The 55,917-nt window shown below is 55.3% G+C and carries 61 protein-coding genes and 1 pseudogene (2 of these 62 only partly in view); 37 read left to right on the forward strand and 25 right to left on the reverse strand.

Annotated elements, in window-relative coordinates; all coding sequences use genetic code 11:
* The 9 genes in view from Q4501_RS12710 to Q4501_RS12750 are tightly spaced (at most 27 nt apart) and all read right to left on the reverse strand, a layout consistent with a single transcriptional unit that may run on beyond the window.
* Positions 1-1,413, reverse strand: partial view of a complex I subunit 5 family protein gene (locus Q4501_RS12710; RefSeq protein WP_303596619.1) — the 5' portion only. Its footprint begins 57 nt before the window's first position; the window shows 1,413 of its 1,470 coding nt (coding positions 1-1,413); it begins with the start codon at positions 1,411-1,413; its stop codon lies beyond the left edge, outside the window.
* Positions 1,410-1,730, reverse strand: coding sequence for an NADH-quinone oxidoreductase subunit K (locus Q4501_RS12715; RefSeq protein ID WP_303596620.1), 321 nt, complete (start codon positions 1,728-1,730; stop codon positions 1,410-1,412). Before Q4501_RS12715 ends, Q4501_RS12710 begins: the two co-directional genes overlap by 4 nt.
* Positions 1,727-2,428, reverse strand: coding sequence for an MnhB domain-containing protein (locus Q4501_RS12720; RefSeq protein ID WP_303596621.1), 702 nt, complete (start codon positions 2,426-2,428; stop codon positions 1,727-1,729). Before Q4501_RS12720 ends, Q4501_RS12715 begins: the two co-directional genes overlap by 4 nt.
* Positions 2,425-2,721, reverse strand: coding sequence for a hydrogenase subunit MbhD domain-containing protein (locus Q4501_RS12725; RefSeq protein ID WP_303596622.1), 297 nt, complete (start codon positions 2,719-2,721; stop codon positions 2,425-2,427). Before Q4501_RS12725 ends, Q4501_RS12720 begins: the two co-directional genes overlap by 4 nt.
* Positions 2,714-3,028, reverse strand: a complete 315-nt coding sequence (locus Q4501_RS12730; RefSeq protein WP_303596623.1) for a monovalent cation/H(+) antiporter subunit G — start codon at positions 3,026-3,028, stop codon at positions 2,714-2,716. The genes Q4501_RS12725 and Q4501_RS12730 overlap by 8 nt, the downstream gene beginning before the upstream one ends.
* Positions 3,028-3,297, reverse strand: coding sequence for a monovalent cation/H+ antiporter complex subunit F (locus tag Q4501_RS12735; RefSeq protein ID WP_303596624.1), 270 nt, complete (start codon positions 3,295-3,297; stop codon positions 3,028-3,030). Before Q4501_RS12735 ends, Q4501_RS12730 begins: the two co-directional genes overlap by 1 nt.
* Positions 3,294-3,803 (reverse strand): Na+/H+ antiporter subunit E, encoded by a 510-nt coding sequence (locus Q4501_RS12740; RefSeq protein WP_303596625.1) that lies wholly within the window; start codon positions 3,801-3,803, stop codon positions 3,294-3,296. The genes Q4501_RS12735 and Q4501_RS12740 overlap by 4 nt, the downstream gene beginning before the upstream one ends.
* Before the next feature lie 27 nt (positions 3,804-3,830).
* Positions 3,831-4,286 carry a universal stress protein gene (locus tag Q4501_RS12745; protein ID WP_303596626.1) on the reverse strand — a complete coding sequence of 152 codons (456 nt, stop codon included), beginning with the start codon at positions 4,284-4,286 and terminating at the stop codon, positions 3,831-3,833.
* Positions 4,258-5,877: a BCCT family transporter gene (locus Q4501_RS12750; RefSeq protein ID WP_303596627.1), complete on the reverse strand. Its 1,620-nt coding sequence runs from the start codon at positions 5,875-5,877 to the stop codon at positions 4,258-4,260. Before Q4501_RS12750 ends, Q4501_RS12745 begins: the two co-directional genes overlap by 29 nt.
* Positions 5,878-5,991: 114 nt before the next feature.
* Here Q4501_RS12750 and cadR point away from each other — a divergent pair, with 114 nt between their 5' ends.
* Both cadR and Q4501_RS12760 read left to right on the forward strand, forming a co-directional pair.
* The gene (cadR, locus tag Q4501_RS12755) at positions 5,992-6,456 is read left to right on the forward strand and encodes a Cd(II)/Pb(II)-responsive transcriptional regulator (protein ID WP_303596628.1); all 465 of its coding nucleotides are present in this window, start codon (positions 5,992-5,994) and stop codon (positions 6,454-6,456) included.
* 85 nt (positions 6,457-6,541) lie between these two features.
* Positions 6,542-7,189: a cation transporter gene (locus Q4501_RS12760; RefSeq protein ID WP_303596629.1), complete on the forward strand. Its 648-nt coding sequence runs from the start codon at positions 6,542-6,544 to the stop codon at positions 7,187-7,189.
* A 22-nt stretch (positions 7,190-7,211) separates the two neighbouring features.
* Here Q4501_RS12760 and Q4501_RS12765 read toward each other — a convergent pair whose 3' ends face one another.
* Entirely contained in the window at positions 7,212-8,129 is a 918-nt protein-coding gene (locus Q4501_RS12765; protein ID WP_303596630.1) for an AEC family transporter, read from the reverse strand.
* A 189-nt stretch (positions 8,130-8,318) separates the two neighbouring features.
* Here Q4501_RS12765 and Q4501_RS12770 point away from each other — a divergent pair, with 189 nt between their 5' ends.
* The 6 genes from Q4501_RS12770 (at position 8,319) to Q4501_RS12795 (ending at position 13,918) form a co-directional block, all read left to right on the forward strand.
* Positions 8,319-8,768 (forward strand): cytochrome c, encoded by a 450-nt coding sequence (locus Q4501_RS12770; protein ID WP_303596631.1) that lies wholly within the window; start codon positions 8,319-8,321, stop codon positions 8,766-8,768.
* A 10-nt stretch (positions 8,769-8,778) separates the two neighbouring features.
* Positions 8,779-10,194, forward strand: a complete 1,416-nt coding sequence (locus tag Q4501_RS12775; RefSeq protein WP_303596632.1) for a cbb3-type cytochrome c oxidase subunit I — start codon at positions 8,779-8,781, stop codon at positions 10,192-10,194.
* 66 nt (positions 10,195-10,260) lie between these two features.
* On the forward strand, positions 10,261-11,229 hold the full coding sequence (locus Q4501_RS12780) for a 4Fe-4S binding protein (protein ID WP_303596633.1): 969 nt from the start codon (positions 10,261-10,263) through the stop codon (positions 11,227-11,229).
* A 12-nt stretch (positions 11,230-11,241) separates the two neighbouring features.
* Positions 11,242-13,065 (forward strand): nitric oxide reductase activation protein NorD, encoded by a 1,824-nt coding sequence (locus Q4501_RS12785; RefSeq protein ID WP_303596634.1) that lies wholly within the window; start codon positions 11,242-11,244, stop codon positions 13,063-13,065.
* 10 nt (positions 13,066-13,075) lie between these two features.
* On the forward strand, positions 13,076-13,666 hold the full coding sequence (locus Q4501_RS12790; protein WP_303596635.1) for a cytochrome c oxidase subunit 3: 591 nt from the start codon (positions 13,076-13,078) through the stop codon (positions 13,664-13,666).
* Between the two features lie 12 nt (positions 13,667-13,678).
* Entirely contained in the window at positions 13,679-13,918 is a 240-nt protein-coding gene (locus tag Q4501_RS12795) for a cytochrome C oxidase subunit IV family protein (protein WP_303596636.1), read from the forward strand.
* 141 nt (positions 13,919-14,059) lie between these two features.
* On the opposite strand, the gene Q4501_RS12800 is transcribed toward Q4501_RS12795, so the two are convergent.
* The 5 genes from Q4501_RS12800 to Q4501_RS12820 form a co-directional block, all read right to left on the reverse strand.
* Positions 14,060-14,398, reverse strand: a complete 339-nt coding sequence (locus tag Q4501_RS12800) for a hypothetical protein (RefSeq protein WP_303596637.1) — start codon at positions 14,396-14,398, stop codon at positions 14,060-14,062.
* A 128-nt stretch (positions 14,399-14,526) separates the two neighbouring features.
* Positions 14,527-14,901, reverse strand: a complete 375-nt coding sequence (locus Q4501_RS12805; RefSeq protein WP_303596638.1) for a hypothetical protein — start codon at positions 14,899-14,901, stop codon at positions 14,527-14,529.
* Complete coding sequence (locus Q4501_RS12810) at positions 14,867-15,655, reverse strand: CbbQ/NirQ/NorQ/GpvN family protein (protein WP_303596639.1); 789 nt, start codon at positions 15,653-15,655, stop codon at positions 14,867-14,869. Before Q4501_RS12810 ends, Q4501_RS12805 begins: the two co-directional genes overlap by 35 nt.
* A 30-nt stretch (positions 15,656-15,685) precedes the next feature.
* Complete coding sequence (locus Q4501_RS12815) at positions 15,686-16,855, reverse strand: cytochrome D1 domain-containing protein (protein WP_303596835.1); 1,170 nt, start codon at positions 16,853-16,855, stop codon at positions 15,686-15,688.
* Between the two features lie 84 nt (positions 16,856-16,939).
* Positions 16,940-17,245, reverse strand: a complete 306-nt coding sequence (locus Q4501_RS12820; protein WP_303596640.1) for a cytochrome c — start codon at positions 17,243-17,245, stop codon at positions 16,940-16,942.
* Between the two features lie 353 nt (positions 17,246-17,598).
* On the opposite strand from Q4501_RS12820, the gene Q4501_RS12825 reads away from it, so the two are divergent.
* From Q4501_RS12825 to Q4501_RS12865, 9 genes and pseudogenes are all read left to right on the forward strand, one after another.
* Positions 17,599-19,257 carry a nitrite reductase gene (locus Q4501_RS12825; protein WP_303596836.1) on the forward strand — a complete coding sequence of 553 codons (1,659 nt, stop codon included), beginning with the start codon at positions 17,599-17,601 and terminating at the stop codon, positions 19,255-19,257.
* A gap of 28 nt (positions 19,258-19,285) precedes the next feature.
* Positions 19,286-19,750, forward strand: coding sequence for an AsnC family transcriptional regulator (locus Q4501_RS12830; protein WP_303596641.1), 465 nt, complete (start codon positions 19,286-19,288; stop codon positions 19,748-19,750).
* A complete protein-coding gene (locus Q4501_RS12835) occupies positions 19,747-20,292 on the forward strand; it encodes an AsnC family protein (RefSeq protein WP_303596642.1) in 546 nt (181 codons plus the stop codon). Before Q4501_RS12830 ends, Q4501_RS12835 begins: the two co-directional genes overlap by 4 nt.
* Before the next feature lie 28 nt (positions 20,293-20,320).
* Positions 20,321-20,764, forward strand: coding sequence for an Lrp/AsnC family transcriptional regulator (locus Q4501_RS12840; protein ID WP_303596837.1), 444 nt, complete (start codon positions 20,321-20,323; stop codon positions 20,762-20,764).
* A gap of 25 nt (positions 20,765-20,789) precedes the next feature.
* Positions 20,790-21,263 (forward strand): Lrp/AsnC family transcriptional regulator, encoded by a 474-nt coding sequence (locus Q4501_RS12845; protein WP_303596838.1) that lies wholly within the window; start codon positions 20,790-20,792, stop codon positions 21,261-21,263.
* Positions 21,264-21,279: 16 nt separating this feature from the next.
* On the forward strand, positions 21,280-22,476 hold the full coding sequence (nirJ, locus tag Q4501_RS12850) for a heme d1 biosynthesis radical SAM protein NirJ (protein ID WP_303596643.1): 1,197 nt from the start codon (positions 21,280-21,282) through the stop codon (positions 22,474-22,476).
* A gap of 76 nt (positions 22,477-22,552) precedes the next feature.
* Positions 22,553-23,350, forward strand: a pseudogene (gene cobA, locus Q4501_RS12855) (uroporphyrinogen-III C-methyltransferase); the annotation flags it as partial.
* 71 nt (positions 23,351-23,421) lie between these two features.
* Positions 23,422-24,891, forward strand: coding sequence for a cytochrome D1 domain-containing protein (locus Q4501_RS12860; RefSeq protein WP_368497723.1), 1,470 nt, complete (start codon positions 23,422-23,424; stop codon positions 24,889-24,891).
* Between the two features lie 100 nt (positions 24,892-24,991).
* The gene (locus Q4501_RS12865) at positions 24,992-25,693 is read left to right on the forward strand and encodes a Crp/Fnr family transcriptional regulator (protein WP_303596645.1); all 702 of its coding nucleotides are present in this window, start codon (positions 24,992-24,994) and stop codon (positions 25,691-25,693) included.
* Between the two features lie 94 nt (positions 25,694-25,787).
* Here Q4501_RS12865 and Q4501_RS12870 read toward each other — a convergent pair whose 3' ends face one another.
* Positions 25,788-26,351: a Yip1 family protein gene (locus Q4501_RS12870; RefSeq protein ID WP_303596646.1), complete on the reverse strand. Its 564-nt coding sequence runs from the start codon at positions 26,349-26,351 to the stop codon at positions 25,788-25,790.
* Positions 26,352-26,475: 124 nt separating this feature from the next.
* Between Q4501_RS12870 and Q4501_RS12875 the strand changes: the two genes are divergently transcribed.
* On the forward strand, positions 26,476-27,630 hold the full coding sequence (locus Q4501_RS12875; RefSeq protein ID WP_303596647.1) for an NnrS family protein: 1,155 nt from the start codon (positions 26,476-26,478) through the stop codon (positions 27,628-27,630).
* A 257-nt stretch (positions 27,631-27,887) separates the two neighbouring features.
* Positions 27,888-29,480: an MFS transporter gene (locus tag Q4501_RS12880; protein ID WP_303596648.1), complete on the forward strand. Its 1,593-nt coding sequence runs from the start codon at positions 27,888-27,890 to the stop codon at positions 29,478-29,480.
* A 538-nt stretch (positions 29,481-30,018) separates the two neighbouring features.
* On the opposite strand, the gene Q4501_RS12885 is transcribed toward Q4501_RS12880, so the two are convergent.
* On the reverse strand, positions 30,019-31,524 hold the full coding sequence (locus tag Q4501_RS12885; protein WP_303596649.1) for an MFS transporter: 1,506 nt from the start codon (positions 31,522-31,524) through the stop codon (positions 30,019-30,021).
* A 44-nt stretch (positions 31,525-31,568) separates the two neighbouring features.
* Entirely contained in the window at positions 31,569-32,030 is a 462-nt protein-coding gene (locus Q4501_RS12890; RefSeq protein ID WP_303596650.1) for a universal stress protein, read from the reverse strand.
* Positions 32,031-32,326: 296 nt separating this feature from the next.
* Here Q4501_RS12890 and Q4501_RS12895 point away from each other — a divergent pair, with 296 nt between their 5' ends.
* Both Q4501_RS12895 and Q4501_RS12900 read left to right on the forward strand, forming a co-directional pair.
* Positions 32,327-33,685 (forward strand): nitrate/nitrite transporter, encoded by a 1,359-nt coding sequence (locus Q4501_RS12895; RefSeq protein WP_303596839.1) that lies wholly within the window; start codon positions 32,327-32,329, stop codon positions 33,683-33,685.
* 95 nt (positions 33,686-33,780) lie between these two features.
* A complete protein-coding gene (locus Q4501_RS12900; RefSeq protein WP_303596651.1) occupies positions 33,781-34,596 on the forward strand; it encodes an ion transporter in 816 nt (271 codons plus the stop codon).
* A gap of 9 nt (positions 34,597-34,605) precedes the next feature.
* Here the strand turns inward: Q4501_RS12900 and Q4501_RS12905 are convergent, their stop codons facing one another.
* Both Q4501_RS12905 and Q4501_RS12910 read right to left on the reverse strand, forming a co-directional pair.
* Complete coding sequence (locus tag Q4501_RS12905) at positions 34,606-35,205, reverse strand: cyclopropane-fatty-acyl-phospholipid synthase family protein (protein ID WP_303596652.1); 600 nt, start codon at positions 35,203-35,205, stop codon at positions 34,606-34,608.
* Positions 35,206-35,274: 69 nt separating this feature from the next.
* Positions 35,275-35,652 carry a SirB2 family protein gene (locus Q4501_RS12910; protein WP_303596653.1) on the reverse strand — a complete coding sequence of 126 codons (378 nt, stop codon included), beginning with the start codon at positions 35,650-35,652 and terminating at the stop codon, positions 35,275-35,277.
* 126 nt (positions 35,653-35,778) lie between these two features.
* On the opposite strand from Q4501_RS12910, the gene Q4501_RS12915 reads away from it, so the two are divergent.
* The 3 genes from Q4501_RS12915 to fabB all read left to right on the forward strand — a co-directional run bounded on the left by Q4501_RS12915 (position 35,779) and on the right by fabB (position 38,901).
* Positions 35,779-36,963 (forward strand): NnrS family protein, encoded by a 1,185-nt coding sequence (locus Q4501_RS12915; protein WP_303596654.1) that lies wholly within the window; start codon positions 35,779-35,781, stop codon positions 36,961-36,963.
* 205 nt (positions 36,964-37,168) lie between these two features.
* A complete protein-coding gene (gene fabA / locus Q4501_RS12920; RefSeq protein ID WP_303596655.1) occupies positions 37,169-37,678 on the forward strand; it encodes a bifunctional 3-hydroxydecanoyl-ACP dehydratase/trans-2-decenoyl-ACP isomerase in 510 nt (169 codons plus the stop codon).
* A gap of 11 nt (positions 37,679-37,689) precedes the next feature.
* Positions 37,690-38,901, forward strand: coding sequence for a beta-ketoacyl-ACP synthase I (gene fabB, locus Q4501_RS12925; protein WP_303596656.1), 1,212 nt, complete (start codon positions 37,690-37,692; stop codon positions 38,899-38,901).
* 9 nt (positions 38,902-38,910) lie between these two features.
* Here the strand turns inward: fabB and Q4501_RS12930 are convergent, their stop codons facing one another.
* Entirely contained in the window at positions 38,911-39,267 is a 357-nt protein-coding gene (locus tag Q4501_RS12930) for a helix-turn-helix transcriptional regulator (RefSeq protein ID WP_303596657.1), read from the reverse strand.
* A gap of 157 nt (positions 39,268-39,424) precedes the next feature.
* Between Q4501_RS12930 and yegQ the strand changes: the two genes are divergently transcribed.
* From yegQ to Q4501_RS12970, 8 genes are all read left to right on the forward strand, one after another.
* Positions 39,425-40,741, forward strand: coding sequence for a tRNA 5-hydroxyuridine modification protein YegQ (gene yegQ, locus Q4501_RS12935; RefSeq protein WP_303596658.1), 1,317 nt, complete (start codon positions 39,425-39,427; stop codon positions 40,739-40,741).
* 242 nt (positions 40,742-40,983) lie between these two features.
* Complete coding sequence (sufB, locus tag Q4501_RS12940) at positions 40,984-42,432, forward strand: Fe-S cluster assembly protein SufB (RefSeq protein ID WP_303596659.1); 1,449 nt, start codon at positions 40,984-40,986, stop codon at positions 42,430-42,432.
* A 79-nt stretch (positions 42,433-42,511) separates the two neighbouring features.
* A complete protein-coding gene (sufC, locus tag Q4501_RS12945; protein ID WP_303596660.1) occupies positions 42,512-43,285 on the forward strand; it encodes a Fe-S cluster assembly ATPase SufC in 774 nt (257 codons plus the stop codon).
* Positions 43,286-43,297: 12 nt separating this feature from the next.
* Positions 43,298-44,587 (forward strand): Fe-S cluster assembly protein SufD, encoded by a 1,290-nt coding sequence (gene sufD / locus Q4501_RS12950; protein ID WP_303596661.1) that lies wholly within the window; start codon positions 43,298-43,300, stop codon positions 44,585-44,587.
* Between the two features lie 5 nt (positions 44,588-44,592).
* Complete coding sequence (locus tag Q4501_RS12955) at positions 44,593-45,846, forward strand: aminotransferase class V-fold PLP-dependent enzyme (RefSeq protein ID WP_303596662.1); 1,254 nt, start codon at positions 44,593-44,595, stop codon at positions 45,844-45,846.
* A 13-nt stretch (positions 45,847-45,859) separates the two neighbouring features.
* Positions 45,860-46,213: an iron-sulfur cluster assembly accessory protein gene (locus Q4501_RS12960; protein ID WP_303596663.1), complete on the forward strand. Its 354-nt coding sequence runs from the start codon at positions 45,860-45,862 to the stop codon at positions 46,211-46,213.
* Positions 46,214-46,253: 40 nt separating this feature from the next.
* The gene (sufT, locus tag Q4501_RS12965; RefSeq protein ID WP_303596664.1) at positions 46,254-46,796 is read left to right on the forward strand and encodes a putative Fe-S cluster assembly protein SufT; all 543 of its coding nucleotides are present in this window, start codon (positions 46,254-46,256) and stop codon (positions 46,794-46,796) included.
* Positions 46,797-47,258: a SufE family protein gene (locus Q4501_RS12970; RefSeq protein WP_303596665.1), complete on the forward strand. Its 462-nt coding sequence runs from the start codon at positions 46,797-46,799 to the stop codon at positions 47,256-47,258.
* Positions 47,259-47,294: 36 nt separating this feature from the next.
* Here the strand turns inward: Q4501_RS12970 and Q4501_RS12975 are convergent, their stop codons facing one another.
* Together Q4501_RS12975 and Q4501_RS12980 are read right to left on the reverse strand one after the other, a co-directional pair.
* Positions 47,295-48,515 (reverse strand): flagellar assembly protein T N-terminal domain-containing protein, encoded by a 1,221-nt coding sequence (locus Q4501_RS12975; RefSeq protein WP_303596666.1) that lies wholly within the window; start codon positions 48,513-48,515, stop codon positions 47,295-47,297.
* 57 nt (positions 48,516-48,572) lie between these two features.
* A complete protein-coding gene (locus Q4501_RS12980; protein WP_303596667.1) occupies positions 48,573-49,121 on the reverse strand; it encodes an LPP20 family lipoprotein in 549 nt (182 codons plus the stop codon).
* Between the two features lie 260 nt (positions 49,122-49,381).
* Between Q4501_RS12980 and Q4501_RS12985 the strand changes: the two genes are divergently transcribed.
* The 5 genes from Q4501_RS12985 (at position 49,382) to trmL (ending at position 54,425) form a co-directional block, all read left to right on the forward strand.
* Positions 49,382-50,635 carry a conjugal transfer protein TraF gene (locus tag Q4501_RS12985; protein ID WP_303596668.1) on the forward strand — a complete coding sequence of 418 codons (1,254 nt, stop codon included), beginning with the start codon at positions 49,382-49,384 and terminating at the stop codon, positions 50,633-50,635.
* Between the two features lie 85 nt (positions 50,636-50,720).
* Positions 50,721-51,842, forward strand: a complete 1,122-nt coding sequence (locus Q4501_RS12990) for a multifunctional CCA tRNA nucleotidyl transferase/2'3'-cyclic phosphodiesterase/2'nucleotidase/phosphatase (protein ID WP_303596669.1) — start codon at positions 50,721-50,723, stop codon at positions 51,840-51,842.
* Between the two features lie 9 nt (positions 51,843-51,851).
* Positions 51,852-52,598, forward strand: coding sequence for a pteridine reductase (locus Q4501_RS12995; RefSeq protein WP_303596670.1), 747 nt, complete (start codon positions 51,852-51,854; stop codon positions 52,596-52,598).
* Positions 52,599-52,757: 159 nt separating this feature from the next.
* Entirely contained in the window at positions 52,758-53,936 is a 1,179-nt protein-coding gene (locus tag Q4501_RS13000) for an acetyl-CoA C-acetyltransferase (RefSeq protein ID WP_303596671.1), read from the forward strand.
* 6 nt (positions 53,937-53,942) lie between these two features.
* Positions 53,943-54,425: a tRNA (uridine(34)/cytosine(34)/5-carboxymethylaminomethyluridine(34)-2'-O)-methyltransferase TrmL gene (gene trmL, locus Q4501_RS13005; protein WP_303596672.1), complete on the forward strand. Its 483-nt coding sequence runs from the start codon at positions 53,943-53,945 to the stop codon at positions 54,423-54,425.
* Here trmL and Q4501_RS13010 read toward each other — a convergent pair.
* Both Q4501_RS13010 and Q4501_RS13015 read right to left on the reverse strand, forming a co-directional pair.
* On the reverse strand, positions 54,365-55,207 hold the full coding sequence (locus Q4501_RS13010) for a heme ABC transporter ATP-binding protein (RefSeq protein ID WP_303596673.1): 843 nt from the start codon (positions 55,205-55,207) through the stop codon (positions 54,365-54,367). The two genes, trmL and Q4501_RS13010, sit on opposite strands and share 61 nt — an antisense overlap.
* Positions 55,207-55,917, reverse strand: partial view of an iron ABC transporter permease gene (locus Q4501_RS13015; RefSeq protein WP_303596840.1) — the 3' portion only. It continues 324 nt past the right edge of the window; 711 of the gene's 1,035 nt are visible here — the last part of the coding sequence; its start codon lies off the right edge, out of view; it ends in the stop codon at positions 55,207-55,209. The genes Q4501_RS13010 and Q4501_RS13015 overlap by 1 nt, the downstream gene beginning before the upstream one ends.

Raw genomic sequence — 55,917 nt, forward strand, 5'->3', positions numbered from 1 at the left:
CACGAACCCAAGCCCCAGCGCCATTAGTGCCAGAACCATCGGGATGACCTCCAGGCTTTTGGACGGATGAAAGAACTGGTCGGTTTCCGGAATTTCTGCAAACGAAGCCCGGTAAATCCGGAACAAATAAGCCGCAGACAGCAGGCCGCCTGCAAGTAATACCAATGCCCACCACCACTGGCCACTGCCCAGACTGGCTTGCAGTAACAGCCACTTGGCTGCGAATCCGCCAGATGGGGGCAAGCTCATCAACGACACCCCGGCCAGACCAAAGGAAAACAGAGAAAACGGCAGAAAGCGGCTGACACCGGCCAGGGCATCAACCCGACTGCTTCCAACCGACAGAATGAGGTTGCCGGCTGCCAGGAACATGGCAGCTTTGGCAAGCGCGTGGCTGATCACCTGCAAAGTAATACCTTGCTGAGCTTGCAGAGATATTGAATCTGAGACTGAGTACGTCAGCGGAAACAACAGAAACAGGTAACCAATCTGTGCCACGGAAGAATAAGCCACCACCTGCTTCAGCTGTACTTGCTTACACGCAAGCCAACTGCCCCAGATCACCGCGGCACTGCCCATAAAACCAACAGCCTGTGCCGCCGCCTGGTTGCCAAGCGATTCGCCGAACGCTAACCACAACCGGGCCGCGATGTAGAAAGACGCTTTGACCACCAGTGCCGACAAGAGAGCGCTAACCGGGGATTTCGCGATTCCGTGGGCTGGCGGCAGCCAGCGATGGAGGGGAAACAATGCCGTTTTCAATGCAAGGCCCGTAACCATCAACGCAAGCGCCAATCCGGGTCCGGCAGAGGCCGAATGGCTATCCAGCCACAACACTACTCCGGCGATAGATAAGGTACCAAACTGCCCGTATATCAATGCCACGCCCAACAGATAGGCCAGGGATCCAAGCAGCGCCGCAAGCAGATACCGGATCGAAGCCCGCAGAGCGTTGGCATTACCACCGAGAGCAACAAGACCCACGGCCGAGAGGCTGATCAGCTCCAGGCCTACGTAGAGATTGAACAGATCACCACCCAGCCAGACCGCGTTAAGCCCGGACCAGAGAAACCAGAACAAAGGCCAGAAATACCTGTGCCAGGACTTGTGCCGGTCAATATAGACGCCTGCATGAAGACCGCAGGCACTGGCCACCGCTGCGGTAAGCAGAACAAACGTAACCGCAAGCCCATCCACGCGAAGCTCGATGCCCAGAGGGGCGCCCCAGCCCCCTAAGTCGTAATAAAACCCTCCGTTCTGCGCAACCGTCAGCCACAACCCCAGCGAAACAAACACCTGAACCAGAATACCCACCCAGGTAACCCGACGACCCCAGACAAAATCGGTTAACAGCGTTAGAACCGCCCAGGCCAACGGAGTAAACAACAAACCTGCCATCAGCCACAGCGTCATAGCGGGCCACCTTCACGGGAATCGGCCTCTCCCTCAAGGCTCGCCATACCCGACTGGTGGTAATAACGCCGTATCAGCACCACAGCCAGTGCGGTGGCGGCAATAGCCACCACAATTCCGGTTAACACCAGAGCCTGGGGCACTGGGTCGGGTCCGACATGATGCTGGGGCAGCCCCACCATAATCAGAAATACCCCGGAGCCCATAATATTGAAGGCGAGCAGCTTGCGCAGCAGGTGCGACAGACGCAGCAACCCGAACAAACCAATGCCACAGAGCACGGCCCCGGCCATTGCATACAGCAAGGATGGCGTCATGACGGATCACCCTCCTCCGGATCCTCAGCGTCGTTGACCGGCGCAGACACAAATAACGCCAACAAGACCATGGCAATGGACAGTGTCAGCACGGATTCGATCACCAGAATCAGAGGCTTGGCCATTCCGGGCGGATAGGCTAAAAAGGCATCTCCTCCGATAACACTCACAACCGCGGCCAGCAAAAACACGGAAAAACCCAGCGCCAAACCCAGCCGCAACAGCAACCCCGGACGCAGAAACTCCATGGGGATTCCGCCAAGACGCATCAATACGCCGGTAGCAGCGAGCACCGCGCCGGCCTGAAACGCCCCTCCTGGGCGATCGGCGCCGGCCCATAGCAGATAGCCTGCCAGCACCAGCATCAGTGGTATAAACCAGCGCTGCAGTGCATAGAGCAGAGGGTCCGAGGTGCGCAGTTCCGGGTCCTCAAGCGACGTGGTTTTAGACATGGATATCCCGGCAATGCCGGCAATTACCAGAACACCTATCTCCAACAACGTATCGTAACTGCGAAAGTTCAACAGCACGGCGGTGACCGGGTGCTCGACGCCGCTTCGGCTCATATTTTCAGACAGCAGCTGCGACAGGTTTCCCTGGCCAGGATCGCCGGCGATAACCCAGATACTGGCTCCCAAAACAGCGCTGAAAGCAATACACGCGAGAGCAATAAAACAGGTGCGCAAAGCCCGGATCATGACTGGTCACTCCCTTGCCTATGCGACCCACGCGTCTGCCTCAGCGCCGTCTGACGCTTGTTGCCAAGGTGGCTGACAGCATCCAGCAAGAGCACCCCGGTAAGGCCGGCTCCGATAGCCGCCTCCGCCAAAGCAATGTCGGGCGCCTGAAGTCGCACCCAGGCGACAGCCATCAACAGCCCAAAAGCAATGAACACAACGACTGCGCGAAACAAATCCCGGGACAATAAGGCCGATGCGGCTGTGGCCAACAGCGCAAACACCAGAAGTCCATCCAGCAACCAGTCAGTCATGGGAGCCTTTTGGTTCAGAGTCGTCACCTTGCTGCAAGCGAGCAGCCCGGGCGATCAGGTGAGCAGAGGTGGCGCTGGCTGCCAGGGCCACCACCCAGATCAGGAGCACTTTTACGCCGATCGCCAGTGACGCGGCATTCAGCACCAGCGCAAGAATAATAAACCCAAGCCCTAGGTTATCGACCTTGGTGAGCGCATGAATCCGCAACAGAGTATCTGAAAAGCGGAACAGACCCAGAGTACCAATTGCGAAGAACAGGCATCCAGTAACCAGTAGTATTCCCTGCACCACCTGAACGAACGCCATCACGATGCCCTCCGGTCAATTTGGATAACCCGCGTAACGAAACCGACAATAGCCAGAACAGACAGCAATGCCAGAACGAGGGCTACATCCCTTAGTGCTGGGGCAACCTGGGCTTCCGCCAGAACCAGCAATAAAGCAACCCCGGTAGTGCCAAACAATTGCGACGCCAGCATACGGTCTGACGATGTCGGCCCCCGCCAGATCCGTACCAATGCCACCAGTAGCGTCAGCAGAAGAAAAACGGCAACCGCATTGAACATAAGTGTCATCTCGCGCCCTCTGAATGGCATGTTTCGTCCGGCAATGGCAAACCAAAAACACGCGCAACCTTTTGCTCCGCAGCCCTGACGTCCTCTTCAACGGAGCTTTGCGTATCCAGGCAGTGCAGCTCCAGTCGAGGTCCGTCAAGGCTGACGCTCAGCGTACCAGGCATCAGTGACAAGGCATTGGCCAGCAGCCAACGTGGGCTGCCCTCGGGCAAGGTCAGATGAACCGTGAAGTAACCTGGGTCTACCGGCAAGGATGGTGACAATACACGGCGAGCCACATCGATGCCGGCCACAACGGATCGGCCAAGGAAAAACAGCACAAATAGCCACAACTGCACTGGACGAATTCGGGCAGCACCCCGCGGGTAAAGCCGCATAGAAACCGCTGCAACCAGAATCGCTATGACCAGACCAAATCCGAGTCCCGAGACATCGCCTTCGGTGAACGCCCACCACACCAGAAGGAGCAGGATTACTCGGCCCAAGATGGTTGCAACTGTCTTCATTGGCACCCCCTGCCGTAACCTTCTGAATTACTCTGCACTATTCTCCGGCTCTGCTTTCTCCAGGGATGGCAATACCAGAACAGCACAGGGAGAATTGACCGAAACATACTCAACAGTCGCCCTGCGCATTGGCCAATGGCCACCACCTCCCCGGGAGACCAGCAACATAAGGTCCGCGCCCAGCTGGCCGGCCATACCCACCAGTTTTTCGCCTGTGTTCCCGGCTACTACATGCAGGTTGGCACTGCGGTTCATCGGCAGATATTTCCGGGCAAGCAAATCCAGTACGTCGTGGACCTCGGCCTCTTTCTTTTCCGGGGCATCCGGGGTTACATGCGGAAAAAACCCGGCCCCTCCGGGGCTGTATACACTGGCGAGGTGAAGCTCGCCGTCTTCAGCCAGCAGACCGATAGCGGCCTCGAGCGCGCGCTTACCCTCTCCGTCGTCTTCCGGGTCAATTGCGATCAACAGTTTCTCGTACATACTCGCTCTCCTGCTTGGTTCCAGAGCCTGCCTCCACTTCGGGGAAGGCTCTGCCGTGGATCAGTTCGTTCATGCTGTAGCCACGGTAATCTGCGCGAAGCGCCCTGAACAACGCCACGGCCATGAAAATCAAAAGAATGCAGAAAGGCAGACCCAATGAGGTAATGACATTCTGCAGGGCATCCAGACCGCCCGCCAACAACAAGGTTGCGGCAATCACCCCTTGGGCGACCGCCCAGAAAATACGTTGGCGCACCAACGATGGCTGGTCATCGCGCCGAGTCAGCATATCGATAACCAGAGAGGCAGAATCGGACGAGGTGGTGAAGAACACCACGATAATGACCACACTCAGGGCAGATGCCAGGCCGGAAAAAGGAAAGGCCTCCAGAAAGGCAAAAATCGCCACTGACGGGTCTTTATGTACCTGCTCCGCCAGCGCGATTTCTCCACCCATCTCAACATTGATCGCGGATAACCCGAAGATGCCAAACCAAACGAGCGTAAAGGCTGTGGGCGCAAACAGCACTCCGGCAACAAACTCGCGAATGGTTCGCCCCCGGGAAATCCGGGCAATGAAGATGCCTACATAAGGCGCCCAGGAAATCGTCCATGCCCAATAGAACAGGGTCCACTGCCTCTGCCAGTCCGTTTCTTTGAAGGTTTCTGTCCAGAATGCCAGCCATGGCAAGGCATCAAAATAATCCCCCACGCTTTGCACCATCCCTTCCGCAATGAACACCGTAGGCCCTGCAATGAGAACGAAGGCAAGCAAAGCCATAGCCAGCAGAATATTAAGCTGGGAAAGCCGCTTTACGCCCTTATCCAGCCCCAACGCCACCGATGTAGCGGCAATGCTGGTAATAACCGCAATCAACGCAACCTGCACCAGACCGGAGGAAGGTGTACCAAACAGATAATTCAGGCCGCTGTTCAACTGCAGCGTCCCCAGCCCCAGGGATGTCGCTACGCCAAACAAAGTGCCGAGCACAGCAATAACATCCACCGTCCAGCCCCAGGGGCCGTAGACCCGCTCCCCAAGTATCGGGTAAAACAGACTGCTGATGCGCATGGGCAAGTTGTGTCGGTAGGCAAAGTAACCGATCGCCAGGCCCGGCAAGGCAAAGATGGTCCAGGTGTGCAAGCCAAAGTGATAGAGCGCTATGGTCATAGCGTCGCTGGCAGCCCGTTCAGAGCCGGGTTGTACGCCGTCAAAAGGTGGGCTGGAGAAGTGCGATACAGGTTCTGCAACACCCCAGAACATCAGAATGGTGCCTATGCCGGCAGCGAACAGCATGGTAAACCAGGTAAGGTTGGAATAATCGGGGCGGCTGTCGTCAGCACCCAAGCGGATATCGCCATAACGGCTCACGGCCAGGCCAAGCAGGAAAATCAGTAAGGCGCTAACAGAGAGGATATAAAACCAGCCAAGATTACGAGCCACCCAACCGGTCAGCAGGCCAAAGCTGCCAGCAACAGCTTCATCAAACGGCACCGCAAGAGCAACAAACAGGGTGGCCACACCGGCCGAGGTAAAAAACACCCCCGGTATGGTCTGCAATCCCAACCGACGTTGCAGCCGCTCCAGCACATGAACCTCCGTTTCTTGTGAAAAATCCCCGAAAGGCCTTACGCTACCACATGCAACCATGTGTTGTGTGGCGGATTCAGAACATTCCCCGGGCATCGACAAAGGCAATTGAACGTGAAAATCGGTGAACTCGCAAAAGCCACGGCCATTCCCGTGGAAACCATCCGGTACTACGAAAAAATCGGTCTGCTACCCAACCCGGACCGCGACACCAATGGTTACCGCACCTACCGTAACGCACATCTGGGGCGCCTTTTGTTTATCAAGCGCTGCCGGAGTCTTGATATGGCCCAGGATGAGATACGCGAACTGATCCGGCTTTCAGAAACCCCTGAAGCAGATTGCCAGGAAGTCGATGCGCTGCTGGCCCACCACCTGAACCATGTACGCGACCGACTGAAAGAGCTGAAAAACCTTGAGAAAACCCTGCAGCAACTGCAAAAAGCCTGCTCGGATGCAGGTACAGTAAAGGAGTGTGGCATTCTGGACGGACTCAACGCCGAAATCGAGGGTCTTCAGTCCAAGAGCAGAGACCAGGGAAATCACATTCCTGGCACTCACAGGCCAGGTAAAACCTGAGGAGCGAATAAAACGTTTTGGCGGGTGTTGACCTTGTAGTAGCTACAGGGTTTCTAATACAGACAGACTTGTATTGGAGGTGTTTATGGCATGCAGTTGTTCTGGCCCGGAGCCGCAATCTCCGGCTCCCGGTTTTCGTCGCGCACTCTGGATTGCCCTGTGGGTGAACCTGGCCATGTTTTTTGTCGAAGGCATCGCCAGTTTACAGTCCGGCTCGGTGTCGCTGATGGCTGACGCCATCGACTTCTTTGGCGATAGCGCCAACTATATCCTGTCGCTTTCTGTGCTCTCGATGGGCATGCTCTGGCGTGGCCGGGCGGCCATGGTGAAAGGTATTACCATGGCGGTGTTCGGTATCGCCGTCTGGGCGCGGGCCATCTGGGTATTGGAACAAGGCATCACTCCCGAACCACTTACCATGGGGGCTGTTGGTTTACTGGCTCTGGTAGCAAACTCCGGCGTTGCCATTATGCTGTTCCGGTTTCGCAGTGGGGATTCGGACATGCGCTCGGTGTGGCTATGCAGCCGCAACGATGCCATCAGCAACATCGCTGTCATGGCCGCGGCTCTGGGTGTGTTCGGCACAGCACGCGCGTGGCCGGATCTTATCGTGGCGGCCATAATGGGCACCTTGGCGATCACAGCCGGCATCAGTGTGGTACGCCATGCACGGGTTGATATATCTGAGGCTCACAACCGAATCACCAGTGCCGGTACGGTGGAGAGCCACTAAATCTCAGGCAGAGCAAAAGACGTTAGAAAGCCAGCGATATCATCACCGGAATGAACACGAGGGCAAAAAGCGTAGTGAGCATTACCGTGCCGGCGGCCTGCCTGGGAGACGTATCCAGCAAAGTCGCAATGACAACGGTATTGGCTGCAATGGGTGTAATGGAAATCAGGAAGATTGCCTGATGCACCGCCGGCTCATAGATACCCAGCACCTGTGAGTCCAGCCACCAGAGTGCCATTGCCACCAAAGGCCAGACGACAAACTTGCCAAAAAACGCCAGTGCAGTGAAGCGCATATTGCCCGCCAGCCCACGGAAACTGGTAATGCTCATGCCAATAATCATCATGCCCAGAATACTGTAGGCACCGCGCAGGTTATCGAAAAGCGGCATAAACACATCGGGAATGCTGATACCCGAAAGGTTGAGGATTACCGCTGCCAGAAACGCATATACCGAAGGCAGCTTGGCGACTCGCCACAGAGACTCCTTCAGATCATATCGGCCGCGCGCAGCCAGGTAGAACCCCACCGAGTTTTCAAACAGGGTGGTGCCCAGCATGCAGACAATGTAGAGCCCCAACCCTTCCTCGCCAAACAGCAACAACGCCACCGGCACCCCGAAATAGCCTGTATTACCCGACCCTACACACAGGGGAATGATGCTGGCACTGCCATCAGTAATCACTCGTCGCGCCAGTTTAAGTTGCAGAATTCCCAAAACCGATGAAAGCCCGAACACCAGAAACGGCAGGAAGATCACCTCCGGTGAAAGCGGGGCAGCCATCACACCGGAGAACACCACCGACGGCGTAACAATATAAAGCATGATGCCCGCAATATGTTTGCCGCTGGCTTCAAGGTAGCGCCCAGCCAGCCAGCCAAGGGCAACGGTGACATAAAGCGGAATCAGTTTGATAAACAACGCCAGCGCAGCGGCCATGACGGCTCCGGACATTTGGATAGAAGAAAAACAGGGTGCGGAGTCTAACACCTACCCCTCTGGAGGTAACTCCCCGGCGCAGTAGTGTGATTTTCCGCAATGATTGATAATCATCAACAGCATTATGAATACATGTTTATATCCTAGTAGGGCTGTCAGGTATTCCACAACGACCAAGGAGAGAGACCAATGGCCGAGCGCTTTACCAAAAGCATGGCCAGAAACATATATCTGGGAGGAAGTACATTCTTCGTCCTGCTGTTTCTGGTCCTGACTTTTGATACCCAATCACGGGCGATGCCCGAAAGAGACAACAGGGATCAGCTTACTGAGCAGGTAGTCCGAGGCAAACATGTCTGGGAAAACAACAACTGCGTCGGCTGCCACTCCCTTATGGGTGAAGGTGCTTACTTTGCACCTGAACTTGCCAACGTATTCGACCGCCGTGGCGGGGCTGATAGCGAAGTCTTCAAGGCGTACATGAACGCCTGGATGAACGCCATGCCCACTAACGTGCCCGGTCGCCGGCAGATGCCGCAATTCAACCTGACTGACCAGGAAATCGACGATCTGTCTTCATTCCTAGAATGGACATCCAAGATCGACGATAACGGCTGGCCACCCAACATCGAAGGCTGAGGGAGCAGATATGAAATACGAATCTCAACGGGTCGCCATGCCCTACTTCATTTTTGCCCTGGTTCTGTTTGCCGGTCAGATCGTGTTTGGTCTGATTCTGGGCTTGCAGTACGTAGTGGGTGATTTCCTGTTCCCGGAAATACCCTTCAACGTAGCGCGAATGGTTCATACCAACCTGCTCATCGTCTGGCTGCTGTTCGGCTTTATGGGTGCAACCTACTACCTGGTGCCGGAAGAGGCACAGACCGAGCTATACAGCCCGCTGTTAGCGTGGATCCTGTTCTGGGTATTTGCCGTTGCCGGCACACTCACCATTCTTGGCTACCTGTTCGTTGACTACGCCACTCTGGCGGATGTCACCATGAACAGGCTCTTGCCAACCATGGGCCGGGAGTTCCTTGAACAACCTACGATTACCAAAATAGGCATACTTGTAGTGGTTCTAGGGTTCCTGTTCAACGTCATGATGACCGCACTGAAAGGCCGAAAAACCGTGGTCAACATTGTGCTGGTCACCGGCCTGATCGGTTTGGGAGTGCTCTGGCTGTTCTCCTTCTACAACCCGAGTAACCTGACCACCGACAAGTACTACTGGTGGTTCGTGGTTCACCTGTGGGTTGAAGGTGTGTGGGAACTGATCATGGGTGCCATCCTCGCCTACGTACTGATCAAGATTACCGGTGTAGACCGGGAAGTCATCGAAAAGTGGTTGTACGTGATCATCGCCATGGCACTGATTACCGGCATTATCGGCACCGGGCACCACTTCTTCTGGATCGGGCCACCCGAGTACTGGTTGTGGCTGGGCTCTGTGTTCTCAGCCCTGGAACCCTTGCCGTTCTTTATGATGGTGCTGTTCGCCTTCACCATGATTAACCGGCGCAAGCGTAATCAACCCAACAAGGCTGCAGCACTCTGGGCCATGGGGACGGCCGTGATGGCATTCCTGGGCGCGGGCGTATGGGGCTTCCTGCATACTCTGGCTCCGGTGAACTACTACACCCACGGCAGCCAGATCACTGCGGCTCATGGGCACATGGCGTTCTACGGTGCCTATGTCATGATCGTGCTCACCATCATTTCCTACGCCATGCCCATCATGCGTGGTCGGCCATACGGCAATAGCAACACCGCCCAGGTTGTGGAAATGTGGGGCTTCTGGCTGATGACCATCTCCATGGTTTTCATCACGCTGTTCCTGACCGGCGCGGGCATTCTGCAAATCTGGCTGCAGCGTATCCCTGAAAGCGGTGAAGCTCTGTCATTCATGGCCACCCAGGACAACATCGCCTTGTTCTACTGGATGCGCCTGATTGCCGGCTGCTTCTTCATGGCCGGGCTTGTTGTGTACTTCGGCAGTTTCCTGATCAAGGGACAAGCATCCCCTGCTGAGGAAGCCCGCGGCCCTGCACTGCAGGACGCGTAAACCCGCCAACAGTGAGCCCACAGGGCCGGAATCCGTTTCCGGCCCTGTCTATCCGGAAGTGATATTGTGACCGTGCAGCAAGCCAACCCAAAAGACACACTCCAGAGCAAGCGGCTGATCACACGCACTGCTTTCTTCGGGCTGTTCCTGCTGGCACCGGTTCTGAATATTTTTCGTTATGACCTGACGGAGACCCGGTTTGTTCTGCTTGGTTTCCCACTTTCATTCAATCTGAATCTCGACTGGGTGGCGCAAAGTTCTCCTATGGACGTCGCCAGCCAGATTCTGTTGTGGTTCATCCTTCCCATTCTGACACTCGTTCCCCTTGTGCTCTGGATTGCCTGGAAATGGGGCAGGATATACTGCGGCTGGCTGTGCCCACATTTTTCTGTAGTGGAAACCATTAACGATCTGATGACCCGCATTACCGGTCGCCCTACACTCTGGGAAGCCCTGAAAAAAGGTCGGCGCGGCAAGGCCATTCACTGGGCCGGCCTGACATTTGTATGTGCTCTTATTGGCTTTTCCTGGGCCCTGGCCATGCTGTCATACCTGTTGCCGCCCATTCCCCTGTACACCGACTTGGTCACTGGCAACCTGGCCTTCTACCCAGCCGTATTTCTGGCCGTGGCAACCACGGTTTTCACCCTGGATTTCCTGTTCGCCCGTCACCTGTTCTGCAAATATGGCTGCGCCTTTGGTGTTGTGCAGAGCATTGCCTGGATGACCAACGGCCGGGGACGACTGGTAACCTTTGATACAGCCCGCGCTGCGGCTTGCCGGGATTGCACCAAAGCCTGCGATGCAGCCTGCCCCATGCGATTGCCTACCCGCAGCCACAAACGCGCAAAATTCTCCTGCACCCAATGCCTGCAATGTGTAAGCGCATGCCGTGAGGTGCAAAAGAACAACCCCGAGGGCAGCCTGCTGCACTGGCAACCTGGCGAACCCAGCCGGCAGACCGTGCTGATCCCGGTGCACCAGTTACACACCAGCCACCAACCTGAGAGCAAACCCGCCAGACAGCGGGCTTAACAGGAGTTCAAAATGGAAGAGTGGGTCGGCTACAAATGGCATGAGTACATCACCCGCCAGGCTCTGGGCGAATTCCCCGAGCACGTCGTTTACCTGAAAGATGAAGCCCGCAGCCTGGGCATTCTGTTCCGCGCCTTCGGCGGCGATCCGGCGCTCAGTCTGGTAACTGCCGAACCCCGGCACTTTCGTCTGCGCCGCAAGTTTTTGCACAAACTCGCGGGCACACACCGCAAATTTGAACTGGCCTGGAGGGATGAACAGAATCTGCGTCTGCCAGAGAAAGTGGCAAAGTTCCCCTCAAAACAGCTGAACAGGGAACTGTACATCTGGCTGGCTGCACTGGCAGCCTTGCCCACCCCCGCGGACCGTGACTGGTTTACCGGCAATCAGGCACTGGTGCAGGATGTCATTGCCCGCTGGCCTGGCCTGGAACGCGTATACCAGCGCCTGGTCAAACAGGTTTTGCATTGGCGCCCTGAAGCCGAAAGTCTTTCTCCGGAGGAATCCCTGCGTGAACAGGCAATCCGGCAGGCACTGATTCACCCGGGCAGCGTTCCTGCCCTGCCCCCAGCGGGCAGTGATCCCTGGCCAGTTATCCTCTGGCTATACCCGGCTCTGGAACAGGGCAAAGCTGGCGGGAGGGTCACCGGCGATGACGAAACCCAGTCCAGCCCTGGCGGCCTGACCAAGAAAAACAAACGTAGACAAGCCGAACGAGTGGAAGCCTTCGATCGAGACCAGGGGCTGATGCTCTTTCGCCTGGAAAGCCTGTTTTCCTGGACCGATTTCATACCGGTTGACCGGGCCGGCGACGACACGGAAGAGGAAGACGCAGAAGCCGTTGCCGATGATATGGACATGATCTCTGTATCCAATGACCGCAGGGAAACCTCTTCCTCTATCAAGTTTGATCTCGACCTGCCCTCGGAAGAACATGACGACTTGCGACTTGGCCCGGGTATTCACCTCCCGGAGTGGGACTGGCGTAGCCAGAGTTATCGCGACGCCTTCTGCTGCCTGCAACCCATGCTGGCCCGGGATGCCGAACCAGCGGAACTCCCGGAAGCCCTGCGTCGGCCAGCCCAGCACCTGCAACGCCAGTTCAGTGCACTGAAGCCCCTCAAGCAATGGCAAAGGCGACAACTCGATGGTGACGAACTGGATCTGGACGCCTGCCTGGAGCGGGAAGTTCAGCATCGTCGCGGCCAGGGGGTGATCGACCAGAAGCTTTTCCGCCGTTGCCAGCAAAGCCAGCGCGACCTCGCCTGCCTGGTTCTCGCGGATGTGTCACTTTCGACTGAAACCTACATCAACAACCATCAAAGGGTGATCGATATTGCCCGTGACGGTCTGCAACTGCTCAGCGAAGCCCTGCAGGCAAGCCGAGACCCTTTCGCCCTGTTTGCGTTTTCATCAAGGCGACGTGACCACGTGCGTTTCCATCATCTAAAGAGCTTCGACGAGCCCTATAACAGCACCATACGAGGCCGCATTCAGGCTCTTGAGCCGGGTTTCTATACCCGTATGGGCGCTGCCATCCGCCAGGGCACCAAGCTGCTGCAGGCACGTCACGAGCACCAGAAAATCCTGTTGTTACTTACTGATGGCAAACCGAACGACCTGGACATCTACGAAGGCCGATACGGCGTCGAAGACACCCGCATGGCCGTCCAGGAAGCCCAAAAGGCGGGCATTACACCGTTCTGCGTAACCATTGATGACGAGGCCAGCGAGTACCTGCCCTACGTGTTCGGAAGCAGTAATTACGTGGTGATCCGTGATCCGGCACAGCTGCCTTTGCAGCTCCCCAAACTCTACCTGAACCTGACGCACTGATATGAGAGAGATGACTGACTTGGCTCCTGAGCCCGAAACAGAATCCGATTCGCGCCAACTGCCTGGCGATGTCGCCGTATGGATCTTCATTTTCGCTGAACTGGCCGTGTTCGGCATTATGTTCATCGGTTTTGCCGTCGCACGCAGCCTCGACCCGGCTACCTTCCATGCCGGACGCGAAGCACTGCATCCCTTGATCGGCCTGCTGAATACCATTGCACTGATCACTGCCTCCTACCTGGTCGCAACCGCTGTTCATCAGCTCCGTAACAGACGCCGTGGCACGCAATGGCGGCTATGGCTTGCGATTGGGGTTTCCTGCATTTACACCCTGGGCAAACTGTATGAGTACGTAAATCTGTATAGCCAGGGCTACAACCTGGGTACAGATACCTTCTTCATGTTTTATTTCTTCCTGACGTTCTTTCACTTCATGCACGTTATTCTGGGCCAGGTCATCCTCATCGTGCTCGCGATTAAAGTCGGCAACGGTGACTACGATGGTTCGGATATGAATGGAATGGAGTCCGGCGCCTCATACTGGCACATGGTGGATTTGGTGTGGCTGGTGCTGTTTCCGATGATTTACGTTCTGGCCTAGGGAGGGCTGACGATGCTGACGATCTATTTTGCACTGATGATTTGTACGGCCCTGCCGGTCATCGCACTGGAGGTCGGAATCGGCCCCGAATTTCTGGCCTGGCTGGTTTTTGTATTGGTGGTTGTGAAAGCGGTTTTGCTAGTGGACCACTTTATGGAGATGAAGCATGCACCGCGCGGCTGGAGGTTGGCCGCCCAATTGTGGGCACCTGTGGTGGTGTTTGCCGTAGCGGGGTTTCATACACTTACCTGAAGTTATCGCGGGTTTCCATAAGAAAGATTGCCGGCCCTGTGCCGCCATTTCATAGCCCTTCGCACGCAAGTATCACTACGAACCAAGCAGATCCGCCCAGCACGTAGCCGGGCGGATGTTAGGTTCAAACGCCGCGCCGGCTTATGATTTATCCATATTGTCTTTCATGTCGTCGTGCATCATGCCGTCATCTTTCTTCATGTCATCGTGCATCATGCCGTCGTCTTTCTTCATGTCATCGTGCATCATGCCATCATCTTTCTTCATGTCGTCGTGCATCATGCCGTCGTCTTTCTTCATATCATCGTGCATCATGCCATCATCTTTCTTCATGTCGTCGTGCATCATGCCTTCGTCTTTCTTCATGTGGTCGTGCATCATGCCATCATCTTTCTTCATGTCGTCGGCATAAGCCAGGTTTACACCTACCCCGGCAGCAGTAATTACAACGGCAAGAAACATGCGAATCAGCGTCTTCATATCGTTCTCCCGGTATTTTTTATTAGCCAGAGGCGTTTGCCCCGAGCCCTGACACCCATCATGAACATACCGATTCGCAGAGGCTTAACGCAGCGCTAAAGAATTTATAACGAAAAGATCACGCTGGATCAGAGCCATTTAGCAGGGAACAAGGGTTTTTTATCAGACATAGCCTGAGCCAGAGAGACCATCCCCCAAAGCACAAAACCCGTGTGCAACGCAATTGCCCACACCAGAGCGAATGTCCCGAAGTAACCCACATCACTGAAGAATATCCAGCTCAAAGCAATGCCAGAACTGATCAGAACAAACCCAAGCAGAGACATGAACAGAGCGGCCCGGGTGTGAGCCCGGCGCAGTTCATTGGTTTCAGGGCTTTTAATGAACAGCCACAGCAAAACCACGAAACCGATAATCGGAATTGCCAGCAAGTTCAGCAAATACCAGATAATCGGTATAACCGCACCACTAGCGGTTTTCTTCTGGGCGCCCGAATACGGCATATACTACCTCCATTAATGAAATAACTGTTGCTTCGTCGTCTGACAATGGCTCAATCATGCCTGCGAGGCAGGCTGCCGCTGCGGGTAAACCGGCGCCTATCAAAAGGGCCGTGTGTATCAACAAACGGGTTGATGCTGCTTCTTCCAGGTCGTGATCTTTCAGGTTGCGCAAAGCGGTCGCAAGGCTTACAAGTTGCTGTGCGAGATCGCTGGTACAACCGGATTCTTCCACCACAATGGTTTGCTCCGCCGCTTCTGAGGGGTAGTCAAACCTCAGTGATACAAATCTTTGGCGGGTGCTAGGTTTCATGCCTTTGAGCAGGCTCTGGTATCCCGGGTTATAGGAAACGACCAGCATAAAACCGGGCGCTGCGGTGAGCAGTTCACCGGTGCGCTCAATCGGCAGCTCGCGGCGATCATCCGCCAATGGATGCAGCACTACCGTTGTATCCTTGCGTGCCTCTACTACTTCATCCAGATAACAAATGCCGCCTTCCCGTACAGCGCGAGTCAGCGGGCCGTCCTGCCAATAGGTGCCTTCCGGGCCAATCAGGTGTCGACCAACCAGGTCTGCAGCGGTCAGGTCGTCGTGGCAGGCTACGGTATAAACCGGTCGATTGAGTTTCTCGGCCATGTAGCGGACAAACCGGGTTTTACCGCAGCCGGTAGGCCCTTTGATCAGTACCGGCAGGCCGTTGTCGGCTGCCGCCTGGAACAGTTCTATTTCATTACCAACTGGCTGGTAAAAGGTCATTTGAGAAAGCCCCCGGTTACTGGCTTGAAGTTATAGACCGAGCACATGGGCCCGACTGGAAAAGAAAGTGCCGCTGGGGTTTATCGCATCCAGTTCTGCAACCGGCTCAAGAGTGCGAGTGTTGTAAACCGTCACCCGGTTGCTGTCCCTGGACGACACCCAGACTTCCTCGCCCCTCGGGGTGAACTCCATGTGCAAAACCGCCTGGCCCGGCTCGAGCGTACGGATGATTTCGCGGGTCTGGGAATCAATTACCTGAACCACATCGTTTTTCGGATGCGCAAAGCTCACCCAGATTCGCCGGTTGTCGGGGCTGGCCATCACGAAAACCGGCTGACCCTGCACCGGAATTTTGTCTACCAGTGACCAGTCATTCATATCGGCCACCAGCACCTGATGGTGGCCTACGGCCGGCACGAACGCCCTTCCATCGGCAACCGTCCAGCCCTCAAGGTGAGGCATTTTGTATACAGGAAGCTGTTTTTCGCCCTTGCCGTAATTCGGCAGGATCTCGGTAACCCCGGCATCGGTATCCCAGAGGTCCAGCATCGAAAGACCGTCTTCGCCAAACAGGCCGGCGATGTAGTAACGCCCATCTGGAGTAATCATGGAATCGTAGGGTGCCTTACCGGCATCGAAGCGAGTTACTTCAGGCTTGTCGCCAGCAACACCGTCCGGCATATCCAGAATCCAGATCTCATTGGCATCAAACAGGCTAAACACGAATCTGTTTCCCGGTGCATCGACCAGGCCTACGGTTTTGGACTGCGCCGTTTCTCCGTTTTCCCGGATATAGGTAGCAGGAATATCAGCGACCAGTTCCAGCGTTGTGCTGTCAAAAACTTTTACCCCTCCCGGCTCGTAATTCGACACCGCGACGTAACGGCCGTCCTGAGAGATAGCTCCACCAATGCTGTTGCCAGACTGAATCACTCTCTCAACAACAGACTGTGTGAGCAGATCCACTTTGGTGAGGCCGCCATCGCGACCAAATACGAAGCCATAACGCGCATCCCGGGAGTACACAACGGAGGCATGAGACAGATCACCCAGCCCTTCAATACGACTGATCACACTGTGGCTGGTCGTGTTGATAACCAGCAAGGAACCTGTCGCACGCTCGATAATCAGGCCCAGGTCGCCGGTACCCATCAAGCCATCGCCAGAATCAGTTTCACCAAGAACCTGGCAACCACTCATTAGCGCAGCAATCAGCACCAGCATTAATAGTCGCTTCGCAGAACAGATAATCTGAACCATTCAGGGAGTCCTCCAGGCAAAAGGTCAGGGCAAGACCAGAGCGCCAGTTTTAAGTTGATGACTGATCCATTCAATTTCGGCGGGAGCCAGCAGGGGCTTCCACGGAGGCATTGCAGTACCCGGAATGCCCTCACGGATAATGGCTGCTATGGCCCCTTCGGGCAGGTGCCCAAGATTCTCGGGTCTCAGAGGCGGGCCAAGCCCTCCTTTAAGCGTCATTCCATGGCAGGAGCCACAGTCCTGCACCACAAAATTCTCGAGTTCGGCAAGGCTACGGGACTGATCCGGCTGTCCGCCGGCCAACAGTGCCGAGGGCAATAAAAACAGCATCAACCATACTGCTGTGGGACCAATCCTCCGCTTGACCTTACTCCGTGTGAAACCGTTCACAGCTCGTTTTCTCCCCTGGGCCTGTAGCGGATATTCCACATGGTGACGCCGCCCTTTAACGACATCTTTGATATTGGTTAAAAACACCCCCCGCCACAACAACTCTTTGGTTATACCCATGGTTGGGTACTCACTAGACAAATAACATACATCTGATTTTAATCAATGTTCATCAGGGTAAAGAAGAGAACCCTAACAACACTCTTAAACTCAAAGGAGAGAGCCTGATGAGAGCAACCAATCCATTCCTGAAACCACTGGCGCTTGCCGTGGCTGTCGCGTCGTTCGGCGCGATGAACGCCTATGCCGCTCCAAAGAACGCTGATCCGTCTGTAACCGCCTATGAAGGCACCGCCAGCCCCATTGATTCAAGTTCGGCACAGACAGTCCGAACACCCGGGGCCCCGGATCTGACTGACGCGGAATTTGAAACCGCAAAGCAGATCTACTTCGAACGCTGCGCTGGCTGCCACGGTGTTTTGCGTAAAGGCGCGACCGGTAAGCCTCTGACTCCGGATATCACCCAGGAGCGCGGAATTGATTACCTGAAAGCGTTCATCAGTTACGGCTCCCCCGCTGGCATGCCGAACTGGTTGACCTCTGGCGACTTCGACGAAGAAACCGTGGAGCTGATGGCCAAATATGTCATGCACGAGCCCCCCGTGCCGCCTGAATTCAGCCTGGCTGACATGAAGGACACCTGGGAAGTGATTATTCCGCCGGAAGACCGCCCAACCAAGCAAATGAACGATCTGAACCTGGAAAACATTTTCAGTGTCACCCTGCGTGACGCCGGTGAAATTGCGTTGATCGACGGCGATTCCAAAGAAGTCGTGAAAATCATTAAAACCGGCTATGCAGTGCACATCTCCCGGATGTCTGCTTCTGGCCGCTACGTAATGGTTATCGGCCGTGATGCCCTGATCAACATGGTCGACCTATGGATGGAAGAGCCGGAAACCGTCGCCAAGATCAAGGTGGGCATGGAAGCGCGCTCTGTTGAAACATCCAAGTACAAGGGCTGGGAAGACAAATACGCCATTGCAGGCACCTACTGGCCGCCTCAGTTCGTGATCATGGATGGCGACACTCTTGAGCCGAAGAAAATAGTAAGCACCCGCGGCATGACCGTCAGCAAACAGGAATATCACCCTGAGCCGCGAGTGGCTGCCATTGTGGCCTCACACGCTCACCCGGAATTCATCGTCAACGTAAAAGAGACCGGCAAGATCCTGCTGGCTAACTACGAAGACCTGGACAACATGAACATCGCCTACATTGATGCAGCAGAATATCTGCACGATGGCGGTTGGGACGCCAGCATGCGTTACTTCATGACGGCAGCCAACAACTCCAACAAGATTGCGGTTGTTGATGCCAAGGATCGTAACCTCGAGGCTCTTGTCGATGTTGGCCAAACTCCGCATCCAGGTCGTGGCGCCAACTTTATAGACCCCGAGCACGGTCCAGTCTGGGCAACCTCTCACCTGGGCGATCCAACCATCCAGATGATCGGTACCGACCCTGAAGGGCACCCCGACAAGGCCTGGAAAGTGGTACGCACCGTGAATGGCCAGGGTGGCGGCTCACTGTTCGTGAAGACCCATCCCAAGTCCACCAACCTGTGGGTAGATACCGCTCTTAACCCGGCTGAATCCGTGAGCCAGAGCATCGCTGTATTTGACATCAATAACTTTGATGCCGGCTACGAAGCGCTCCCGATTGCCGAGTGGGCCGACCTTGGTGAAGGTCCCAAACGTGTTGTGCAGCCTGAATACAACAGGGCGGGCGACGAAGTCTGGTTCTCTGTCTGGAACACACAGGACAAGAACTCCGCCATTGTCGTAGTCGATGACAAGACACGTGAGCTGAAGAAGGTGATCAAGGGCGAATACATGGTTACCCCGACCGGTAAGTTCAACACTTACAACACCCAGCACGACGTGTATTGATCCCGGCCCGGCCCGAAGGAGTAACGTGATGACACTGGATGCGGCAGACAGACAATTGATTGACAGTTACCAGCGTAACCTGCCGGTCTGTGAACGCCCCTACGAAGAAATAGCCCGAAGCCTGGGCCTGACGGAAGCAGAGGTGATTCACAGGTTGTCTGCCCTTCAGGAGAAACAGGTACTCAGCCGGGTCGGACCCGTGTTTGAACACAGCCAGGCAGGCGCAAGCCTGCTGGCTGCCGTGGCGGCGCCGGAAGCGCAAATGGATCTGGTCGCCGCCCGTATCAACCGTGCTCCGGGGGTGAATCACAATTACGCCCGAGAGCACACCTACAATCTCTGGTTTGTCATGACGGCCCCGGATCACGAACTTCTGGATGAGCACCTTGACGAACTGGAACATGAGCTTAGATTGCCCATGCTTCGCCTACCCATGGTTGAGGGCTATCACATTGACTTGGGCTTCGATATCGACTGGGAGGCCTTGTCATGAGCCAACCCTTTTCGGCCGACTATCTGCCCCGGGATTCTGCGACTTCACGTTCAACTGAAGTAAGTGCCTGGGGGCTGTTAAGGCTCAGGAAGCAACTTGAGCAGGGGCTCCCTCTGACGCCTCGCCCGTTTCAGACTCTTGCCGAGCGTACGGGCCTGTCCGAACAGGAAGTCATGGACGCCATCACGCAATGGCAGAGCGACGGCCTGATCAAGCGTTTTGGCCTGGTGGTGAAACACCGCACACTGGGCTACAACGCCAACGCCATGGTGGTCTGGAATATCCCCGATGAGCAGGTACAAGCTCTCGGCAAAGCCATGGCCGCTGTGCCATTTATCACACTTTGCTATCAACGCCCGAGGCGTCTCCCGGACTGGCCTTATAACCTGTTCTGCATGATTCACGGCACTAACCGCGAGCGCGTGCTGGCACAGCTGGCCTGTCTGATTGACGACCAGAATCTGCAGCATATTCAACACGCCGTACTGTTCAGTAATAAAGCCTACCGTCAACGCGGAGGGCGCTATGTCAGCCACGACTGAATCCCGCCGCCAGGCCCCGATTGCAGACCTGAGCCAGGTTGAGAAGGTTCTTATCAACCGTTTGCAGCACGGTTTGCCGCTGGTACGCCACCCTTTTGCGGCCGTGGCAGAGGAACTCAGCCTCAGGGAGCAACAGGTGCTGGATACGGTTAGAAAACTGCTCGCTGAAGGCGTGCTCACCCGCTTTGGCCCTATGTTCCATGCCGGTGAAATGGGCGGCGCACTGACACTGGCAGCCATGCGCATTCCAGAGGCGGATTTTGAGCGGGTTACCGAACAGGTAAACAGCTTTGACGAAGTCGCCCACAACTACCGCCGCGAGCACGACCTGAATATGTGGTTTGTTCTGGCAACCGAAACCAGGGGCGCCATTGAAAACACCATCAGCGCCATTGAAAACACCACCGGTTACCCGGTTTACAACATGCCAAAGGAGCAGGAGTTCCATGTCCACCTCCACTTCCCTGTCTGACACAGAGACACAAAACGGGTTCGTAATGACAGAGCGCGACCGCGAACTGATTCTTGCCACCCAGGCAGGCCTGCCACTGGTTTCCGACCCCTGGGCCGAACTGGGCAAAAAGCTGAACATGGACGCCGACGAGGTACTTTCCCGCTTCCAGGCCCTGCAAGACGCCGGCGTGATACGCCGGGTCGCAGCCGTGCCCGATCACTACCGCCTGGGTTATCGCTACAACGGGATGACCGTGTGGGACATTGTCGACGATCGCGTCGCGGAACTGGGCGCCGCCATTGGTGAACTGCCTTTCGTGAGCCACTGCTATCGCCGGCCACGACACCTGCCCTATTGGTCTTTCAATCTGTTTGCCATGGTACACGGCACCACCCGGGAAGAAGTAGAAGACAAAGCCGCACAGATTCGTGCGGTGCTGGGCGACGCCTGCCGGCAAAACACCATTCTTTACAGCTCGGCCATTCTCAAGAAAACCGGCCTGCGGCTGCGAAAATAACGCAAGGGGAAGCACCATGTTCAGAATGACCCGCTACATAAAAAGCCTGATGAATCCGGCGCCGGTGAGAGCCATCCCCAAGCCCTCCGGCCCGGTGGTGATCTGGAACCTGATACGTCGCTGCAACCTCACCTGCAAACACTGTTATTCGATTTCTGCGGATATCGATTTCAAGGGTGAGCTGAGTACCGATGAAGTCTACACCGTGATGGACGACCTCAAAGCTTACGGAGTGCCAGTACTGATCCTTTCGGGCGGCGAACCGCTGATGCGCCCGGATATTTTCGATATATCACGCCGCGCCAAAGACATGGGCTTCTACGTGGGCCTGTCCAGCAACGGCACTCTGATTACCGAGGACAACATCCAGCAAATTGCAGACGCCGGCTACGATTACGTTGGCATAAGCATTGACGGCCTGGAAGAAACCCACGACGAATTCCGCCAGAAAAAAGGTGCCTTCGAGGCCTCCATGAAAGCGGTAAAACTGTGCAAGGATGCAGGCATAAAAGTAGGTCTGCGTTTTACCCTCACACAGGACAACGCAGTTCAATTACCGGATATGCTCAAGCTGCTGGACGAGCATGGCATTGACAAGTTCTACCTTTCACACCTGAACTACTCCGGCCGCGGCGGTCGCAATCGCAAGCGCGATGCCTGGCATGACATGACCCGTGATGCCATGAACCTGCTGTTCAACCACTGCCACGAAGAGCTGAAACGCGGTGTCGAGCGCGAATACGTGACTGGCAATAACGACGCCGACGGGCCTTTTCTGCTGCAGTGGGCAGCAGAACATTACCCGGATCAAGTGCCGGCCCTGGAGCAACGGCTGCTTAACTGGGGTGGCAACTCCTCTGGCCAGAACGTCTCAAACATCGACAATCTGGGCGTCGTCCATCCTGATACCTTCTGGTGGGATTACAACCTGGGCAACGTGCGTGAGAAGCCCTTTTCGCGAATCTGGTCAGAAGCCAATGATGAACTGATGCAAGGCTTCCGGCAGAAACCACGGCCCGTAAAAGGCCGCTGTGCCCAGTGCCAATATCTGGCGATCTGCAACGGCAACACCCGGGTACGCGCCTACAATGTTTCCGGTGATTTCTGGGAAGAAGACCCCGGCTGTTACCTCACCAACGAGGAGATTGGCGTTCTAGAAATGCCCAGGCGTGTTGCCGCACCGGTAGTCGAAATTCCAGTCAACAATCTGTAAGGAACGCAGCATGACAAGCAGCCAGAGAAAGAAGTGCCTGGTGGAATTCCAGTTGGCGGAACAACCCTTGCGCGCCGGTGAAGTCGCCATTGTAGGCGCCGGCCCAGGCGATCCCGGTTTGCTTACACTCAGAGCCCTGATGCTGATCCAACAGGCAGACGCCATCGTTTACGACCGGTTGGTGTCACCACAGATCATGGAGCTGGTGAACCCCAGCGCAGAGCGAATCCACGTAGGCAAGGCCAGCGGATGCCATTACGTAGCTCAGGAAGACACCAATGAACTTCTGGTTCAGTTAGCGGTAAAGCAGCGCCGAGTCGTGCGATTGAAGGGCGGCGACCCATACATTTTTGGTCGCGGTGGTGAAGAGGCCGAGTTCCTGGTCGAAAATGATATCGACTTTCTCGTAGTGCCCGGCATTACCTCTGCCGCTGGCTGCGCCTCCTACTGCGGCATTCCGCTTACGCATCGGGATTACGCCCAAAGCGTAACCTTCGTAACCGGACACCGGAAAGCCGATCACGCCCTGGACCTTAACTGGAAAGTACTGGCAGCCCCCGGCCAGACCTGCGTGTTTTACATGGGGCTGCACAATGCACCCGCCATTGTCCGGGAGTTGATGGCACACGGCCGCTCCGGCGAATGCCCGGTGGCACTGGTAGAACGTGGGACGACCCCGCAACAGCACATGGCCGTTACAACTTTGAAAAACCTGGAAAAAACCATCCGCATGGAAGGTTTCCAGCCACCTACCCTGATCATTGTAGGCGAAGTAGTACAGCTGGCAGACAAGCTGGCGCAGCCGGCACAGGCAGGCTGGAACAGTGCATTAATAGGACCGGCTGCTGCCGCGGCGACGCGGCGGCCCGCATGAACGAAACAGGCTTAAATACATTACCAATGCTCCAAGCTGGAAAGTCGATGCAACAGACCCTGAAAACCCTGATGCTGACCGCAGGCCTGCTGGCCTCACCCCTGATTGCAGCCAACACCGATGCACAGACCCAAGCCCTGTATCAACAGCACTGCGCAAGCTGTCACGGCAGCGACAGGCTCGGCGGTATGGGCCCGGCCTTGCTGCCAGACAACCTCTCGCGACTGAAAAAAGATCAGGCTGAAGACGCCATCCGCAACGGCCGACCCGCAACCCAGATGCTCGGCTTTGCCGACACACTGGATGCCGAATCCATAACCGCCCTGGCTGAATATATATACCAGCCACCGGCACAAGAGCCCGTCTGGGGCAAAAGCGAAATTACCGACAGCCATCTGCTACCGCACCCGGCAGGCTCACTGCCTGACAAGCCTGCTTATGAGGCGGACATGATGAACCTGTTTCTGGTGGTGGAAATCGGCGACCACCACGTTACCCTGCTTGACGGCGACAGCATGGAGCCTATTCACCGGTTTGCCAGCCGTTACGCCCTGCACGGCGGCCCCAAATACAGCCCTGACGGACGCTACGTTTATTTCGGTTCACGGGATGGCTGGATTACCAAATACGACCTCTACAACCTGAAGGTCGTTGCCGAAATCCGCGCCGGCATCAACATGCGCAACATCGCTGTCTCCGCTGATGGCGAACACGTAATGGCAGCCAACTACCTGCCACACACTCTTGTGCTTTTCGACGCGAAAGATCTGAACCTGCTGGAAATCATCCCCGTTGAAAACGGTGCCGAAGAAAGCTCACGGGTAAGCGCCGTTTACACTGCTCCACCCCGGAATAGCTTCATCGCCGCATTGAAAGACATTCCCGAAGCCTGGGAAATTACCGTTGAAAACGATAAAGCCAAAGTACGCAGAATGCAGACCGACACCTGGCTTGACGACTTCTTCTTCGACCCCGGATACCAACACCTCATTGGCGCGGCCCGTGATGGTAAACACGGGTTGGTGATCAATATGGACACAGGAAAAACCACCGCTGACTTGCCCCTGCCCGGCATGCCGCACCTGGGTTCAGGCATCACCTGGGACTACCAGGGCACACGGGTGATGGCTACTCCGCACTTCCGCACTGGTGCCGTTTCCATCATCGACATGGACACCTGGGAGGTCATTAAAACTCTCGAAACCGCTGGTCCCGGATTCTTCATGCGCAGCCATGAAAATTCCCGCTATGCCTGGGTAGACGTATTCTTCGGCCCCAATAAAGACAAAGTCCATGTAATCGACAAACAAACCCTGGAGATCGTAAAGACCCTTCAACCAGCCCCCGGGAAAGTAGCCGCCCATGTCGAATTCGACCGCTACGGCAAAAAACTGCTGCTAAGTATCTGGGACGACGAAGGCGCGGTAATTGTTTACGACGCAGACACTTTGAAGGAAGAAAAACGAATCCCGATGAATAAGCCATCGGGCAAGTACAACGTGTGGAACAAGATCAACTACGAAGAAGGAACCAGCCACTGAGGCTATATCGAGAGAGTGAAAATGCCTTAATGATTTAAGTCATTTCCGAAAACAACTTTCTGTTAGGATAATTAGCACATATTTTAACGGCATCAATGCAATGACTCGCACTCTCAAACCCGACGTGTCCTCCTCCCCCTGCCTGCTGGGGGAGAAAAACCCGGATATAATCCAGCAAGACCCGGCACCACAATCCGTGGCCTTGCTTAACGGGCTAAGCCGCGTATTCGGAATCAGACTGAGTGGGAAACAGGACACCCCGGACACAAGATTTCTCGGCGACCTCACCCGACTGTTTCATCAGCGCCGAGTCGACGCTGAAACCCAGATGGAAACACACGACACCCCCTGGGCCAACGTCTACCTGATCCAGTACGGGATAATGCGGCTGTTCCGGGAAGCGCCCAGCGGGAAAGTTGCCGTGCATCACTTTTTTACCGAAGGCGACATGGTCTGGCCGGTATTCGGCCGTAGTCGGACAATACGTAACACCCTGTGCCTCACCGCAGTGACACCCGCTACCGTTTGGGTTGCCGATTTCAGTGCATTCCGGGCTGCCATTCAATCCCATGGCGAAGGCCTCTGGCCTCAGTTTGCAATGGCCCTGACCGAAGAACTGGCGGAACTGACCAGCATGCGGGAATTTCGCAAACTCACCATGCCGGCAAAAGAGCGTTATCAGCTATTGTTAGAAGAGTATCCAGAGCTGGTTAAACGCGTACCCGATAACCAGCTGGCCTCATGGTTAGGCGTAGTGCCTGCGACATTCTCCCGGCTTAAAACCGGTGCAATAAAGTACTGACCAACCGCTCACCGAACGGTCATCTTCAGTTATTCCGAGCATAGATAGGCTGAAGTGCCGTGTCCGCCCTAATCTGATACCTCAAAATCCACAGTCAATAGGCCCAGACCAACGCCATCAGAAGAACCCAGGCAAGCAGGGATGCCGCCATAATCGTGTAAGTCGCAGACATAGTTAGAACGTCGTCCTGGGTGCGACCGCACACGGATCTGAGGCCCTGATAAACCAGGGTACAAGACAGAGCCATAGCTGCCAGCACAACGATCACACTGAATGCCACGGAAGGCACAAGCAACGCCAGCGACGAAAGCCACAGTGGTAGCGGTGCAATTGCAGCAAGCAAATAGGCGTTGTTGTAACTGACATCCAGCTTGTGGCTCTCCGCCACAGCATGAATCAGCCAGCCCATCACGAAAAACGTCAGTAACTCTGCCAGAAAAAGAATGGTGGTAATGAAGCGCCATTCCTTGCCTGCGAACCCGGCAATGAAGTCATCGCCATAATGGGTGCCAGCGTAGTAGAGCATCACAGGGGGCAGAAGCGACATGGGCACCACAATGAACCATGCGAGCATGGGGATGGAAAGCTGTCGGCTTTGAAGTTCGCTCCACCCCCCATTACTGGAAAACGGCAGTTTAAGCATGCTTGAAACGTTCATGATGGGCCTCCTTACTGTCAGGCGGGTGCATTTGCCTCGCATGACAGCGTTTGCAATATTATGATGACTTTTACTTATTCGTTTTAGGCGCCTTCCTCCAGACCGTCAATAAACCGGGATGACCTTGAACAAGTCACGCAACGAGCGCTCACGAAAACCTCAGGCATTCTGGCTGTTTTTCCCGGCGGCCAGCCTGCTGGCAACCGTTGCCGTTCCGCTTTCTGTGTGGGCGGTCTGGTCCGGCACGGGATTTCCGGCAGGGTTGCTCGGCGCCGGACACGGCCATGAACTGATTTTCGGTTTTGCACTTGCCTTGATTGCCGGTTATACCCTCGGGCCTCAGCTTGCCTCCGTGCTTTATCCGCTTTTTGGCCTTTGGCTGGCAGCACGGCTGAGCTGGATATTCTTTCCCGACACTCTTATCGCCCAGCTCCTTGGGCCGGCCTTTGCGCTTCTGCTTGCCTGGCATGTTGTGCCACGTTTTAACGCGGCCAAGAAGTGGCGGAACCGCATGGTCGGCCCGCTGATACTGCTGATCTGCTTGCTCGCGGTCGCTTTTTGGCTCTCGGCTGAACAAGGTATCCTGAACTTTTCATGGTTACCTGGCCCATTCAAGCTTATGCATTCAGCCATCACGGGGCTGTTGCTGTTGATGACGTTTATGGGCGGGCGAATTATTGCTCCGGCTGTCGCAGGCACTCTGGAAAAGAAAGGCATTCCTCTCGAAGCCCGCGTTCAGCCGCGTATCGAAGGCATGCTGATTGTCGTGCTTGGCTGCGCGGTTTTCTTGATGGCGTTTCCAATAGCGAATGCGGTTACCGGCAGTCTGCTGGTAATCGGATCGGGGCTGATAACTCTGCGCGCCTTGCGCTGGAAACTGTGGCTATGCCCGGAGCGACCGGATTTGCTGGTTCTGGGGGTGGGCTACCTCTGGCTCGCTGTTGGCGCGGCTGCAATTGGCCTGGCATTATTGCGTGAAACGGCACTGGCCCCGGCGCTGCATCTGATCACCATCGGCGCGCTGGGAACCCTTTCCACCAGCGTGATGCTTCGGCTGGCATGGCAAAGAAGCTATCGGAAGCCACCCGCTGCAGGAGAGGTCTTTCCGATCGCAGCGATTCTATCCGGCTCTGCCGTCAGTCGTTTTTTTGCAGGCGAATCACCTTTCGCCGAACCTTCACTGTTATGGCTATCCGCAAGCCTCTGGGCGCTGGCTTATCTGTGGGTAACCGCAAGGCTCTGTATTCTCGGGCAACACGCACTCAACCGCCGGAAATGAGTGGCTACCTCTCCTGCGCCACCCATGAAAATGATTACCTACTTGGTAATATGCCCACCACAAGTAACTGAAAATAAAGGCTTAAAAAACCCAACACTCTTCCCCGAAGACCAGCTTTCGGCCCGACTCTATCCGCAGACTCTTTGCCTTGATAAATATCATGAATGAACGGGCGCCTCACTTTGCACAATGGTGTCGAGAAGCCCTGGAGCCGCACCCAATGCGTATCAGGGCACGCTAACCGAGGGAGTATTGTTATGGCTAAAACCAACGCCGACATCGAGCACTGGGATGTCGAAAACGAAGAGTTCTGGGAACAGCAAGGCAAGCGCGTTGCCTCCCGTAACCTGTGGATATCCATTCCCAGCCTGTTGATGGGGTTTGCGGTATGGCTGATGTGGGGAATGATCACTACCCAGATGAAGAACCTGGGTTTTGATTTCAGCATCGAACAGCTTTTCACTCTCTCGGCCATTGCTGGTTTATCTGGCGCCACTCTGCGGATTCCAGCGTCGTTCATGATTAAAATTGCCGGCGGGCGCAACACCATATTCCTGACAACCGCCCTGCTGATGATTCCTGCTGCCGGTACCGGCTTTGCGTTGATGAACCCGGACACGCCGTTCATCGTATTTCAGGCTCTTGCTCTGCTCTCCGGTATCGGGGGCGGTAATTTCGCCTGCTCCATGAGCAACATCAGCTCTTTTTACCCCAAGAGCAAGCAAGGCTACGGTCTGGGCATGAATGCCGGCCTGGGCAACTTCGGCGTTACCACCATGCAAATCCTGATTCCACTGGTCATGACGGTCGGCATGTTCGGGTTTCTTGCAGGCGACCCCATGCAACTACAAAGCCCCAGCGGCACGTTGATTGGCCGGATTGAAGCCGGCACAGACACCTGGATCCAGAACGCCGGCTTTATCTGGCTGGTCTTTTTGATTCCCCTGGCTTTTGCCGGCTGGTTCGGCATGAACAACCTGAAGGTCGTTACCCCGAATCCGGGCAACCCTGCCTCAGCATTCGGTAAAATTCTCGGGCTTTATGGTGTCGGTATTCTAACGTCGGTTGTTGGGGTTTGGGCCCTCACAATCATGAATATGTGGCTGGCGTTGCCACTGACCATTGTGCTGACCGTGGTGCTGCTGCGCCTGATTCCTGGCGACATCAAGCCCAACATTAAAAACCAGTTTGCCATTTTCAGTAACAAGCACACCTGGTCCATGACCGTGCTTTACATCCTTACCTTCGGCTCATTCATTGGTTTCTCGGCTGCGCTGCCGCTGTCTATCGGCGTTATCTTTGGCAATATGATGGAAGTGGCTGCTGACGGCACCATTACTCGTGTCGTAAACCCGGACGCCCCGAGCGCACTCACCTGGGCATGGATGGGGCCATTCGTAGGTGCCCTGATTCGTCCGGTAGGCGGCTGGATTTCTGACAAGATGGGCGGTTCTATTGTCACCCAGATCATTTCTGTGGTGATGGTGGTGGCTTCGGTAGCAACCGGCTACGTCATGATGCTGGCTTACAACTCCACAGACCCCAACAGCTACTTCGCACTTTTCCTCATTCTGTTCATCGTGATGTTTGCTGCCAGCGGTATCGGCAACGGCTCCACCTTCCGCAGCATTGGCTTTATTTTTGATCAGCAGCAGAAGGGCCCGGTACTAGGATGGACCAGCGCCATTGCGGCCTACGGTGCCTTCATCGCGCCCAAACTTCTGGGACAGCAGATTCAGGCAGGCACACCCGAGGTGGCCATGTATGGCTTTGCAGTGTTCTACGCACTGTGCCTGGTCGTGAACTGGTGGTTCTATCTGCGCAAAGGGGCCTACATCAAAAACCCGTAAGGACCTGACAAAAGCCCTTTACCTATACCTGCAACTCGCCCGAGAGAAATCTCCGGCGAGTTTTTTCGTTCTTACAAAGGGCGTTTATCACCTTCTAGCTTTCTACCTCCCTTATCCTTCACTACTTACCTCTCTCCCTCTCTCCCGGCCGCTCCCTGCCTCTCTCTGCCTCTTTCCCTCTTTCCCTCTTTCCCTCTCGGATTGTAGACAGGCAACCCTTGATTGGGCTGCACTGTGACGAGCCTGTATACCGTCGGCAACAGGAATACATCCAGGCCAAGTTGAAGCGATCCAGTCACTCCCGTTGATGGAGTCAGTAGGCGTTTACATCCTGCAAGGAAAGAAAGACGTAAGGTCATCAGAGTAGGTTCACAGAGCTATCAGGGAGGTGACCGACTTCTCTTCAGGAGAAAGCAAGGCACGGCGCCTGTACATGGCTTGGTTCAGAGCCGGCCAGGTATTCTGCCAAGTCCAACCAAAAAAGCCCCGCCGGGATCACGCCCGGCGGGGCTTTGGTTCAAGCTTTACTATTTTGGCATCATGCCTTGCCGGGAGCTGCCTGACGCTTGCGCTCTTCCTCTTCGATCTGAAGATCTACCGAGGACACCTCGTACTCTTCCGCAAAGCCGGACTCCGGCTCTTTCAGCCACATAACGCACAGCACCCAACTTACAAAGGCGCCTGCAGCGATAATCAAGAAAAACTGGCTGGGTGTTACGAAGGTGAAGATAGTCAGGTAAACCACTGCACCCACGTTACCATAGGCACCTGCCATACCTGAAATCTGCCCTGTCAGACGACGCTTGATCGACGGAATAATACCAAAGGTTGCGCCTTCTGCACCCTGCACAAAGAAGGAAGTAAACACAGTGATTGCCACAGCAATGATCAGTGGCCAGCTTGAGTTGAGCAGCCCCATCAGCGCAAAACCAACCGCAATGCCGAACATATAGCTGAGCATCACGAAACGACGGTTACCCATACGATCAGAAACCATGCCCCCCATGGGGCGGGCAACCAGATTCACGAAAGCAAAAGACGCGGCAACCATACCTGCAGCAGCCGCACTCAGGCTCCAGGTTTGCTCAAAAAACATCGGCAGCATGGAGACAACGGCAAGCTCGGCACCGAAGTTGGCAAAATAGGTACTGTTCAACGCAGCAACACTGTTAAACGGATACTTGTCGTCTTCCGGAACACCTTTTTTCAGGATAGGCAGGTTTACTCGCAGAATCTGCACAATCTGATAGCACACGATCGCAACAATCACTGCGTAGCAGATCACCGCACCGGTCACGCTCAGGTAACCCATGTTCTGTATACGCCAAACCAGGATTGCCAGAACACCAATCAGGGGGATGGTCCACAGAATCAATTTTACCATATCACCCCAGGTGCTTACTTCCAGCGCAGTCGCCTTGCGCGGCTTGCGGTGTACAGTGCCTACAGGGCCGTCGGTAACAGCGAACCAGTAGTAAACGCCGTATAACGCCATCACGATTGCGCTCTGGGCGATGGCCCAGCGCCAGCCGTCTTCACCGCCGTACATCTGCAAAGCAATGGTAGGCAAGGTCAGCGCCGCCGCTGCGGAACCAAAGTTACCCCAACCTGCGTAGAAGCCCTCGGCAAAACCAATGTCACGAGGTTTGAACCACATGGCGGTCATATGGATGCCGACCACAAAGCTGGCACCGATGGAGCTGAGCACCAAACGACTGACCAGCAGCTGGGTCATGGTGTCGCCAAAGGCGAAGGTGAGTGCCGGGATCGACATCAGAATCATCAGTATCGAGAACACCCGGCGTGGGCCAAAGCGGTCAAGGGCCATGCCCACAATGATCCGCGCAGGGATCGTCAGAGCCACGTTACAGATGGCGAACAGGCGTAAGTCGTCCGGGGTCAGCCAGTCGACGCTCTTGAGCATGCTGGAGGCCAGCGGCGCCATGTTGAACCACACGTAGAATGTGATAAAGAATGCGATCCAGGTCAGGTGCAGGGCCTTGATCTCTGGATTCTTGAAACCGAATACATCTGCGACTTTCATTTAAGCCTCCGGGGGCTTTCAGTTCTTTACAGTGACGGCAGCTATCAGCAGCTGGGCAGGATAAGTAGCGGGCATTGCACACGGCGGGCAAGAAACGAGCTGACCTTGCCGAACGTCATGTAATCCAGCTCGTCCACGAAGTAGTTCAGCGAGCGGGCGATCAGGCCACCGTCCACCTCGTCACTGTGGCGAGCAATCACAAGCATTCCGGGTTTGATCTTCTTCTCCGCGGCGTAAAGCAGCATCTTTCGGGCATCACCCTCCAGAAGCAGGGTTTCCGACTTAATATCCTCTCTCTCGCAAACCACCTGTGCATCCATAAGGTGCTGCTTCAGCTCAGCGAGCTCTTCCTGAAACATGTCCTCGTTTCCGGCCGTAATATCCCTGGGGTTTTCGGCCACAGCCACCAGGGCAATCTGCGGCTTAAGCTCGCGAAACATCGTGATGGTCTGGACCAGAGCCAGCTTTGCGTTTCTGGAGCCGTCGTAGGCAATCATAATTTTCATAGCAATCTCCGGTGGCGGTAATGCCCTGCGCAGGCAGCGCGCCTATTGATATTGGTCAGCATTAGCCCACACTCCTTACCGGCACATAATTGATACAAATCAAGACTTGCGACAGCTACCCCACCAGAGCAATCAAGTACCTACCTCCAAAGCATGATTCCCCTAGATCAACTACCACCAGGGCGCCATGTAGGAGGTACCTCCAATGCTCTCACCGGGAAAACCCGGGGTTTGGTATGGTTAAAGAGGTTGAAAATACGGGTCAGCAAACGCAGGCAAGGAGGACCAATACAGTGATTTCGCCAACCAAACCGCAGCAGTACCGTGCACTGGGTCTTTCAACGCTGGCATTCACGCTATGTTTCGCCGTATGGACGATCTTTTCCATCATCGGCATCCGCATTGCTGAAGACCTGGGACTTTCAGACACCCAGCTTGGCCTGCTTATGGCCACCCCCATCCTCACCGGGTCCATTAGCCGTCTATTCCTTGGTATCTGGACAGACCGTTACGGCGGGCGCTGGGTGTTCGGCATCCTCATGCTCGCTACCGCATCCTGCGTTTACCTGCTCACCTTTGCCACGACCTATCCGATGCTGCTGGTTGGCGCACTGGGCGTTGGCCTTGCGGGTGGTGCTTTTATAGTGGGCGTAGCCTACACCGCCGCCTGGTTTGAGCCGGCTCGCCAGGGCACAGCTCTGGGCATCTTCGGCGCAGGTAACGTGGGTTCCGCCGTAACCAACTTCGGAGCGCCCTTTTTGCTGGTCGCGTTTGGCTGGGAGACCACCGCCCAGATCTATGCGTCTGTATTGGCGGTCATGGGCATTATCTTTATTCTGCTGGCGAAAGAGGATCCGGTTTCTGCGGGCCGAAAAGAACACGAACAGCAGCGTTCGTTCATGGAGCAGATGGAGCCGCTGAGAGATCTGCGGGTGTGGCGCTTTGCGCTTTATTACTTTTTCGTGTTCGGGGCCTTTGTGGCTCTGGCGTTATGGCTACCACACTATCTGATCGGCGTTTACGAGCTGGACATAACAACAGCAGGCATGATCGCAGCGCTCTACACTATTCCAGCGTCTCTGTTTCGCATTCTTGGCGGCTGGATGTCTGATCGTTTCGGCGCAAGGCGCGTGATGTACTGGACGTTTATCGCATCGGTTGTCTGCACTTTCCTGCTGAGCTATCCCCCAACCGATTACGTGGTGCACGGCATCGACGGCGATGTTCGCTTCACACTGGAAATGAGTCTGCCGGTATTTGTAACCTTGATTTTCACCCTGGGCTTTTTCATGTCACTGGGTAAAGCCGCTGTTTACAAACACATTCCCGTTTACTACCCGATGCATGTGGGTGCAGTCGGTGGCGTCGTCGGAATGATTGGCGGGCTGGGCGGGTTTATCCTGCCACTGACCTTCGGTGTTTTAAACGATCTTACCGGCATCTGGCAGAGCTGCTTTATGCTGATGTTCGTCATCGCTGCGGCCGCATTGGCCTGGATGCATTACGCCATACGCTCAGCTGAGCGAGTTGAGTGGGCTGAAAACAGAGAGCAGACCGACCTGCCGGAACTGGCATCACCGCAATTGTTCTATCCCCTGAACCGCAAACCCAACAACGAAGGCGGCACAAGCGGACCATCGCAGCAGGGCGAGTGACGGCCGCTTGTTGAAATCTCTGTAACAAGGCTGTTCCAGCGCTGGCCGGGCCATTAGAATCAGCACACCCGATTTCACCTGGAGCAGTACAGACCATGCCACCGGAAATGTCTCCCGTTGCCGGCTTCAACCAGTTGCGCCGAATAGAATCCAGCACCCTCTTTCAGGGTGCGGTCATAACCATCATCATTTTGTCTGCCCTGACAATCGGTGCGAAAACCTATGACCTGCCGCCACTGGTTGAGCAGTCTCTGAGTGTGATGGATAACGCCATCACCGTATTCTTCCTGATCGAGATTCTGTTTCGATTTGCGGTCAGCCCGGTCAAGCGGCGCTTCCTGATGGACGGCTGGAACCTGTTTGACACGCTTGTAGTGATTGGCAGCCTTATCCCTCTGGACAACTCGGAAGCCGTACTGCTGGGCCGACTGTTAAGGGTTTTCCGAGTGTTGCGTCTGGTTTCCGTGGTGCCGGAGCTGCGCTTCCTGATCAATTCTCTGCTCAAAGCCATTCCGCGCATGGGTTACATCGCGCTGCTGATGTTTATCATCTTCTACATCTACGCGGCGATGGGGTCGATGTTCTTTGCCAGCGTCGACAATGAGCTGTGGGGTGATGTCGCGATCGCGATGCTTACACTGTTCCGGGTGGCAACATTCGAGGACTGGACTGATGTAATGTACGCGACCATGGAGCAGTATCCGCTAAGCTGGATCTACTATCTGACCTTTATTTTTCTCACAGCCTTCGTGTTCCTGAATATGATGATCGGGGCGATTCTGGAGGTTATGAGCGAGGAGCAGAACGCCAAACAGGCTCAGCAAGCTCACGATGAGCGCGATGAGATTGTTCAGCAACTCCGCTCGGTTCAACGCAAACTGGACGAGCTGTCAGAAAAGATAGAGCGCTAGAGGCCCCGTTTAAGCCTTTTTAGCGACAAACTGAACAACTGCACCTTCACCATTGTGAAGTGGACCCTCGTGAATATCACGGACGAGTTCACGGGAAAGGAGAATCTCACCGGGCGCAAAAATCTGTTCCAGCTCCTGTTTGCTGAACATCATGGTTTTATCGCCCGGCCCACCTGTGCCTCGCCCTATTTGATATTCTGTGTAACCTTCCAGAATTAAATAGCCCCCGGTTCGCAGTGCGTCTTTTGCAATTTGCAGCGAGCGCTTGCGAATATCGGTTGGAGTGTGGGCAAAAATCATGACAACCGCGGAGTAGACGTTTGATTCAGGGGTATAGGTCGCCAAATCGGCCTGCACGGTTTCCAGAGCTACGCCACGACTTTCTGCAAGCCGGGCCGACTTTTGCAATCCGACTTCAGACAAATCAACCGTGGTCACTGTGTGCCCCCGCTCTGCCAGATAAACGGCATTGCGGCCCTCACCCTCGGCAAGACAGAGCACCTTGCCCTTGTTTTCATCCAGTTCGTATTTATTCCACTGCTCCACCAGAAAAGAGTTTGGCTCTTCTCCGTATACATAGTGCTCAGTGTTAAATCGCTCATCCCACATCGTTTGCTCCGCGTAATTGCCGGTACCCCCCAAAGGCTTTTGGGATCCAGTGTCGGCGGCTTTGATAGATTAGAAGATTAAAGGTTTGGCCATGGCAAGATGGAAAATGGCTGATACCTGCACCAGCGCCAACACTGCTGCAACAACACGAACAGGGCGCGACACAGTGACTTTCAGCGCGAAAAGCCCTGCCGCAATATAACCCAGCAACAGTACAATTTTGGCCAGAATCCAGCCCTGCTCCAGCGGGTTCCAGCCGCCCACAAACAGCAGGCTAATAGCCGCCACCAACAACACAGTGTCGTTGGCATGGGGTATCCAGCGCAAAGGGCCCTGTCGCCAGCCGGGCTTTCCCACTGCATCGAGCAGCAGCCGCAGCACGAATAAGGTTATTGTCAGGTAGGCCGTGGACATGTGAAGGGTTTTCAGGATCACGTATGTACTCATAGATCATTCCAATATGATTCAAAACGATAGCGGCATTGTACGCAAAGATACCCCCAACCGGGTATGTTATTTCTGGCCACATGCGATTAACATATACCTAACATATATGTATTAGCAGGTAACAACATGCAGGCTATCCCTACATCCGCTCAGGCCGATTCCGCCAGTATCAGTCAGCTTTTCGGCTACCCGTTCCGCATCTTCTTTTTGTCGATGACGCTGCTGGCACTTGTGGTGATTCCCCTTTGGGTTCTTGAGGTGACCGGTGTCATTAACCTGCCTCTGGCTATGCCCGGGCTATTCTGGCACCAACACGAGATGCTGTTCGGCTTTCTGTCTGCCGCTATCGCCGGCTTTTTGTTGACTGCTGTCTGCGTATGGACTCAAACCGAGCGCACTCACGGCTTCCAGCTAGTGCTGCTATGGGGTGTATGGCTGGCCGGGCGCCTGCTTCTGGCCTTCGGCGCTGACCTGCCTGGCTGGCTGGTTCAGGGCTTTAACCTGGCCTTCCTACCACTGGTAATGCTGGATGCCGGATGGCGTGTCTGGCACGCAAAGCAAAAGCGCCAGCTCATGATTCTGGTCGTTCTGGGCTTGTTGTGGCTGATGCAGATAGGCTTTGTAACTCGCCTGGATATGGCATTCAGCCACGGCGCACTAATTATGGCCATGGCACTTATCAGCATTGTCGGTGGGCGTATCACCCCGGCGTTCACAACCGGCTGGCTGCGGCAGCGCGGGCTGGATGCCGGCGCTGTAAAAACTGTTCCAGCGCTGGACATGGTTACGTTGTTTTCCATGATTCTACTCACCGCATCATTGGTGACAGGCTGGGAAGCCCTCACAGGCACCCTGGCAACCATAGCAGGCACCCTTATGTTGGTGCGCCTCGCCAACTGGAAAGGCTGGCTGGTTCGCAAGGAACCCCTCCTGTGGGTTCTTCACCTGTCGATGCTCTGGGTGCCGGTTTCCCTGTACCTTCTCGCGGGCACTCTTTTCGCTGGCTGGCCGTCCAACGCCTGGAGCCATGCGGCAGGCACTGGAGCTATCAGCTGTCTTATTCTGGGAGTTATTGCTCGGGTGACACTCGGCCATACCGGCAGGCCGCTGATACTGCCAAAAGGGATGGTGACTGCGTTTATTGCGATTCAGTTGGCGGCAATAATCCGGGTACTTACCGCGTTCGATATTGTTCCGTGGCACCCGGGCATCGGCAGTAGCAGTTTGCTCTGGATTTTTGCCTACGGCATGTTTCTGGTGCGCTACACAAAAATACTCGCAAGCCCCAGACCAGACGGCCGCGCGGGCTGATAACCGAGATATTTTTTCGTCAGTTTTTATCAGAGCAGGTTCGTGGGGAGCCTGCTCTTTTTTTATTCAATGCCTCCACTTGAGTACCAGCCTCCACTTGCAACTGCACCGCTTAAACGTTAATTATCCACTAATGGTCAATAGCGACTCGCGAAATAACAGCTAAAGTATCAGTAAATCATTCTGTAACAGAGACGATGGCATTATGAACCCGGATCATTTTGACAAAGAAGACCTGATTAAATGCGGTCATGGCAAACTTTTCCCGGGCGCCACGCGGCTGCCCATAGATGAGATGCTGATGGTCGACCGTGTCACCCACGTAGGCACGGACGATGGCCTTTATGGCAAAGGCAGCCTGATAGCAGAGCTGGATATCAATCCTGACCTCTGGTTTTTTAAAGTCCATTTCGTTGATGACCCCGTCATGCCAGGCTGTCTTGGCCTTGATGCTATGTGGCAGCTGGTTGGTTTTTACCTGGCATGGGGCGGCAGCGAAGGCAAAGGCCGCGCACTGGGCGCCGGAGAAGTGAAATTCACCGGCCAGGTTCTTCCTACCAACAAAAAAGTGCGCTACTACCTCGACATCAAACGTGTGATCAACCGTAAACTTACGTTGGCTATTGCTGACGGACGTATGGAAGTGGATGGCAAGGAAATCTACACGGCCAAAGACCTGCGGGTTGGCGTATTCACTTCCACTGATGATTTTTAGGAGCTAGCAAGATGCGGCGTGTTGTTATCACCGGCATGGGGATTGTCTCCAGCCTTGGCACCAATCAGAAAGAAGTAACCCACTCCCTGAAGGAGTCCATACCCGGCATTGGCTTCAGTGAAGAAGCCCGTGACAATGGTTTGCGCAGCCACGTTTGTGGCCAGATTGACCTGAACCTGCCAGAGCTTATTGATCGTAAATTGCTGCGGTTCATGTGTCCGGCTGCCGCCTATGCTTATCTGGCAGCGTGCGAAGCCATTGAACAGGCAGGATTGACCAAAGAGCACCTTACAGCAAACAGCACTGGTGCCGTGTTTGGCACCGGAGGCGCGTCAACTGTTGAGCTTCTCGATGCGATCGACACCCACCGCGCCAAAGGCATTCGTCGCGTTGGGCCTTATCGCGTGCCCCGCACTATGGGCAGCTCAATCAACGCCACTATTTCAACGGCATTTGGTATCACCGGCATCAACTACGGCATCACCTCGGCCTGCGCCACCAGCGCACACGCCATTGGCCATGCTGCAGACCAGATTGCCCTGGGGCGTCAGGATGTAATGCTTGCCGGCGGCGGCGAGGACATCCACTGGACCCTGAGCCTGATGTTTGATGCCATGGGTGCGCTTTCAACCAAGTACAACGATACGCCAGAAAAGGCATCGCGCACCTACGACAAAGACCGGGATGGCTTTGTTATCTCCGGTGGCGGCGGCACTCTGGTACTGGAAGCGCTCGAGCACGCTGAGGCACGCGGAGCCACCATTCTTGCTGAACTGGTTGGTTTTGGTGCCACATCAGACGGTGCCGACATGGTCGCACCCAGTGGAGAAGGCGCCATACGTTGCATGCAGCAGGCCATGAAAAACCTGGACGGCGAAATCGGCTACATTAACACCCACGGCACCAGCACACCTGCCGGCGATGTGACGGAACTGACCGCCCTGAAAACGACCTTCGGCGACAAGATTCCGCCATTGAGTTCTACAAAGCCACTTTGCGGCCATGCCCTGGGTGCAGCAGGCGTTCATGAAGCCATCTACAGCATCATCATGCAGCGAGAGAACTTTATAGCGCCGTCAGCCAACATCGAGAACCTGGACGAAGGTGCCGAAGGTTACCCGATTGTGCGCGAAAGAATGGATAATCAGAACCTGGATCTGGTTATGAGCAACAGCTTCGGCTTTGGCGGCACCAACGCCACGCTGGTGTTCAAGAAGCACTGACAGACCCCGTCAGGATAACCTGACGGAGCGATATTCAGTCGGGGAAGTGCCCATCCAGCGCTTGAATGCCCGGCTGAATGCACTCAGCTCTGAGAAACCAAGCTGTTCGGCTATTTCTACCAGCGGCTTGGTTCTATCCTGCATGTAAGTCAGCGCCTGCTTACGGCGCACATCTTCCAGCAGACGGGCAAAGGTTAACCCTTCGCGCTTCAGTTTCTTGTGAAGCGTATACCGGCTCATGTGTAACTGCGACGCCACCACTTCAACGCCCACCTTGCCTCGGGCAAGCTGAATACTGATCAGTGAACTTACTTTGTTACTCAATGAAACCCGCACCACCTCTGGGCCCAGAGGCTCTGATGCCATCCTTCAATCCTCCTTATTGTGAATACCGACCCTGCCATTTTGGCTCACAGCGTACACATGTTAGCTGAAAATAATCAATAAGACGTTTGAGCAGGATCAAGGGAAAACGCTTTAGCCTGCGGCAGAATAGCCAACCACCGATTTACCCGGAGCCCCCATGATTATCCCGGAACTACTGGCACCTGCCGGCACCCCTGAGCATCTCGAGACCGCATTTGCCTATGGCGCTGACGCCGTCTATGCCGGCCAGCCACGCTATTCGCTGAGGGTGCGCAATAACAGCTTTAAAGACGCCAGCGCACTGGGCGCCGGTATTCAGAGAGCTCATGCGCTGGGAAAACAGTTCTATCTGGTTTCGAATATAGCGCCGCACAACGACAAAGTGCGTTCCTACCTGCGGGATCTGGAGCCCGTGCTTGAGTACAAACCGGACGCGCTGATCATGTCAGACCCGGGCCTGATCATGCTGGTGCGAGAAAAGTGGCCCGATCAGCCTATCCACCTGTCGGTGCAGGCCAACGCTGTAAACTGGGCAACCGTTGAGTTCTGGCGACGGCAGGGAATCAGCCGGGTAATTTTGTCGCGCGAACTCGCGCTGGGCGAAATCCGCGACATCCGCGAGCGGGTACCGCAAATGGAGCTGGAGGTTTTTGTTCACGGCGCATTGTGCATGGCCTACTCCGGGCGCTGCCTGCTTTCTGGCTATATGAACCACAGGGACGCCAATCAGGGCGCCTGCACCAACGCCTGCCGCTGGAATTACAAGCCGGTACAACACGGTCACGACCAGACCAACGACCTCATCGCTACCTCCGCCGATGCGGTACAGTCATTCGAACCCAAAGAAATCCTGCTGGAAGAACCCAACCGCCCGGGTAGCTTTATTCCCGCTTATGAGGATGAGCACGGCACTTACATCATGAACTCACGGGATCTTCGGGCAGTACAACATGTCGCCGAGCTCACCGCCATGGGCGTGCACTCTCTGAAAATAGAGGGGCGCACGAAAAGCACCTATTACGTGGCACGCACTACCCAGGTGTATCGCCGAGCCATCGACGAGGCCGCAAAGGGCAAGCCTTTCGACATGAGCCTGATGAACGAGCTCGAAGCACTATCCAATCGTGGCTATACCGAAGGCTTCCTGCGCCGGCATATGCCCCAGGAATACCAGACCTACGAACAGGGTTCCTCCTATCTCGGAACCCAACAAGTGGTGGGCACCATCACCAATGACGACGGCCAGTGGCTGACCATCAACGTAAAAAACAAGTTTGCTCCAGGCGACCAGCTTGAGCTTGTTACACCATCGGGCAACCTGCTGTTCTCCGTACCTGTCATGGAGAACATTAACGGCGCAGCCATGGACTACGCTCCCGGCAGTGGCCACGTTATTCGCATTCCCCGACCACCTCAAACTCCCATCACGCTGAAGCACAGTTACCTCACTCGCATACTACCTCCCCAGGCCTGATGTTCATCTGAACCACGCGGGCTCCGTATAAACTCATACCCGGGTCATTACGCCCGTCAGACTTAGCCTCTGGCGGGTGTATTACGATATACTTGGTTCTGCCGAAATTTAATACCTGACTAATTTAGTCTGGTATTGTACAATCACGAGCCAGAAGCAATAGAACAGCCCCGCAACCCTTCCTGGTTGCAGGCAAACCAAAGGGCCCAAAAGCCCGCGAGAGAGAATACGGAGCGACGATCATGGCGACCACCGACCAAGAGGTGAACGAGCTGATCAAACGGGAATACGAGCACGGTTTCGTGACAGAAATCGAAGTCGATACGTTCGAGCCCGGTTTGAATGAAGACGTTGTCACCCGCCTTTCTGAAATCAAGAAAGAGCCGGAATTCATGCTGGAATGGCGCCTCAAAGCCTATCGTCGCTGGCTCGAAATGGAAGAACCGGAGTGGGCGCATGTGGGTTACCCGAAGATCGACTACAACGCGATCTCATACTACTCGGCACCCAAGCGTAAAGAAGACATGCCCCAGAGCCTCGATGATGTCGATCCCGAGCTCCTTAAAACATACGAAAAACTGGGCATCCCCCTGCACGAGCGCGCAAAGCTTGCAGGCGTAGCTGTGGATGCGGTTTTCGATTCCGTCTCTGTGGCCACTACCTTCAAGGAGCCACTGGCAAAAGCGGGCGTTATATTCTGCTCGATTTCAGAGGCCATGCGCGATCACCCAGAACTGGTCAAAAAGTACCTGGGCACGGTTGTTCCGCACACCGACAACTATTTTGCCGGCCTTAACTCTGCGGTTTTTTCAGACGGAACCTTTGTATACGTTCCCAAGGGCGTTCGCTGCCCCATGGAGTTGTCGACTTACTTCCGCATCAACGCTGCCAATACCGGTCAGTTTGAGCGCACCCTGATCATTGCTGACGAAGGCAGCTATGTAAGCTATCTCGAAGGCTGCACCGCTCCCATGCGCGACGAAAACCAGTTGCACGCAGCCGTGGTCGAGCTGGTTGCTCTGGACGATGCACAGATCAAGTACTCCACCGTTCAGAACTGGTATCCCGGCGACGAAAACGGCAAGGGTGGCATCTATAACTTCGTTACCAAGCGCGCAGCGTGTATCGGGAAGAACTCCAAGGTTTCCTGGACCCAGGTAGAAACAGGTTCAGCTGTTACCTGGAAATACCCGAGCTGCATTCTTCGTGGTGACAACAGTGTCGGTGAGTTCTACTCAGTCGCACTCACCCACAACCATCAGCAGGCTGACACCGGCACCAAGATGATCCACCTGGGCAAAAACACGTCCAGCACCATCATCTCCAAGGGTATTTCAGCTGGCAAAAGCTCCAATGCCTATCGCGGCCTGGTCAAGTTCGGCCCTCGAGCCGAGGGTGCGCGTAACTTCACCCAGTGTGACTCGCTGCTGATTGGCGACCGCTGCGGGGCGCATACCTTCCCGTATATTGAGAGCCTGAACAAATCGGCAATCGTGGAGCACGAAGCGACCACATCCAAGGTCAGCGACGAGCAGATGTTTTTGTGCCGCCAGCGCGGTATCGACCCCGAACGTGCGGTCTCCATGATTGTTAACGGTTTCTGCAAGGAGGTTTTCAAGGAGCTTCCGATGGAGTTTGCGGTAGAGGCCGGCAAGCTTCTGGAAGTGAGCCTGGAAGGGTCTGTCGGCTAAGCCGGCAAGAACCCGACATATCCTGCAAGCAAACCGAATTCAGACAGTTTAAACAGTTTAAACAGAGAGAAGCCTACAAATGCTGAGCATCAAAAACCTGCACGCATCCGTTGAGGGAAAAGAAATCCTCAAGGGCATTAACCTCGAGATAAAAGCCGGGGAAGTACATGCCATCATGGGCCCGAACGGGTCAGGCAAAAGTACGCTTTCCCAGGTGCTCGCAGGCAACGACGCATTTGAAGTTACCTCAGGTGAAGTCACACTGAATGGCGAAAACCTGCTTGAAAAAGAAACCGAAGAGCGGGCACGTGAAGGCGTATTTCTGGCGTTTCAATACCCGGTAGAGATTCCGGGTGTCAGTAACCTGCAGTTCATGCGTACTGCCGTTAACGCCATGCGTCACCACAAAGGTGAACCGGAAATGAATGCCGCCGAATTCATGAAGCTGGCAAGAGAGGTTTCGAAACAGGTAGATCTCGACCCTGCATTCCTGAAACGTGGCGTCAACGAAGGCTTCTCCGGCGGCGAGAAAAAGCGCAACGAAATCATGCAGGCTTTGTTGTTGCAGCCGAAACTGGCCATTCTGGACGAAACCGACTCCGGTCTGGATATCGACGCACTCAAGGTGGTGTCCGACGGGGTTAACGCTTTGCGCGCCCAGGACCGCGCCATTCTGATGGTTACTCACTATCAGCGTCTGCTTGACCACATCGTACCGGATTACGTGCACGTTCTGGCCGATGGCAAGATCGTAAAATCCGGTGGTCGCGAACTGGCTCTGGAGCTGGAAGAGCGCGGTTATGGCTGGCTTGGCATCAAGGAAGACGCAACTGAAGCCAGCTCAGCCAACTAAGGAGTCCGCGGAATGAAACCAGCACCAACTCTTCTTCCCACCGCGTTCCTGCATCCGGCCGGCCAGGCGCTGCCAGAGCCCTTGCTCGCACTGCGCAAGCAGCGCGGAGCCGCTCTGGTCGACATGCCTCTGCCAACGCGTAAAACGGAAAACTGGAAATATTCCAGCAAGCACCTGAAGCTGACCGACGAGATGGCGATATCACTGCCAATTGACGGTAAAGCCGGCAGTGCTTTGGCAGTTCCAGGCTACAAGGTGGTTTTCATCAACGGCGTGATGATACCGGAAGCCAGCGAATACCCGGATCTGAACAACATTCTTATTCAGCGCTTCGGCGACCTTTCTGATGCTGAAGCCAGCGAACTGGCCGGGCAGCTGGACAGCACCCTCGACAAAAATACCGTACAGCTGGCAGGCCTGAACTCGGCTCGTTTTGAAGATGGCCTGGTCATCAGGCTCAAGGCGGGTGCAGTTCTTGATCAGCCGCTGTTTATTATTCACGAGATCACGGCTGGTGCCAGCGGGTCCGCTTTTCCCCGTATTTTTGTGGATGCGGGCACCAACAGCCAGATCACACTGGTTGAAGAATATATTTCCAGCGGGCAGGACGCGGTCATGGTTAACACCGTAACCGAATTCAATCTTGCCGAGGGCGCAAACGTAACCAGCATACGCCTATGCATGGATGGCGAGAACGTACAACACGTTGGCGCCACCGGTGTCCGGCAGCAGCGCAGCTCGCGCTTCGAAAGTCACTGCGTGGGCTTCGGCGGCCCGCTTCGCCGCCACGACCTGCAAGTATCACTGGAAGGCGAAGGCGCCGAGTGTAAACTTAATGGCGTGGTCGTGACTCAAGGCACACAGCATTACGACAACCACACGAATATTGAACATGTGGCGGCGCATTGTGATAGCGAAGAAACCTATCGCAACATCGCCACGGACAAGTCTCACGCAGTATTCAATGGCAGGATCCATATTCATCAAGACGCTCAGAAGTCCAATGCGAATATGAATAATAACAACCTGCTGCTCTCGACCGGCGCGGAAATTGACACCAAGCCCGAGCTTGAAATCTATGCCGACGATGTCAAATGCGCCCATGGCGCAACCATCGGCCAGCTCGACGAGGAATCGCTCTTTTATCTGGTATCACGGGGCATTGGTCGCCGCGAAGCCAACGTATTGCTGACGATGGCCTTCATTAACGAGCTGGTAGCCCAGATCCCGCTGGAAGTTGTGAGAGATACCGTACAAGTCCGCCTGAACCACTTCTTCGACCAGTCATTCCAGGGGATCTGACCAGTATGAACGATCTGTCCATGGCAAACACAGCTACCCGCAAGGCGTTTGACGTACAAGCCATTCGCGAGGATTTCCCTATCCTGTCGCAACAGGTCAACGGGAAACCGCTGGTGTATCTGGATAACGGTGCGTCGGCGCAAAAGCCATCCGCCGTTCTGGATGCCATGGATCGCTATTACCGGGAAATGCACTCCAACGTACACCGGGGGGCCCACACCCTGGGCGACCGCGCAACCACGGCGTTTGAGGGTGCCAGGGAGACTGTCCGCAGCTTTCTCAATGCAAGCAGCACCCGGGAAATCATCTGGACCAAAGGCACCACCGAGGCCATTAACCTGGTGGCGAATGGCCTGGCACCACGCCTCAAAGCCGGTGACGAGATTCTGGTGAGCCACATGGAGCACCATGCCAACATCGTGCCCTGGCAGATGGTCGCCGAGCGTACCGGTGCCAAGGTGATACCGGTTCAGATCACGCCGGAGGGCGAACTGGATGCGGAGTCATTCAGCAGCCTGTTGAGCGACCGCACCCGTGTGCTCGCCATCACCCACGTATCCAATGTTCTGGGCACAATTAACCCGGTGGCAGACATGGTTAAGCAGGCCAGGGCCCGCGGCATCATAACCCTGCTTGACGGTGCGCAGGCGGTTCCCCACTTCCAGCCGGATGTGCAGGCACTGGATTGCGACTTCTACGTGTTCTCATCACACAAACTGTTTGGCCCAACGGGCATTGGCGTACTCTATGGCAAAGCTGCGTTGCTGGAAGCAATGCCCCCCTATCAGGGCGGTGGCGAGATGATCGAACGGGTATCGTTCGAGCGCACCACCTGGAACGTTCTGCCCTACAAATTTGAGGCAGGCACGCCTGCAATCGCCGAGGCCGTTGGCCTGGGTGCAGCTATTGAATACCTGAGCGGTTTCGACAGAGGCGCGATGGAGGCGGCTGAAAATGCCTTACTGGAGCGCGCCAACCAACTGATTGAAACCGTCCCAGGCATGACCGTTATCGGCACCGCAAAGAACAAAGTGCCTGTAATGTCCTTTAAAATTGAAGGCTTGCACCCAAGTGACATAGGTACTTTACTGGACCAGCAGGGCATCGCGATCCGCACCGGACATCACTGCGCCATGCCACTGATGGATTTCTACGGAGTTCCCGGTACAGCCCGGGCCTCCTTCGCGTTCTACAATACACTGGACGAGGTGGATCAACTATTTGCCGCCTTGAAGAAAGTCCAGCGCCTGTTTGCCTGATGGAGGAGACACCATGACAGCTGAAGTCTTCACACCGACCGTTGGCGTTACCATGACGCCCAGTGCCGTCAAGCACGTGCGCAAGCAACTCGACAAAGCATCGAGTGCCAAAGGTATCCGGTTAGCAATCAAAAAAAGCGGGTGCTCTGGCTTCAAATACGAAACCCAGTGGGTTGATGAAGCCTCACCCGACGACAAAGTGTTTCACATTGATGGCGTTGATGTATTTGTGAAAGAGGAACACCTGCCCATGGTAAACGGTATCGAGATCGACTTCGTTACCCAGGGCGTGAACTCCATGTTCCAGTTCCGCAACCCAAACGCCACCGCAGAGTGCGGGTGCGGTGAGAGCTTTACCGTAAGCTGATTCCACCTCCCTCGCTGGTCCAAAAGAGGTTTAACCAGGCATGCAAGAACGTGAAGTCGTACTGACCAAACGCGAGGTGGAAGCCCGCCTTGTCCCGACCGGAACGGAAATAATGATTCCGGTAGATAGCTTTGTGACCATCACTCAGTCACTCGGCGGTACCTTTACCGTTGCAGTCAATGGCAACCTCGCCCGCATTGAAGGCCACAATGCCGACGCGCTCGGCAAGAAGCCGCTGGAAAGCAGTTTCGAAACACCGGCAGACGGGACCATCAATGAGAACCAGGTATGGGAAGCTATACGCAACTGCTATGACCCGGAGATTCCGGTCAATGTGGTAGATCTCGGGCTGATTTACGAATGCCGGATCGAAAACGGCACACCCGAAGGCAATCACGTTTTCATTCTGATGACCCTCACGGCTGCAGGCTGCGGCATGGGGCCAGTCATTACTGAAGATGTGAAAACCAAGGTAGAGCACGTGCCCAATGTGGATAAGGTAACCGTAGAGCTGACCTTTGATCCACCCTGGAACAACGATATGCTTACCGACGAAGCCAAACTCGAACTGGGAATGTTGTAAATGGCAGCGACGGAACAGGATTTTCTGGACAACCCTCTCGGAAAAAACCCGACGCTTGAAGACGTGCTTGACGGCTTCGAGTTTCTCGACGACTGGGAGGATCGATACGCCTTTATTATTGATCTTGGTAAACAGCTGCCGGCGTTTCCAGACGAGGCCCGGATCGAAGAGAACTATGTCCACGGCTGCCAGAGCCAGGTGTGGCTGATCTCCCATTATGACGAAGCCAGCGACAAGCTCTACCTGCTAATCGACTCCGATGCAATGATCGTGCGCGGCCTTGCAGCAATGATTCTGGTCGCACTGAACGGCAAATCTCCGAGAGATCTGCTGGCAACCGATATCGACGAGCTGTTTGAGCGCCTGGATCTGTTTCGCCATATTTCTCCGACTCGCGGCAACGGCTTGCGGGCCATGGTGGGGAAAATTCGCGATATTGCTGCGACAGCAGAAACACGCTAATCAACTCAGTGGGGCTTTCTAAAAAGCTCCTGTGAGCTACCAGATAATAGCGATATCGTCCCGCTGAATATTTACCTGTCCGCCAACCTGTGGCATACGACCGTTACTGAAGTCCGGATGAACGTTATTGAGTGTCACATTGATCTGACTATCACTCAGTTCTGGCGTACCACCCAAAGAATCGAAATAGCGGGCGCTGCGATAGAGATGCAGCTCATCTCCTGGTCGCAAACCTGCTGTAGCACCTGAATCCAGTGTGACCAGCTGACCATCGACCCTTGTAACCCGGGCCATAAAAGGCTGACACGCAAGAGCATCGGTGACTACCTGGGCCATATCTCCGACAACACCGGCAACCGCCTCACCATACTGTGTCTTACGAAACCCTTCGGAACCAAAGCCTGAAGAACTGCCGGGGCCGGCATTCCAGTCGGCCGCAGTTTCAAAACGCTGCTGATAGATCGGTGAACCGCTGAAACCATCCAGAACCACGACATCTACCGCAAAACGCCGCCGCATATCTGCCGCACCGATGCTCCTTTGCATCCTGTCCAGAACGGAGGAACCCCAGGCCGCAGGGTCTGCGACGCCTATATCCCGGATAACCCCGGTCACAACGAACTGAACACCCATCTCGCGGGCAAGCTGAATAACATTGGTAAGCCGGTTGTCGTTTTTCTGAATTGTGGGTGCATTCAGCAGATCAGGAAAAAGACGAGACGTGGTGGCAGAAAACACCTGGAGATTGCCCGACTCTCGCAAACCTTGCTGAAGGTGCTGCGGCAGGATTTCGCCGGCATCGTCAATGCGCCCTACCCGGGCCTGATCCGGATACAGAATCGGAAACCCGGTGACCGCCACCCGTTTTTTCAGCCGGCCGCTCTCGGCGCCCCCACAACTGGCGCTTCCTGCAGAAATGTCTCCACGCACTGTTACTCGCAGCAGATTGCCGCTGCGATGCTCATCAATAACTTTTACGTTCCTCGCCCGCGCACTGGAAGCCAGACGCATGCTGGATTCGGTCAACACACCATTTTCCATAGTGTCACTGGTGCTGACCTGAGCCTCATACTGCAGAGCAAGATCACGCATGGCTGCGTTACGGGCTTCGGCACGGGCAGAGGCGAGATCGTCGTTATGGATACTGGCGTGCCCCACGCCCTCTAGAACAACCGCCTGAGCGCTGGCGGCCATCATAAGTGGCGCCAGTGCACACAAAAACAACAACCGCACAAACTGCGTTATGAACCAGCGCATTGTTCCCTACCCGTATTTTCGTTCAATTTTCCATGCATCAGAGTCAGCCGGCCGGAATCAATCAAGGTAGTACAGAGAGTCGACACTTCTGCTCTGAACATCGCCAACATTATCGTTGTAGCCAGGCATGGGTATCGGGCAAAGATCCTTAACCTGGTCATCCGCCACCTTGGACACACAGGCACGGAAGCGCGGCTCCAGTCTTAACTCCATGACCGTCTCGACAACACCATCGCTGTGTTCATTGACCGCCACCATTTTGGCGCCGCGAATGTAGCTGTCTACGTAGGTGCGGAAGGCGTCATTACGCAGAACAAAATCGTTCACCGTAGCGCTGCCGTAAATTACCGTGCCATACACCCGCTCCGCCAGATTCCGGTAGGCATCCATCTGGGAGGCTCTGCGAGCCATCAGACGCTTACGGGTATTCAGGCGATCTGCACTGACATCTTCGTAGGTACCAAAGCCGCTGACCCGCACAGTGATGGGTTCGAACTGTGCGTCAGATTGCGCTTTGTTTTTGTCGCCGTCCCGGTAGCCGCCAACGGGTGCACAGGCCGCCAGCGTAAAGGCCAGAAAAGGGATTAATATCCAGCGAATGACCATGTTCTTGTCTCCAGAGATCGTTTCAGCTAACCATTTTCAATATCCATGAAAGATTCGCGCCAGTTTTTCTAACACACTGATTGGGCGTACTTTCCATGAAATAAAAGCAAGCCCGCGCGAGAAAACGGCAAAATTCTGCCTCTGTTTACAGATGAAAAACAAACCGTTACCCCCTGTGTCATGTATGTGTACGCATATTGTTTTAACCTTCCATCATATTAATCATTCAGATAATGCACATCTTTTCACAAGGTACCCGAATGCCACAGTATCGCTTGTCCCGATTGTTTATTGCCCTTGGCCTTTCTATAAGCTCCACTGCCGCTCTTGCCAGCCCCCAGGCGTTTATGTCCTCGCGCTCGTTTGCCATGGGCGGAACCGGCGTAGCCGTTGCGAATCCATCATCGGCCACCTCTTCAAACCCGGCCATGATGGCGGCGGACCACCACACCTGGTCAGACGAATTCGGCCTGACCCTGCCGTCCATCAACGCAAGGGTTGCGGATGAGGAAGAAACGATTGATCAGGTCGATGACATTCAAGACACGATTGACGACCTTGAGACCGCCATCAACTCCTCGAATACAGCCGGTGCACAACAATTAGCCGGCCAGCTGCGCGAGCAATTCGAAGGTTTTGACAAGGACACAGTGCGCGCCGATATCGGTCTGGGCCTTGCTCTAGCCGTTCCGGGAAAAAAGCTGTCCGTCGGCCTGTTCAGTAACGGCAATCTGACCGCTACGATCAGGGGTGAGTATGACGAAAGTGACGACGCCAAACTTGAGGCTATTGAAAACGGAATTTTGATCCCCGGTGCTACCGACGATCTGCAGTCGCGCGGCAGAGCTCTAGCATCCGCAGTCATTGAAGCAGGTGTCAGCTTTGCCCATGCGCTGGAGCTGAGTAACGGCGAAACCCTGCAACTGGGCATATCACCCAAATATGTCGAGCTGAGAACCTTCCAATACACGGAAACCGTTTCCGGTTTCGAAGATGATGAGTTCGACAATGACCAATATCAGACCAGCAAGAGCGGCTTCAACCTCGACATAGGTGCGGCCTATGCTTTTGGGGATGCGAAACAGTGGAATGCCGGTATCGCCATTAAAAACCTGATTCCCATGGAGCTGGATTCCGCGGCAATCCGCCCGGAGCTCGGCGAGCAGGTGAGAACACTTGAGCTCAACCCGATGGCAACACTGGGCATCGCTCACAAAAGTACCTACCACGTTGTTACAGCTGAAGTTGACCTGACAAAAAAAGAAGCCTTCGGCTTTGAAGATGATACCCAGTGGCTTGCTCTGGGTGCAGAATTCGATGCCTGGCGTTATGCCCAGCTTCGCGCTGGCGTCCGACACAACCTGGCCAGCAACGATGATAACGACGGCATTGCGGAAGAAACACAGTTTACCGTAGGCCTGGGTCTGAATCTGATGGGTGTGCGTTTTGATCTCGGCGCCCTGTACAGCAGCGCCGAGGTTGGCGCTGCTTTAGAGCTGGGCACCTCGTTTTGAGCCTGTTCTGAATCACCTGGTTTGCCTGATCCGCCCGGGAAAAGGATAATTCCCGGAAACCTCTTCGAAAGGAATCTGACCCTTCATGCAAACCTACCTGGTTGGCGGCGCCGTACGCGATGAATTACTGGGCCTGGAAGTCAAAGACCGGGACTGGGTTGTGGTCGGCGCGACCCCAAAGCAAATGCTTGCCCAGGGCTTTACTCAGGTCGGGTCCGACTTCCCCGTATTCCTGCACCCCAAAACGCGGGAGGAATACGCCCTCGCCCGCACCGAGCGAAAACAGGGGCATGGCTACCACGGTTTCAGTGTTTACAGCGCACCAGATGTCACTCTGGAGGAAGATCTGCTGCGCCGTGACCTGACCATCAATGCCATGGCGCGCTCGGAACAGGGCGAGCTCACCGATCCGTTTCGAGGCAGAGCAGATCTGGAAGCGAGGGAACTGCGCCACGTATCCGAAGCGTTCAAAGAAGACCCGCTACGCATTATTAGAACCGCCCGCTTTGCGGCGCGCTTCCAACCCCTTGGTTTTACCGTGTGTGCAGAGACCATGGCGCTGATGCGCACTATGGTTGCCGCCGGCGAAGTAGAGCACCTCGTGCCAGAGCGGGTTTGGCAGGAAATTCAACGAGCCCTGCACGAACAATCTCCGGTTACATTTTTTCAGGTGTTGCGGGACTGCGGCGCACTTGCTGTGCTGATTCCCGAACTGTCTTCCGAAGACAATTTCAGCGCTGCCCTTGAAACCCTGCAATGCGTTCATTCCGCAGAAGGTTCAACGGCAGAGCGTTTTGCAGCGCTGCTTTGCGCTCTGGATGAGCGTGATTGCACTTCGAGGGCGAAGGCACTGAAAGCCCCCAATGATTGCCAGCAACTTGCCCGGCTGGCAGCAGCTTTTCTGCCGGAAATCGGAAAGCTGGATCTGGCTCAGCCGGATGCCGGCCACTTGCTTGAATTACTTGAAAACGCGGACCTTTGGCGTCGACCGGAGCGATTTTCCAGCCTGCTCAGTGTCCTGGGGTGCGCTCTTGGGGCTGGCAGCCAGAAACGGCTGGAACCGCTTGAAAGCGCCGCCGACTCCGCCCAAGGCGTTGACATAAAAACGCTCATGGAAAAAGGTTTTTCCGGCAAAGAGTTGGGCGAAGCAATCCGGTCGGAGCGACTGGCACGTATAGCTCAAGCAGTCTCCAGCCCAACTTCTTGAGGAACAACCATGCCCGCACCTGCTCCCGTTGCTCTTATTACCGGCTCCGCTCATCGCCTTGGCGCCCGCACAGCCCAGCTTCTTCATGACCGCGGCTGGAACCTGGTTATCCACTACAGGAGTCGCAAAGAACAGGCCGACAGGTTTACCGAGACGATGAATAAGCAGCGCGAGAATTCCGCGGTTGCAGTAGGGGCTGATCTGAGCGAAATGGCAGACATCACCCGGCTGGGCTCTGAAGCGACTGCTCACTGGGGCCGGCTGGATGCGTTGGTGAACAACGCATCGGTGTTTTACCCGAACCCGACGTCCGAGGCGACCAGTGACGACTGGGACCGTATCATGCACACCAACCTCAAAGCGCCTTTCTTTCTCCTGCAGGCTTGCTTACCGGCACTGGAAGAAAGTTCGGGCAATGTTGTGAATCTGATTGATATCTACAGCGAAAAGCCACTACCGGAGCACCCGCTATATTGCGCCAGCAAAGCTGGCCTCGCTGCCCTCACCCGATCCTGGGCCAAAGACCTGGCGCCCCGGGTAAGAGTAAATGGTGTTTCTCCGGGGGCAATTCTATGGCCGGATGGCGAAGCTGCAGTTGATGCCGAATACCAAAACAAAATTCTGGACAAAACCCCCATGAAGCGCACTGGAACAGCGGATGACATAGCCCGAACCGTGGTATTTCTGATAACCGAAGCGCCATTCATTACCGGACAAATCATTTCAGTGGATGGCGGACGAAGCCTGAATATGTAGCCAGAGCAAAGCCTTAGGCTCTCGCAACTAGACCCCATGCTCATCATTTTGGCCGCACAGACCATTCCGGCGTACAATAGCGCTCATCTTCTGATTCGGTGAGCGCAGGTATTATCTTTCTGCGCCCATACAGTACAACCATCTAACCGGAGAAAGACCATGCGTGATGTCGTTATTGTTGCCGCCCGACGTACGGCTATCGGAACATTTGGTGGGGGCCTTTCCAGCCTTCGCGCGGATCAACTTGGTACTGCAGTCATCAAGGCTCTGCTGGAAGAAACCGGTGTAGCCGGTGACCAGATCAATGAAGTAATACTCGGCCAGGTTCTTACCGCAGGCTCAGGCCAGAACCCGGCCCGTCAGTCGTCCATCAACGCCGGCATACCCGCTACCGTGCCCGCAATGACCATCAACAAAGTCTGCGGCTCCGGCCTGAAAGCGGTACATATGGCCGCCCAAGCCATTCGTTGCGGCGATGCCGACATCATCATAGCCGGTGGCCAGGAAAGCATGAGCCAGGCGCCACACGTTCTGCCCAACAGCCGGAATGGTCAGCGCATGGGGAACTGGACCATGATCGACACCATGATCACCGACGGCCTGTGGGATGCTTTTAACGACTACCATATGGGTATCACAGCCGAAAACATTGTTGAGAAGTACGGCATTAGCCGCGAAGAGCAAGACGCGTTCGCTGCAGCATCCCAGCAAAAAGCTGTAGACGCTCGCGAGTCCGGCCGTTTTGATGGCGAGGTTGTCCCGGTTTCCATTCCCCAGCGTAAAGGCGACCCGATTGTCGTCAGCAAGGACGAAGGCCCCCGCGACGGCGTAACCAGCGAAGGTCTCGGAAAGCTGCGGCCGGCTTTCAAGAAAGACGGTACAGTGACCGCTGGCAACGCCTCGTCCCTCAATGATGGCGCAGCTGCCGTCATGGTATGCAGTGCGGAGAAAGCCAAAGAACTTGGTCTGACACCTCTGGCCACCATCAAGGCCCACTCCAGTGCTGGCGTTGACCCCACTATTATGGGCACCGGCCCGATTCCAGCCAGCCAGCGTTGCCTCAAACTGGCGGATTGGGGTGTTGACGATCTGGACCTGGTAGAAGCCAACGAGGCCTTTGCTGCCCAGGCCATTTCTGTCAATCGTGACATGGGCTGGGATACCAGTAAGGTAAACGTTAACGGTGGCGCCATTGCCCTTGGCCATCCAATTGGCGCTTCTGGCTGCCGTGTTCTGGTTTCATTGCTGCATGAAATGGTGCGTCGCGATGCACGGAAAGGTCTCGCTACCCTGTGCATAGGTGGCGGCATGGGCGTTGCGCTGGCTGTTGAGCGCTAAATCTAAATGCTGAATGTGGTGCTATACGAGCCGGAAATACCGCCGAACACGGGTAATATAATCCGGCTGTGCGCCAACACCGGCTGCCGGCTGCATCTGATTGAGCCTCTGGGGTTTACTCTGGAGGACAAACAGATGCGGCGCGCCGGCCTGGACTACAGCGAATACGCCACGATAAAAGTGCACAAGAGTTATCAGGCGTTTCTCGACAGTGAACAACCGGTGCGCCTGTTTGGCCTCACCACCAAAGGTCATCACTACTACCATCAGGTAGCCTATCAAGAGGGCGATTATCTGATGTTCGGCCCCGAAACCCGAGGCCTGCCGATGGAAGTACGTGAGAAACTACCCACAGAGCACTGCCTGAAAGTTCCCATGTGCCCCGAAAGCCGCAGTTTGAACCTGTCCAACACAGCCGCACTGGTGGTTTACGAGGCCTGGCGACAGCTCGGGTTTATCGGCTCCCACCTCGAAAACGGCTGCGAATAAGCCGATTTGTGCGCGTCATCCTGAGGGATCACCAATGGATAGCCCTCGTCCAACTCCAGGATTCTCGCGGACAGACCATAAACGTCTGCCAGCACAGCTTTAGTAAGCACCTCTGACGGACTCCCGACCATGTAACCTTGCCCCTGGTGCAGCAACATCAGTCGATCTGCAAACCTGGCCGCAAGATTAAGGTCATGGGCAACCGCCAAGACCGCAAACCCTCGTTGGCGCGCCAACCGCCGGAGTAAAGAAAACACCTGCTGTTGATGGGCCGGATCCAGGGCCGAGGTGCATTCATCCAGTAACAGCAACACTGGCCCTTCTGCATCCCATATTTGCGCCAATACGCGGGCTAGCTGAACCCGTTGTTGTTCACCGCCGGATAAGCCCGGCGCAAGACGGTGGCGCAAGTGGTTTATATCCAGTAGCTCCATCAATTCCAAAAGCACTGGCATGCTTTGTGATATCGACTCGGGCGGGCGACCAAGGCGCACGACCTCCTCTACAGTCAGAGGAAAGTTCACTTCAACCCTTTGGGGCATAACAGCTCGCTGCCTCGCCAGATCGCGGCTCGACCAGCTTGCCAAAGGCCGCCCGGCAAACATTACCTGCCCCCTGGCCACCTTATGCTCGCCTGCCAACCCCCGAAGCAGTGTGGATTTTCCCGCACCATTAGGGCCAAGCACCACAAGCAGCTCACCCGCATCCAATTGAAAGACAAGGTCGCGGACGACCGGCTTTCCAGAGAGATGAACACCCAGTCCGTCAACGTGCAAAAGCATCAGGCTATCCTCGTTCTCAATAGCAATATCAGGAAAAACGGGCCGCCTATTAACGCCATCATTAATCCTATAGGCAGCTCAGCCGGTGCCACCACGACCCTTGCCAGACAATCAGCCCCAACTAGTAAGGTTCCACCGGCAAGCGCACTGGCCGGCAATACAATCCTGTGTCCGGCGCCCAGGGTTTGCCGCACAAGGTGAGGTACAACCAGCCCCACAAAGCCAATCAGACCACTGACCGCCACTGCAGCACCCACGCCGAGCCCGGCAATCAACACAGCCGCACGCTTGGTCCAATCGGTGTTGTAGCCAAGGTGGCCGACCACCTGCTCACCTAAAAGAAAAGCATCCAGCGGTCGTGCCAGAAAAGGCGCTGCACACAGCGAAAGCAGGAGCCAGGGTGCAGCCATGGCAACATCATCCCAGGACGCATGCCCCAAACTCCCCATGGTCCAGAACGTCAGCGAACGTAGCTCTTCATCAGAGGAATAGAACGTCAACAACCCGGTACCTGCGCCAGCAATGGCATTGATAGCAATGCCCGCCAACAACAAGGTGGCCACTGATGTTTGCCCCGCCCTCCGGGCAATCCGCCAGGCCAGAAAGACAGTGCCACTACCACCAATAAATGCTGAAATGGGAAGCGCCCATACGCCAGCAAGCTCCAACCAACCTCCCAACCAGGTGCCGCCAAGTACAATTACCGCAAT

It is taken from the genome of Marinobacter sp. 2_MG-2023 (assembly GCF_030546935.1).
Lineage (GTDB): Bacteria > Pseudomonadota > Gammaproteobacteria > Pseudomonadales > Oleiphilaceae > Marinobacter.

Excerpts from the sequence above, each read along its gene's own strand:
- Q4501_RS12715 (WP_303596620.1), bottom strand. The coding sequence starts at position 1,730 with ATGACGCCATCCTTGCTGTATGCAATGGCCGGGGCCGTGCTCTGTGGC.
- Q4501_RS12720 (WP_303596621.1), bottom strand. The coding sequence starts at position 2,428 with ATGATCCGGGCTTTGCGCACCTGTTTTATTGCTCTCGCGTGTATTGCT.
- Q4501_RS12725 (WP_303596622.1), bottom strand. The coding sequence starts at position 2,721 with ATGACTGACTGGTTGCTGGATGGACTTCTGGTGTTTGCGCTGTTGGCC.
- Q4501_RS12730 (WP_303596623.1), bottom strand. The coding sequence starts at position 3,028 with ATGGCGTTCGTTCAGGTGGTGCAGGGAATACTACTGGTTACTGGATGC.
- Q4501_RS12735 (WP_303596624.1), bottom strand. The coding sequence starts at position 3,297 with ATGACACTTATGTTCAATGCGGTTGCCGTTTTTCTTCTGCTGACGCTA.
- Q4501_RS12740 (WP_303596625.1), bottom strand. The coding sequence starts at position 3,803 with ATGAAGACAGTTGCAACCATCTTGGGCCGAGTAATCCTGCTCCTTCTG.
- Q4501_RS12745 (WP_303596626.1), bottom strand. The coding sequence starts at position 4,286 with ATGTACGAGAAACTGTTGATCGCAATTGACCCGGAAGACGACGGAGAG.
- Q4501_RS12760 (WP_303596629.1), top strand. The coding sequence starts at position 6,542 with ATGGCATGCAGTTGTTCTGGCCCGGAGCCGCAATCTCCGGCTCCCGGT.
- Q4501_RS12765 (WP_303596630.1), bottom strand. The coding sequence starts at position 8,129 with ATGGCCGCTGCGCTGGCGTTGTTTATCAAACTGATTCCGCTTTATGTC.
- Q4501_RS12770 (WP_303596631.1), top strand. The coding sequence starts at position 8,319 with ATGGCCGAGCGCTTTACCAAAAGCATGGCCAGAAACATATATCTGGGA.
- Q4501_RS12775 (WP_303596632.1), top strand. The coding sequence starts at position 8,779 with ATGAAATACGAATCTCAACGGGTCGCCATGCCCTACTTCATTTTTGCC.
- Q4501_RS12785 (WP_303596634.1), top strand. The coding sequence starts at position 11,242 with ATGGAAGAGTGGGTCGGCTACAAATGGCATGAGTACATCACCCGCCAG.
- Q4501_RS12790 (WP_303596635.1), top strand. The coding sequence starts at position 13,076 with ATGACTGACTTGGCTCCTGAGCCCGAAACAGAATCCGATTCGCGCCAA.
- Q4501_RS12795 (WP_303596636.1), top strand. The coding sequence starts at position 13,679 with ATGCTGACGATCTATTTTGCACTGATGATTTGTACGGCCCTGCCGGTC.
- Q4501_RS12800 (WP_303596637.1), bottom strand. The coding sequence starts at position 14,398 with ATGAAGACGCTGATTCGCATGTTTCTTGCCGTTGTAATTACTGCTGCC.
- Q4501_RS12805 (WP_303596638.1), bottom strand. The coding sequence starts at position 14,901 with ATGCCGTATTCGGGCGCCCAGAAGAAAACCGCTAGTGGTGCGGTTATA.
- Q4501_RS12810 (WP_303596639.1), bottom strand. The coding sequence starts at position 15,655 with ATGACCTTTTACCAGCCAGTTGGTAATGAAATAGAACTGTTCCAGGCG.
- Q4501_RS12815 (WP_303596835.1), bottom strand. The coding sequence starts at position 16,855 with ATGAGTGGTTGCCAGGTTCTTGGTGAAACTGATTCTGGCGATGGCTTG.
- Q4501_RS12820 (WP_303596640.1), bottom strand. The coding sequence starts at position 17,245 with ATGCTGTTTTTATTGCCCTCGGCACTGTTGGCCGGCGGACAGCCGGAT.
- Q4501_RS12825 (WP_303596836.1), top strand. The coding sequence starts at position 17,599 with ATGAACGCCTATGCCGCTCCAAAGAACGCTGATCCGTCTGTAACCGCC.
- Q4501_RS12830 (WP_303596641.1), top strand. The coding sequence starts at position 19,286 with ATGACACTGGATGCGGCAGACAGACAATTGATTGACAGTTACCAGCGT.
- Q4501_RS12835 (WP_303596642.1), top strand. The coding sequence starts at position 19,747 with ATGAGCCAACCCTTTTCGGCCGACTATCTGCCCCGGGATTCTGCGACT.
- Q4501_RS12845 (WP_303596838.1), top strand. The coding sequence starts at position 20,790 with ATGACAGAGCGCGACCGCGAACTGATTCTTGCCACCCAGGCAGGCCTG.
- nirJ (WP_303596643.1), top strand. The coding sequence starts at position 21,280 with ATGTTCAGAATGACCCGCTACATAAAAAGCCTGATGAATCCGGCGCCG.
- Q4501_RS12860 (WP_368497723.1), top strand. The coding sequence starts at position 23,422 with ATGCTGACCGCAGGCCTGCTGGCCTCACCCCTGATTGCAGCCAACACC.
- Q4501_RS12865 (WP_303596645.1), top strand. The coding sequence starts at position 24,992 with ATGACTCGCACTCTCAAACCCGACGTGTCCTCCTCCCCCTGCCTGCTG.
- Q4501_RS12870 (WP_303596646.1), bottom strand. The coding sequence starts at position 26,351 with ATGAACGTTTCAAGCATGCTTAAACTGCCGTTTTCCAGTAATGGGGGG.
- Q4501_RS12880 (WP_303596648.1), top strand. The coding sequence starts at position 27,888 with ATGGCTAAAACCAACGCCGACATCGAGCACTGGGATGTCGAAAACGAA.
- Q4501_RS12885 (WP_303596649.1), bottom strand. The coding sequence starts at position 31,524 with ATGAAAGTCGCAGATGTATTCGGTTTCAAGAATCCAGAGATCAAGGCC.
- Q4501_RS12890 (WP_303596650.1), bottom strand. The coding sequence starts at position 32,030 with ATGAAAATTATGATTGCCTACGACGGCTCCAGAAACGCAAAGCTGGCT.
- Q4501_RS12900 (WP_303596651.1), top strand. The coding sequence starts at position 33,781 with ATGCCACCGGAAATGTCTCCCGTTGCCGGCTTCAACCAGTTGCGCCGA.
- Q4501_RS12905 (WP_303596652.1), bottom strand. The coding sequence starts at position 35,205 with ATGTGGGATGAGCGATTTAACACTGAGCACTATGTATACGGAGAAGAG.
- Q4501_RS12910 (WP_303596653.1), bottom strand. The coding sequence starts at position 35,652 with ATGAGTACATACGTGATCCTGAAAACCCTTCACATGTCCACGGCCTAC.
- Q4501_RS12915 (WP_303596654.1), top strand. The coding sequence starts at position 35,779 with ATGCAGGCTATCCCTACATCCGCTCAGGCCGATTCCGCCAGTATCAGT.
- fabA (WP_303596655.1), top strand. The coding sequence starts at position 37,169 with ATGAACCCGGATCATTTTGACAAAGAAGACCTGATTAAATGCGGTCAT.
- fabB (WP_303596656.1), top strand. The coding sequence starts at position 37,690 with ATGCGGCGTGTTGTTATCACCGGCATGGGGATTGTCTCCAGCCTTGGC.
- Q4501_RS12930 (WP_303596657.1), bottom strand. The coding sequence starts at position 39,267 with ATGGCATCAGAGCCTCTGGGCCCAGAGGTGGTGCGGGTTTCATTGAGT.
- yegQ (WP_303596658.1), top strand. The coding sequence starts at position 39,425 with ATGATTATCCCGGAACTACTGGCACCTGCCGGCACCCCTGAGCATCTC.
- sufB (WP_303596659.1), top strand. The coding sequence starts at position 40,984 with ATGGCGACCACCGACCAAGAGGTGAACGAGCTGATCAAACGGGAATAC.
- sufC (WP_303596660.1), top strand. The coding sequence starts at position 42,512 with ATGCTGAGCATCAAAAACCTGCACGCATCCGTTGAGGGAAAAGAAATC.
- sufD (WP_303596661.1), top strand. The coding sequence starts at position 43,298 with ATGAAACCAGCACCAACTCTTCTTCCCACCGCGTTCCTGCATCCGGCC.
- Q4501_RS12955 (WP_303596662.1), top strand. The coding sequence starts at position 44,593 with ATGAACGATCTGTCCATGGCAAACACAGCTACCCGCAAGGCGTTTGAC.
- Q4501_RS12960 (WP_303596663.1), top strand. The coding sequence starts at position 45,860 with ATGACAGCTGAAGTCTTCACACCGACCGTTGGCGTTACCATGACGCCC.
- sufT (WP_303596664.1), top strand. The coding sequence starts at position 46,254 with ATGCAAGAACGTGAAGTCGTACTGACCAAACGCGAGGTGGAAGCCCGC.
- Q4501_RS12970 (WP_303596665.1), top strand. The coding sequence starts at position 46,797 with ATGGCAGCGACGGAACAGGATTTTCTGGACAACCCTCTCGGAAAAAAC.
- Q4501_RS12975 (WP_303596666.1), bottom strand. The coding sequence starts at position 48,515 with ATGCGCTGGTTCATAACGCAGTTTGTGCGGTTGTTGTTTTTGTGTGCA.
- Q4501_RS12980 (WP_303596667.1), bottom strand. The coding sequence starts at position 49,121 with ATGGTCATTCGCTGGATATTAATCCCTTTTCTGGCCTTTACGCTGGCG.
- Q4501_RS12985 (WP_303596668.1), top strand. The coding sequence starts at position 49,382 with ATGCCACAGTATCGCTTGTCCCGATTGTTTATTGCCCTTGGCCTTTCT.
- Q4501_RS12990 (WP_303596669.1), top strand. The coding sequence starts at position 50,721 with ATGCAAACCTACCTGGTTGGCGGCGCCGTACGCGATGAATTACTGGGC.
- Q4501_RS12995 (WP_303596670.1), top strand. The coding sequence starts at position 51,852 with ATGCCCGCACCTGCTCCCGTTGCTCTTATTACCGGCTCCGCTCATCGC.
- Q4501_RS13000 (WP_303596671.1), top strand. The coding sequence starts at position 52,758 with ATGCGTGATGTCGTTATTGTTGCCGCCCGACGTACGGCTATCGGAACA.
- trmL (WP_303596672.1), top strand. The coding sequence starts at position 53,943 with ATGCTGAATGTGGTGCTATACGAGCCGGAAATACCGCCGAACACGGGT.
- Q4501_RS13010 (WP_303596673.1), bottom strand. The coding sequence starts at position 55,207 with ATGCTTTTGCACGTTGACGGACTGGGTGTTCATCTCTCTGGAAAGCCG.